The organism is Pseudonocardia ailaonensis, from assembly GCF_039531635.1.
GTDB lineage: Bacteria > Actinomycetota > Actinomycetes > Mycobacteriales > Pseudonocardiaceae > Pseudonocardia > Pseudonocardia ailaonensis.
In genome coordinates this window covers 468,454-526,124 of the sequence record NZ_BAAAQK010000003.1, presented here as the reverse complement: position 1 = coordinate 526,124, position 57,671 = coordinate 468,454, and the positions used below count along the sequence as shown (strand labels likewise).

General features: G+C 74.0%; 48 protein-coding genes (1 of these 48 running past the window's edge). 28 read left to right on the top strand and 20 right to left on the bottom strand.

The window, feature by feature from the left end; translation table 11 throughout:
* Positions 1 to 1,106, top strand: partial view of an excinuclease ABC subunit UvrB gene (uvrB, locus tag ABD324_RS05165; RefSeq protein ID WP_344412867.1) — the 3' portion only. The gene continues 1,084 nt to the left of window position 1, outside the view; only the last 1,106 of its 2,190 coding nucleotides appear in the window; its start codon lies off the left edge, out of view; the stop codon is at positions 1,104 to 1,106.
* A 76-nt stretch (positions 1,107 to 1,182) separates the two neighbouring features.
* Positions 1,183 to 2,418: a glycosyltransferase 87 family protein gene (locus ABD324_RS05160; protein ID WP_344412866.1), complete on the top strand. Its 1,236-nt coding sequence runs from the start codon at positions 1,183 to 1,185 to the stop codon at positions 2,416 to 2,418.
* On the opposite strand, the gene ABD324_RS05155 is transcribed toward ABD324_RS05160, so the two are convergent.
* Complete coding sequence (locus ABD324_RS05155; protein WP_344412865.1) at positions 2,396 to 3,301, bottom strand: LysR family transcriptional regulator; 906 nt, start codon at positions 3,299 to 3,301, stop codon at positions 2,396 to 2,398. The two genes, ABD324_RS05160 and ABD324_RS05155, sit on opposite strands and share 23 nt — an antisense overlap.
* A gap of 71 nt (positions 3,302 to 3,372) precedes the next feature.
* Between ABD324_RS05155 and ABD324_RS05150 the strand changes: the two genes are divergently transcribed.
* On the top strand, positions 3,373 to 4,314 hold the full coding sequence (locus ABD324_RS05150) for an EamA family transporter (RefSeq protein WP_344412863.1): 942 nt from the start codon (positions 3,373 to 3,375) through the stop codon (positions 4,312 to 4,314).
* A gap of 74 nt (positions 4,315 to 4,388) precedes the next feature.
* Positions 4,389 to 5,651, top strand: a complete 1,263-nt coding sequence (locus tag ABD324_RS05145) for a GAF domain-containing protein (protein ID WP_344412861.1) — start codon at positions 4,389 to 4,391, stop codon at positions 5,649 to 5,651.
* On the opposite strand, the gene ABD324_RS05140 is transcribed toward ABD324_RS05145, so the two are convergent.
* A complete protein-coding gene (locus ABD324_RS05140; protein WP_344412859.1) occupies positions 5,641 to 6,582 on the bottom strand; it encodes an ABC transporter permease in 942 nt (313 codons plus the stop codon). The genes ABD324_RS05145 and ABD324_RS05140 overlap by 11 nt on opposite strands.
* 89 nt (positions 6,583 to 6,671) lie before the next feature.
* A complete protein-coding gene (locus tag ABD324_RS05135; RefSeq protein ID WP_344412857.1) occupies positions 6,672 to 9,500 on the bottom strand; it encodes an alpha/beta fold hydrolase in 2,829 nt (942 codons plus the stop codon).
* 421 nt (positions 9,501 to 9,921) lie between these two features.
* On the opposite strand from ABD324_RS05135, the gene ABD324_RS05130 reads away from it, so the two are divergent.
* On the top strand, positions 9,922 to 11,019 hold the full coding sequence (locus ABD324_RS05130) for a TerC family protein (protein WP_344412855.1): 1,098 nt from the start codon (positions 9,922 to 9,924) through the stop codon (positions 11,017 to 11,019).
* On the opposite strand, the gene ABD324_RS05125 is transcribed toward ABD324_RS05130, so the two are convergent.
* Together ABD324_RS05125 and ABD324_RS05120 are read right to left on the bottom strand one after the other, a co-directional pair.
* A complete protein-coding gene (locus tag ABD324_RS05125; protein ID WP_344412853.1) occupies positions 11,020 to 11,511 on the bottom strand; it encodes a metallophosphoesterase family protein in 492 nt (163 codons plus the stop codon).
* Positions 11,508 to 11,882, bottom strand: coding sequence for an FKBP-type peptidyl-prolyl cis-trans isomerase (locus ABD324_RS05120; RefSeq protein ID WP_344412851.1), 375 nt, complete (start codon positions 11,880 to 11,882; stop codon positions 11,508 to 11,510). Before ABD324_RS05120 ends, ABD324_RS05125 begins: the two co-directional genes overlap by 4 nt.
* A 333-nt stretch (positions 11,883 to 12,215) precedes the next feature.
* On the opposite strand from ABD324_RS05120, the gene ABD324_RS05115 reads away from it, so the two are divergent.
* A complete protein-coding gene (locus tag ABD324_RS05115) occupies positions 12,216 to 13,607 on the top strand; it encodes an MFS transporter (RefSeq protein ID WP_425565743.1) in 1,392 nt (463 codons plus the stop codon).
* Here the strand turns inward: ABD324_RS05115 and ABD324_RS05110 are convergent.
* Positions 13,604 to 15,682 carry a S9 family peptidase gene (locus tag ABD324_RS05110; RefSeq protein WP_344412847.1) on the bottom strand — a complete coding sequence of 693 codons (2,079 nt, stop codon included), beginning with the start codon at positions 15,680 to 15,682 and terminating at the stop codon, positions 13,604 to 13,606. The two genes, ABD324_RS05115 and ABD324_RS05110, sit on opposite strands and share 4 nt — an antisense overlap.
* Before the next feature lie 109 nt (positions 15,683 to 15,791).
* On the opposite strand from ABD324_RS05110, the gene ABD324_RS05105 reads away from it, so the two are divergent.
* Positions 15,792 to 15,980, top strand: a complete 189-nt coding sequence (locus ABD324_RS05105; protein ID WP_344412845.1) for a hypothetical protein — start codon at positions 15,792 to 15,794, stop codon at positions 15,978 to 15,980.
* Here ABD324_RS05105 and ABD324_RS05100 read toward each other — a convergent pair.
* On the bottom strand, positions 15,977 to 17,221 hold the full coding sequence (locus tag ABD324_RS05100; protein ID WP_344412843.1) for an LCP family protein: 1,245 nt from the start codon (positions 17,219 to 17,221) through the stop codon (positions 15,977 to 15,979). The genes ABD324_RS05105 and ABD324_RS05100 overlap by 4 nt on opposite strands.
* A 184-nt stretch (positions 17,222 to 17,405) precedes the next feature.
* Complete coding sequence (locus tag ABD324_RS05095) at positions 17,406 to 18,692, bottom strand: citrate synthase (protein ID WP_344412841.1); 1,287 nt, start codon at positions 18,690 to 18,692, stop codon at positions 17,406 to 17,408.
* A gap of 91 nt (positions 18,693 to 18,783) precedes the next feature.
* On the opposite strand from ABD324_RS05095, the gene ABD324_RS05090 reads away from it, so the two are divergent.
* Both ABD324_RS05090 and ABD324_RS05085 read left to right on the top strand, forming a co-directional pair.
* On the top strand, positions 18,784 to 19,917 hold the full coding sequence (locus tag ABD324_RS05090; protein ID WP_344412839.1) for a citrate/2-methylcitrate synthase: 1,134 nt from the start codon (positions 18,784 to 18,786) through the stop codon (positions 19,915 to 19,917).
* A 203-nt stretch (positions 19,918 to 20,120) separates the two neighbouring features.
* The gene (locus ABD324_RS05085; protein WP_344412837.1) at positions 20,121 to 20,555 is read left to right on the top strand and encodes a hypothetical protein; all 435 of its coding nucleotides are present in this window, start codon (positions 20,121 to 20,123) and stop codon (positions 20,553 to 20,555) included.
* Positions 20,556 to 20,598: 43 nt separating this feature from the next.
* Here the strand turns inward: ABD324_RS05085 and ABD324_RS05080 are convergent, their stop codons facing one another.
* The gene (locus tag ABD324_RS05080) at positions 20,599 to 21,273 is read right to left on the bottom strand and encodes an MBL fold metallo-hydrolase (RefSeq protein ID WP_344412835.1); all 675 of its coding nucleotides are present in this window, start codon (positions 21,271 to 21,273) and stop codon (positions 20,599 to 20,601) included.
* Positions 21,274 to 21,562: 289 nt separating this feature from the next.
* On the opposite strand from ABD324_RS05080, the gene uvrA reads away from it, so the two are divergent.
* The 5 genes from uvrA to ABD324_RS05055 all read left to right on the top strand — a co-directional run bounded on the left by uvrA (position 21,563) and on the right by ABD324_RS05055 (position 28,466).
* Positions 21,563 to 24,502 (top strand): excinuclease ABC subunit UvrA, encoded by a 2,940-nt coding sequence (gene uvrA / locus ABD324_RS05075; protein ID WP_344412833.1) that lies wholly within the window; start codon positions 21,563 to 21,565, stop codon positions 24,500 to 24,502.
* Between the two features lie 310 nt (positions 24,503 to 24,812).
* Entirely contained in the window at positions 24,813 to 25,931 is a 1,119-nt protein-coding gene (locus ABD324_RS05070) for an ABC transporter substrate-binding protein (protein WP_344412830.1), read from the top strand.
* The gene (locus tag ABD324_RS05065) at positions 25,928 to 26,776 is read left to right on the top strand and encodes an ABC transporter ATP-binding protein (RefSeq protein WP_344412828.1); all 849 of its coding nucleotides are present in this window, start codon (positions 25,928 to 25,930) and stop codon (positions 26,774 to 26,776) included. The genes ABD324_RS05070 and ABD324_RS05065 overlap by 4 nt, the downstream gene beginning before the upstream one ends.
* Positions 26,773 to 27,588 carry an ABC transporter permease gene (locus tag ABD324_RS05060; RefSeq protein ID WP_344412826.1) on the top strand — a complete coding sequence of 272 codons (816 nt, stop codon included), beginning with the start codon at positions 26,773 to 26,775 and terminating at the stop codon, positions 27,586 to 27,588. Before ABD324_RS05065 ends, ABD324_RS05060 begins: the two co-directional genes overlap by 4 nt.
* The gene (locus tag ABD324_RS05055) at positions 27,585 to 28,466 is read left to right on the top strand and encodes an ABC transporter permease (RefSeq protein WP_344412824.1); all 882 of its coding nucleotides are present in this window, start codon (positions 27,585 to 27,587) and stop codon (positions 28,464 to 28,466) included. The genes ABD324_RS05060 and ABD324_RS05055 overlap by 4 nt, the downstream gene beginning before the upstream one ends.
* A 131-nt stretch (positions 28,467 to 28,597) precedes the next feature.
* On the opposite strand, the gene ABD324_RS05050 is transcribed toward ABD324_RS05055, so the two are convergent.
* The 5 genes from ABD324_RS05050 to ABD324_RS05030 all read right to left on the bottom strand — a co-directional run bounded on the left by ABD324_RS05050 (position 28,598) and on the right by ABD324_RS05030 (position 35,622).
* Complete coding sequence (locus ABD324_RS05050; protein ID WP_344412822.1) at positions 28,598 to 30,199, bottom strand: FAD-dependent monooxygenase; 1,602 nt, start codon at positions 30,197 to 30,199, stop codon at positions 28,598 to 28,600.
* Positions 30,200 to 30,301: 102 nt separating this feature from the next.
* A complete protein-coding gene (locus ABD324_RS05045; protein WP_344412820.1) occupies positions 30,302 to 31,126 on the bottom strand; it encodes an SWIM zinc finger family protein in 825 nt (274 codons plus the stop codon).
* Positions 31,119 to 34,175 carry an SNF2-related protein gene (locus ABD324_RS05040; protein ID WP_344412818.1) on the bottom strand — a complete coding sequence of 1,019 codons (3,057 nt, stop codon included), beginning with the start codon at positions 34,173 to 34,175 and terminating at the stop codon, positions 31,119 to 31,121. The genes ABD324_RS05045 and ABD324_RS05040 overlap by 8 nt, the downstream gene beginning before the upstream one ends.
* Positions 34,176 to 34,330: 155 nt before the next feature.
* A complete protein-coding gene (locus ABD324_RS05035) occupies positions 34,331 to 34,639 on the bottom strand; it encodes a GNAT family N-acetyltransferase (protein WP_344412816.1) in 309 nt (102 codons plus the stop codon).
* A complete protein-coding gene (locus ABD324_RS05030) occupies positions 34,636 to 35,622 on the bottom strand; it encodes a pirin family protein (RefSeq protein WP_344412814.1) in 987 nt (328 codons plus the stop codon). The genes ABD324_RS05035 and ABD324_RS05030 overlap by 4 nt, the downstream gene beginning before the upstream one ends.
* Positions 35,623 to 35,736: 114 nt before the next feature.
* Here ABD324_RS05030 and ABD324_RS05025 point away from each other — a divergent pair, with 114 nt between their 5' ends.
* Positions 35,737 to 36,615 carry an SMP-30/gluconolactonase/LRE family protein gene (locus ABD324_RS05025; RefSeq protein WP_344412812.1) on the top strand — a complete coding sequence of 293 codons (879 nt, stop codon included), beginning with the start codon at positions 35,737 to 35,739 and terminating at the stop codon, positions 36,613 to 36,615.
* Complete coding sequence (locus ABD324_RS05020) at positions 36,612 to 37,019, top strand: TIGR03668 family PPOX class F420-dependent oxidoreductase (protein ID WP_344412810.1); 408 nt, start codon at positions 36,612 to 36,614, stop codon at positions 37,017 to 37,019. Before ABD324_RS05025 ends, ABD324_RS05020 begins: the two co-directional genes overlap by 4 nt.
* 133 nt (positions 37,020 to 37,152) lie before the next feature.
* On the opposite strand, the gene ABD324_RS05015 is transcribed toward ABD324_RS05020, so the two are convergent.
* The 4 genes from ABD324_RS05015 to ABD324_RS05000 are packed head-to-tail and all read right to left on the bottom strand — an operon-like array spanning position 37,153 to position 39,452.
* Positions 37,153 to 37,902 (bottom strand): alpha/beta fold hydrolase, encoded by a 750-nt coding sequence (locus tag ABD324_RS05015; RefSeq protein WP_344412808.1) that lies wholly within the window; start codon positions 37,900 to 37,902, stop codon positions 37,153 to 37,155.
* Positions 37,899 to 38,264, bottom strand: a complete 366-nt coding sequence (locus ABD324_RS05010; protein WP_344412806.1) for an MmcQ/YjbR family DNA-binding protein — start codon at positions 38,262 to 38,264, stop codon at positions 37,899 to 37,901. Before ABD324_RS05010 ends, ABD324_RS05015 begins: the two co-directional genes overlap by 4 nt.
* Complete coding sequence (locus ABD324_RS05005) at positions 38,261 to 38,632, bottom strand: VOC family protein (RefSeq protein ID WP_344412804.1); 372 nt, start codon at positions 38,630 to 38,632, stop codon at positions 38,261 to 38,263. Before ABD324_RS05005 ends, ABD324_RS05010 begins: the two co-directional genes overlap by 4 nt.
* A 10-nt stretch (positions 38,633 to 38,642) precedes the next feature.
* Positions 38,643 to 39,452: an AraC family transcriptional regulator gene (locus ABD324_RS05000; protein ID WP_344412802.1), complete on the bottom strand. Its 810-nt coding sequence runs from the start codon at positions 39,450 to 39,452 to the stop codon at positions 38,643 to 38,645.
* A gap of 52 nt (positions 39,453 to 39,504) precedes the next feature.
* Between ABD324_RS05000 and ABD324_RS04995 the strand changes: the two genes are divergently transcribed.
* Positions 39,505 to 41,937: a SpoIIE family protein phosphatase gene (locus ABD324_RS04995; RefSeq protein ID WP_344412800.1), complete on the top strand. Its 2,433-nt coding sequence runs from the start codon at positions 39,505 to 39,507 to the stop codon at positions 41,935 to 41,937.
* Entirely contained in the window at positions 41,934 to 42,557 is a 624-nt protein-coding gene (locus ABD324_RS04990; protein WP_344412798.1) for a nucleoside/nucleotide kinase family protein, read from the top strand. The genes ABD324_RS04995 and ABD324_RS04990 overlap by 4 nt, the downstream gene beginning before the upstream one ends.
* On the opposite strand, the gene ABD324_RS04985 is transcribed toward ABD324_RS04990, so the two are convergent.
* Positions 42,554 to 45,907 carry a transglycosylase domain-containing protein gene (locus ABD324_RS04985; RefSeq protein ID WP_344412796.1) on the bottom strand — a complete coding sequence of 1,118 codons (3,354 nt, stop codon included), beginning with the start codon at positions 45,905 to 45,907 and terminating at the stop codon, positions 42,554 to 42,556. The genes ABD324_RS04990 and ABD324_RS04985 overlap by 4 nt on opposite strands.
* Before the next feature lie 482 nt (positions 45,908 to 46,389).
* Positions 46,390 to 46,767: a nuclear transport factor 2 family protein gene (locus ABD324_RS04980; protein WP_344412794.1), complete on the bottom strand. Its 378-nt coding sequence runs from the start codon at positions 46,765 to 46,767 to the stop codon at positions 46,390 to 46,392.
* Between the two features lie 2,338 nt (positions 46,768 to 49,105).
* Here ABD324_RS04980 and ABD324_RS04975 point away from each other — a divergent pair.
* The 10 genes from ABD324_RS04975 (at position 49,106) to ABD324_RS04930 (ending at position 57,616) form a co-directional block, all read left to right on the top strand.
* Positions 49,106 to 49,327 (top strand): hypothetical protein, encoded by a 222-nt coding sequence (locus tag ABD324_RS04975; protein WP_344412792.1) that lies wholly within the window; start codon positions 49,106 to 49,108, stop codon positions 49,325 to 49,327.
* Positions 49,328 to 49,526: 199 nt separating this feature from the next.
* On the top strand, positions 49,527 to 49,970 hold the full coding sequence (locus ABD324_RS04970) for a hypothetical protein (protein ID WP_344412790.1): 444 nt from the start codon (positions 49,527 to 49,529) through the stop codon (positions 49,968 to 49,970).
* 24 nt (positions 49,971 to 49,994) lie between these two features.
* On the top strand, positions 49,995 to 50,951 hold the full coding sequence (locus ABD324_RS04965; protein ID WP_344412788.1) for a hypothetical protein: 957 nt from the start codon (positions 49,995 to 49,997) through the stop codon (positions 50,949 to 50,951).
* A gap of 87 nt (positions 50,952 to 51,038) precedes the next feature.
* Complete coding sequence (thrS, locus tag ABD324_RS04960; protein WP_344412786.1) at positions 51,039 to 53,087, top strand: threonine--tRNA ligase; 2,049 nt, start codon at positions 51,039 to 51,041, stop codon at positions 53,085 to 53,087.
* Positions 53,088 to 53,193: 106 nt separating this feature from the next.
* Positions 53,194 to 53,655: a DUF3237 domain-containing protein gene (locus ABD324_RS04955; protein ID WP_344412784.1), complete on the top strand. Its 462-nt coding sequence runs from the start codon at positions 53,194 to 53,196 to the stop codon at positions 53,653 to 53,655.
* A gap of 51 nt (positions 53,656 to 53,706) precedes the next feature.
* Positions 53,707 to 54,303: an HIT family protein gene (locus ABD324_RS04950; RefSeq protein ID WP_344413435.1), complete on the top strand. Its 597-nt coding sequence runs from the start codon at positions 53,707 to 53,709 to the stop codon at positions 54,301 to 54,303.
* Between the two features lie 95 nt (positions 54,304 to 54,398).
* Positions 54,399 to 55,022, top strand: a complete 624-nt coding sequence (pgsA, locus tag ABD324_RS04945; protein WP_344412782.1) for a phosphatidylinositol phosphate synthase — start codon at positions 54,399 to 54,401, stop codon at positions 55,020 to 55,022.
* Positions 55,019 to 55,888, top strand: a complete 870-nt coding sequence (locus ABD324_RS04940; RefSeq protein WP_344412780.1) for a phosphatidylinositol mannoside acyltransferase — start codon at positions 55,019 to 55,021, stop codon at positions 55,886 to 55,888. Before pgsA ends, ABD324_RS04940 begins: the two co-directional genes overlap by 4 nt.
* Before the next feature lie 13 nt (positions 55,889 to 55,901).
* Positions 55,902 to 57,020: a glycosyltransferase family 4 protein gene (locus ABD324_RS04935; protein ID WP_344412778.1), complete on the top strand. Its 1,119-nt coding sequence runs from the start codon at positions 55,902 to 55,904 to the stop codon at positions 57,018 to 57,020.
* Complete coding sequence (locus ABD324_RS04930; protein ID WP_425565729.1) at positions 57,017 to 57,616, top strand: NUDIX hydrolase; 600 nt, start codon at positions 57,017 to 57,019, stop codon at positions 57,614 to 57,616. Before ABD324_RS04935 ends, ABD324_RS04930 begins: the two co-directional genes overlap by 4 nt.
* Positions 57,617 to 57,671: the final 55 nt, after the last annotated feature.

Sequence of the window (57,671 nt, the reverse complement as noted above, 5' to 3'; positions counted from 1 at the left end):
TCCCGGACGACTTCCTGCTCGTCATCGACGAGTCGCACGTGACGGTGCCGCAGATCGGCGGCATGTACGAGGGCGACATGTCCCGCAAGCGCAACCTCGTGGACTTCGGGTTCCGGCTCCCGTCGGCGGTCGACAACCGGCCCCTGACCTGGGAGGAGTTCGCGGACCGGATCGGGCAGACGGTGTACCTGTCCGCCACGCCGGGGCCGTACGAGATGTCGCGCACCGGCGGCGAGTTCGTGGAGCAGGTCATCCGGCCGACGGGACTGGTGGACCCGCAGATCGTCGTGAAGCCCACGAAGGGCCAGATCGACGACCTGGTGGGCGAGATCCGGGAGCGCGCCGAGCGGGACGAGCGCGTCCTGGTCACCACGCTGACCAAGAAGATGGCCGAGGACCTCACCGACTACCTGCTCGAGCTGGGCATCCGGGTGCGGTACCTGCACTCCGAGGTCGACACCCTGCGCCGGGTCGAGCTGCTCCGGCAGCTGCGGCTCGGCGAGTACGACGTGCTGGTCGGCATCAACCTGCTCCGGGAGGGACTGGACCTGCCCGAGGTGTCGCTCGTCGCGATCCTCGACGCCGACAAGGAGGGCTTCCTCCGTTCCGGCACCTCGCTCATCCAGACGATCGGGCGTGCGGCGCGGAACGTGTCCGGCGAGGTCCACATGTACGCGGACAAGATCACCGACTCCATGCAGCACGCCATCGACGAGACCGACCGGCGCCGGGCGAAGCAGATCGCCTACAACACGGAGAAGGGGATCGACCCGCAGCCGCTGCGGAAGAAGATCGCCGACATCCTCGACCAGGTGTACCGGGAGGCCGAGGACACGGAGAACGTTCCCGTCGGCGGGTCGGGCCGCAACCAGTCGCGGGGCAAGCGCGCCGCGGGTGAGCCGGGACGCTCCAGCTCGGGCGTGATCGCGGGCAAGGACACGAAGGGCATGCCGCGGGCCGAGCTCGCCGACCTCATCCAGCAGATGAGCGACCAGATGCTGGCCGCGGCGCGCGACCTGCAGTTCGAGCTCGCGGCCCGGCTGCGGGACGAGATCCAGGACCTCAAGAAGGAGCTCCGCGGAATGGACGCCGCCGGCATCTCCTGACCGACCCCGGGGTGGGGGCCGGGGCGCTGTGACCGGGTGGCTACCGTGGGGTCTCCGCCTGCAACCGGAGGAGAGCGTGACCCTGTCCAGCATCCGTTCCGACGGTCTCGACGGCGCCGCCGCCGAGGCGGTCCGGCGGATCCGGCTCCGGGTCGCGTCGCCGCGGATCGCGCTGCTCGTCGGGCTGCCGCTGCTCGCGGTGTCCGTCACGGCGATGCTGCTGCACACGCACGGCTACCACATCGACCTCGAGGTCTACCGGCTCGGCGTCGACACCTGGCTGCACGGTGGGGACCCGTACGGCCCGCTGCCGCCCACGATCAGCGGGCTGGCGCTGCCGTTCATCTACCCGGTGTTCGCGGCGATCGCGCTCACCCCGCTGGCGCTGCTGCCGTGGACGGCGTCCTGGGTGCTGCTGTTCGTGCTGTCGCTGGCGTCGCTCGCGGTCACGCTCTACGTCACTGCGCTGCGGGCCTGGCCGGCGGGCGGACGGGCGGGTGCGCTGTCGGTCTCGACCCTGGCGCTGCCCGCGCTGCTGTGGATCGAGCCGGTGCTGCAGACCTTCGAGTTCGGCCAGGTCAACCTCATCCTGATGGCCCTGGTCGCGGTCGACTGCCTCGCGCCGCGCACCCCCTGGCCGCGGGGGCTGCTGGTCGGGCTGGCCGCGGCGATCAAGCTGACGCCGGCCGCGTTCGTGCTGTTCTTCCTGCTCCGCCGGGACTTCCGGGCCGCGGTGGTCACGGTCGTCACGGCGGCGGTGGCCACCGGGATCGGGTTCCTGGTCGACGCGCACGCCTCGGCCACCTACTGGTTCGGCGGGCCGGCCTCGGGCGTGAGCGGCTCGGTGTTCTTCACGAACGAGACCGTGCAGGCGGTGCTCGCGCGGTGGAGCGTGCACGGTCCGCTGCTCACCGGCCTGTGGCTCGTCGCGGCGGCCATCCTGCTGTTCCTGCTGGTCCCGACGGTGCGGTGGGGGGATCCGGCGATCGCGATGGCGGCGACGGCGGCATTCATGCTGCTGGTCTCGCCCACCTCGTGGTCGCACCACTGGGTGTGGATCGCGCCGGCGCTGATCGCGGTCGGCGCGCACGCCGTGCGCGAACGCTCGCGGGGCTGGGCCGCGGCGCTCCTGCTGCTCGCGGCCGCCTTCTGGGTCGCGCCGTTCCGCTGGCTGCCCGGCAACAACCAGGTCGAGCTCACCTGGAACCCGCTGCAGCAGATCGCGGGCGCCACCTACGTGATCGTGGCGATCGTGCTGCTCGCCGTGGCGCGGTGGCACTACGCGCGGATCAGCTCCCCGTCACGTCCCTGACGGCCGCTTCCAGCGCGGTGATCACGCTGCGTACGGCGGGTCGTTCGGCCTCGCTCTCCCGCAGCACGATCTCGATCATCCGGGCGGCGCGGACGCCGGCGAGCGGGCGGCGCACGAACCGGCGGCCGCGGCGGTCGTCCGTGGACCAGCGGGGGAGCAGGGCCACCCCGACGCCGGCGGCGACCAGCTCCTCGGTCACCGAGAAGTCGTTGATCCGTTGGACGATCCGCGGCCGGGTGCCGGTCAGCGTGGTCAGCGAGCGCAGCACGTCGTCGACCGGCCAGCCGACGTTCACGCTGATCCACGGCTCGTCGGCCAGCTCGTCGAGGCGGATCCGGCGCTGCGCGGCGAGTGGGTGACCGGGCGGGAGCACCACGTCGAGCGGCTCCCGGACGAGCGGCAGCACCCGGTGCCGGCGGCTCTCCAGCGGCGGGGTGTGCTCGTCGCGATGGGTCACGACGAGGTCGTGGTCGGCCGCGAGCACCACGGCGTCCGACGGCTGCATGTCGAGATCGCGCACCTGCAGCTCGATCCCGGACCCCGCGACGTGCCGGAGGAGACCGGCGAGCAGCATCCGCGCACCGGACGGGAAGAGCGCCATCCGCACGACTCCCTGCGGCGCCTCGCGCAGCGACTGCACCGCGGCCTCCGCCCGGGCCACCGCGGCCAGTACGTGCTCGGCCTCCCCGACGAGCGCCCGCCCCGCCTCCGTGAGCCGCAGCCCACGCCCCGCCGGCTCGGTCAGCGGCATTCCCACCTCCTCGGAGAGCGCCTTGAGCTGCTGGGAGATGGCCGACGGGGTGAAGGACAGGGCCGCGGCCACCGCCGTCACCGACCCGCGATCGGCCAGCTCGCGGAGCACCCGGAGCCGCTGCACGTCCATGAAGCAACGCTACAAGGTTCCTTCAGAACATATCGCTGGTCTTCCGGATCGCCGGGACGCATGGTCGGGGGGTGACCGCACGCCACCGCCTCCTCGCGATCCTCGTCGCCGCCGTCTGGGGCGGGAACTTCCTGTTCATCCACATCGGGCTCGAGCACTTCCCGCCGCTGTTCCTCGCCGGCCTCCGGATGCTCGTCATCGCCGTCCCCACGCTGCTGTTCGTGCCGCGCCCGCAGGTGAAGCTGCGCTGGCTGATCGGCTACGGGCTCGGTTTCGGGACCATCCAGTTCGTCTTCCTGTTCGTCGCGATGGACGTCGGCATGCCCACCGGGCTGGCCTCGCTGGTGCTGCAGGCCTCCGCGCCGTTCACCGTGCTGCTGGGGGCGGTTCTGCTCCGCGAGCGGCTCTCGGCGCGGCAGGCCGCCGGGATCGGGCTGGCGGTGGCGGGGCTCCTCGCGATCGCCGTGGCGCGTGCGCAGGCCGCTGCGCTGCTGCCCCTGCTCCTGACGCTGATCGGGGCACTGGGCTGGGCGTTCGGCAACCTGTGCAGCCGCCTCGCCGCCCCGCCGAAGCCCATGCAGCTGACGCTGTGGATGTGCGTGATCCCGCCGATCCCGCTGTTCGGGATGTCCTTCCTGACCGAAGGGGCGGGTGCCGGGATCCACGCGCTCGGTGAGGCGTTCACGCCCGCCGGGCTGCCGGGGCTGGCGTCGGTGCTGTACCTGTCGGTCTTCGCGACCGTCCTCGGCTCCGGGATCTGGACCTGGCTGATGCGGCGCTACCCGGCGGGCGTCGTCGCGCCGTACTCCCTGCTGGTGCCGGTCGTCGGCATCGCGCTGGCCTTCCTGGTGCTCGACGAGCGGCCGAGCGTGACCGAGCTGGTCGCCGCCGCCGTGATCGTCGGCGGGGTCCTGCTCGGCACGCCGCGACCCGCCCGCACCGCGCCGGACGACGTGGCCGGGGCCCCCGCTCCGCAGGCGGACAGCACGGAACCGGCCGTCCGGACGGCGTGACCGGCGGCCACCGCGGGTTAGGGTGGCGGCACGTCCCGCAGTCACCGTCGTCCCGGGGCGGGTCGGAGGGATCCATGGCGAGCGCGGTCCCCGAGCTGAGGGCCGAGGCGGTGTGCGCGCTCCGCCCGGGCACGGACGTCGGCCGCCACGCCCGCACACTGGCCCACCTGCACGACGCGGTGCTGGCCGGGGACGCGCCGCCGGACGCCGTCCGCGGCCTGGTCGCCCGCTCCTGGGAGCGGGTGCTCGCCCAGGGCGTCGATCCCGAGCACGGCGAACCGGGCGGCCCGCTCGGCGCGGACGAGGTGGAGCGCCGCCGCACGAGCTCCCCGCTGCACCGGGTGCTGCCCGAGCTGCGCGCGGCGCTGACCTCGGTCGCCGAGGACGCCCGGCACGTCATGGTCGTGACGGACGCGGACGGCGTGCTGCTCTGGCGGGAGGGCTCCACACGCGTGCGGCACCGGGCGGACGCGCTGGGCTTCACCGAGGGTGCGACCTGGTCCGAGGCCTCCGTCGGCACGAACGCGATCGGGACGGCGCTCGCGGAGGGCGCCCCCGTGCAGCTGTTCGCGGCGGAGCACTTCGTGCGCTCGCACCACGTCTGGACCTGCACCGCCTGCCCGGTGCACGACCCGCGGACGGGGGAGCTGCTCGGGGTCGTGGACGTCAGCGGCCCGGCCGAGACGATCCACCCGACGACCGTCGCGCTCGTCGGCACGGCCGTGAAGCTCGCCGAGGCGAGCCTGTGGCGCCAGCACGAAGGCCGGCTCGACGCGCTGCGCGGGGTGGCCGCGCCGCTGCTCTCGGCCGTCGACGGCGCCGGGCTGGTCGTCGACGACCACGGCTGGGTCGCCGCCGTGACCGGCATGCCGAGCATCGACCGGGTCGCGGCGCCGCGCGCGGACCGGCCGCTGGCGGTGCACGGGGTCGGGGTGTGCGTGCCCGAGCCGGTGCCGGGCGGCTGGCTGCTCCGGCTCGCCGGGGCCCGCGCGCTCACCCTGACCCTGGACCTGGCCTCGCGGCCCCCGCGCGCGGTCGTCGACGGGTCGAGCCGGTGGGTGCACCCGCTCTCGACCCGGCACGCCGAGGTGCTCGTGCTGCTGGCCCGCGCCGGGGCGCAGGGGATGGACGCGGGCGCGCTGTCGGCCGCCCTCTACGGCGACCGGGAGCACCTGGTCACCGTGCGGGCGGAGATGAGCAGGCTCCGCCGGGGCCTGGGCGGGCTGCTGCTCGCCCGGCCCTACCGGATCGCCGCCGACGTGCGGGTGGAGCTGCCGGACGTCACCCCGCTCGCGGCCACCAGCACCGCCCCGGGGATCAGAGCCCTCAGCTCGTGATGTCCTTGCGGTGGAAGCGCCAGGCCGCCGCGCCGAAGAACACCGCCGCATAGGTCACGCTTCCGAACACCCCGCGCGTCATGTTCCCCCAGTCGATCTGCGAGGCGAGCAGGTCCGACCAGGAGTTGGCGTAGTGGGTGGGGAGGTAGTCCCGCAGGCCCTCCAGGGCCGTGATCTGGTCGAGGATCTGCGAGACGATCGACGCCATCACCGCGCCGCCGACGGCACCGAGCGGCGCGTCCGTGGTCACCGACAGCAGCAGCGCCAGCCCGGCCACCCACAGCAGGTTCACCACGACGTACACGCCGCCGAGCAGCACCCGGCCGACCGCCGTCCAGTAGGGCAGGGACTCGCCGGTGGGGCTCACCAGGTCGCCCGCCCCGTACGCCAGGGTGCCGACGATCAGGGCGACGATCGGCAGGAACAGCACCCCGGCCGCCGACAGCAGGCCCGCCACCAGCGCCTTCTGCCGCAGCAGCCGGGCCCGGGGGACCGGGGCCGCGAGCAGGTAGCGCAGCGACGACCAGGACGCCTCCGACGCCACGGTGTCGCCGAAGAACAGCGCCACCACCACGACCAGCAGGAACCCGGCGGACGCGAACAGCGCGAAGATCGCGAAGTTCGTGCCGCTGCCCTTGGCCAGGTCGACCAGATTCACCGAGGTGGCCGCGCCGCCGTTGCCGCTGGTGAGGGAGAACGCGATCCACAGGATCACCGGCAGCAGCGCCACCAGCGCGAACGCCACCTGGGTGCGCCTGCGGCGGAGCTGGCGGACCAGCTCCACCCGCAGCGGCAGGGTGCGCTCCGGCCGGTACTCGGTGTGGGGCGACCCGTCGTCGCGCAGGGTCCCGACGTGTCCCTTGCGGGTGGACACGTCCGAGTACCGGGCGTCCCGGTGGAGCCAGTCCCGGCTCTGGTCGGGCTGCGTCACGGTGCTCCTCCGATGTCGCTCACGGAGCTCCTCCGGTTGTCGATCACGGAGCTCCCCCGATGTCGCTCACGGAGCTCCTCCGATGTCGCTCATGGAGCGGTGTCCTCTCCCACGAGCTGCAGGAATGCGTCCTCGAGGCGCCGGCGCGGGCCCGCGGACTCCACCGAGATGCCGGCCGAGACCAGGGCCTGGACGGCCGAGGCACGCGGGGTGCCGTTGAGCTCGGCGTGCACGAGCCGGCCCTCCGCCGCGACGTCGTGCACCCCGTCGAGGGCGCCGAGCACCGCGACCGCGCGCTCCGGGGCGTCGACCCCGAAGCTCGCCGCACCACCGCCCGCGATGATGTCGTCGACCGTCCCGTCCGCGACCACCTTGCCGTGGTGCATCACGACGACGTGCGAGCAGGTCTGCTCCACCTCGGCCAGCAGGTGGCTGGAGACCAGCACCGTGCGGCCGCCTTCCGCGTAGCGGCGCAGCAGCTCGCGCATCGCGTGGATCTGGGGCGGGTCGAGCCCGTTGGTGGGTTCGTCGAGCACGAGCAGCTCCGGGAGGCCGAGCATGGCCTGCGCGATGGCGAGCCGCTGCCGCATGCCCTGGGAGTAGGTGCCGACGCGGCGGTGCACGGACTCCCCGAGCCCGGCGATCTCCAGCGCGTCCTCGAGCCGGGCCTCCTCGGTGGGGCGGCCGGTGGCGGCCCAGTACAGCCGCAGGTTGTCCGCGCCCGAGAGGTGCGGCAGGAAGCCGGGACCCTCGACGAACGCCCCGATCCGGGCCAGCACGGGGGCACCGGGGTCGACCGGCTCGCCGAACGCGCGGATCGTGCCGGCGGTGGGGGAGATGAGCCCCATGAGCATGCGCAGCACCGTGGTCTTGCCGGCGCCGTTCGGGCCGAGCAGGCCGAGCACCATGCCCGGCGCCACGGTGAACGAGACCTCCTTGACCGCGCTGAACCCACCTCGGTAGGTCTTCGCGAGACCCGTGATCTCCAGCGGCGGGGCATCCGCCGCGCCGGGCGGCGGGACGTCCGCGCGCCGGCGCCGGACCCGCGCGACGAGCCAGGCGGCCAGTGCGAGCACGAGCACCACACCGATCCCGACCAGCGGGAACAGCGGCACGGTGCTGGCGGTGACCGCGCGGCCCGGCACGACCGGGACGGAGATCGAGGAGCCGTCCGCGAGGCCGACGGCCCACACCGCGGGCTGGGTGGGCGAGGCGTAGCCCTGGTCCGTGGTCGCCACCGACACCAGGAGCCGGTTGCCGGCCTCGAGCGGGGCGACGACCCCGGGCAGGGTCACCGAGACCCGCGCCGGCGAGCCGTCCGCGGGCACGGCCACCCGGATCGGGGCGACCGCGCCACCCAGGAGCTGCTGGAGCCCGTCCTGCCCGACCTCGAAGACCCGCGCGAACAGCACCGCCTGGTCGGCGGCGGGCTGGCCGGGCACCCGGGCGACGGTGAGGTCCACCCGCGGCGCGCCCGCGATGTCGACCTGCGAGGCCAACGGCGCGGTGGTGAACTGCGCGGCCTGACCGGGGAGCTGCGCGGTGAACGCCGACAGCCGCCCGGAGAGGGTGCCGAGCGCGCCGCCGAGACCCGGCAGCGAGGTGATCGCCGCGGGATTGCCGCCCGCCGGGTTGGCGACGACCTGGGGCCCGCCCTGCAGCGGGAGGGGCCGGGTCTGCACGGCCGCGGCTCCCGCGAGGCCGGGATAGTCCCCGGCCACGACGGTGCGGCTGGTCGCGGTGGTGCGGCCGGCGCGGATGCCGCTGTCGACCTCGTAGGAGAACGTGGTGCCGGGGTCGGTGCCCTCGCCGCGGAGGTGGAAGTCGAACCACTTCCCGATGTCGTCCCGGACGGCCTGGTCGGGGGCCCCGCCGTCGTGCCCGCCGGAGTACCAGGCGAGCTTCACCGTGCCGCCGGCCGCGGCGATCTGGCGGGCGTTGGCGTCCGCCTGGTCGAGGCCGAACAGGGTGTCCTGCTCGCCCTGGACGATCAGCGTGGGCTGGGTGATCCGGTTCGTGACGGACGCCGGGGACGAGCGCTCGAGCAGGGCCTTCGTCGCGGGGGAGAGCCGGCCGGTGGTGGCGGACTCCGTGTAGGCGGCGCAGACCGCGGCGGTGAAGCGCCCGCAGGTCACGGGGGGTGCGGTCGGGGGGACCGAGGTCGCGGGGGTCCCCGACGCCGAGCCGCCCGCGCCGGAGCCGCCCCCGCCCGCCGGGGACGCCCCGGAGGAGAAGAACACCCCCGCCCAGCCCTTCTTGAACACCCCGTCGTCCCCGAAGGTCCCCCGCGCCGGGGTGTCGGCCGGCAGCCCGCCCGGGCCTCCGGCCTGCGGGAACAGGGCCTGCGAGAGGTCGTTCCAGGTGATCACCGGGGCGAGCGCGTCGATCCGCTTGTCGTAGCCCGCGAGCAGCAGGGAGAGCGCGCCGCCGTACGACCCGCCCGTCACCCCGACCCGCGGGTCGCCGGGGGCGTCCTGCTGCACCTTGGGCCGCGCGGCGAGCCAGTCGACGAGCTGGGAGGCGTCCGCGACCTCGTAGTCCGGGGAGTCGAGCGCGATCTGTCCGCCGCTCGACCCGAACCCGCGCGCCGACCACGTGAGCACGACGTACCCGCGGTCGGCCAGCTGCCGCGCGTCCGTGTCGACGGACCGCTTGCTCCCGCCGAACCCGTGCGCGACCAGAACCGCCGGAGCGGGGGTGCGCGCGGGGAGGTAGAGGGTGGTGTCCAGGGAGACAGTGCCCGGCACGCCGGGCCCGCCCCGGACATCGATCCGCTGCTCGGTGCTCTTCACGTCGGGCGCGGACGGTGCGGTCGAGCTCGCGGACGCGGGACCGGCGACGAGCAGCAGGAGGACTGCCGGCAGCACCAGCAGTGCGCCCGCGCGGGGAATCCACGCGGGCCGGGGAGGGCGGGACACCCCGGAACCGTATCCGCGGGGACCGACAGTCCGCGCGGACAGCCTCAGGTCGCTCTCAGCCGGGCGGCAATCGTCATGTTCCGGACGAACCTCACCACCGGCGGCGGACCCCGTCCGGCCCGTCGGTGCCGGGGCGCCGGGGGCCGACACCGCCCGGTTCATCCGGAAGTGTCCGGTGCGTTGGGTCACCCCGGATGGCGCGCCGGTCCGCGGGGCGGGCATACTCGCCGGTAAGCACCGCAGGGGAGTATCCCGCTCGCGGTGGCGTCGTCAGCACGGACGAGGGCCCGCAGCCCGGTACGGACAATCATGCGGGTCCGGCACCCCGGCGCCATCGCTCCGCACGGCCCGATCGAGGGCGGCGGAGGGGAGAGACCTCGGAGCAGCTCGATGCTGCCCGAGAGTCCTGGAGGCCTCCGACGTGAACGTTCCCCTCTGGTTGTGGCTGGCGACGATCGGTGGCCTCGTGGCCATCATCCTCGCGGACCTCTTCCTGGTCGATCACAAGCCGCACGCGGTGACGATCAAGGAGGCCACCCGCTGGGTGCTGTTCTACGTCGCGCTCGCCGTACTCTTCGGCCTGGGCATCTGGTGGTTCGCCGGCGGCCAGTACGCAGGCGAGTTCTTCGCCGGGTACATCACCGAGTACTCGCTCTCGGTGGACAACCTGTTCGTCTTCGTGATCATCATGTCGAGCTTCGCGGTGCCGGCCATCCACCAGCACCGGGTGCTGCTCGTGGGCATCGTGATCGCCCTGGTGATGCGCGGCGCGTTCATCGCCGTCGGTGCCGCCGCCATCGAGGCGCTGAGCTGGATCTTCTACATCTTCGCCGCCTTCCTCGTGTACACCGCCGTCAACATGGTCCGCCAGGGCATGGGCGAGAACGAGGAGTGGAAGGAACCGCGGATCGTCTCCCTGGTCCGCCGGGTGCTGCCGGTGACCGAGAAGTTCCACGGCTCCAGGACCACCGTGCGCCTCGACGGCAGGCGCTGGGTCACCCCGATGCTCATCGTGATGATCGCGATCGGGCTCACGGACCTGCTCTTCGCGCTCGACTCGATCCCGGCGATCTTCGGCCTCACGCAGGAGCCGTTCCTGGTCTTCACGGCCAACGCCTTCGCGCTCATGGGCCTGCGCCAGCTGTACTTCCTGCTCGGTGGCCTGCTGCGGAAGCTGATCTACCTCTCCTACGGCCTCGCCGTCATCCTCGCGTTCATCGGCGCGAAGCTGGTGCTCCACGCGCTGCACGAGAACGAGCTGCCGTTCCTCAACGGGGGCCGGCCGATCCCGGTGCCCGAGGTGAGCATCGCGGTGTCGCTGATCGTGATCGTCGGCGTGCTGGCGATCACCACCGTGGCCAGCCTGGTGGCCGTGCGGCGCAACCCGGCGCTGGCCGAGGGCCACGGCGGGGCGGTCACGGTGCCGGTGGCGCACAACGCCGAGGAGGCCGCCGAGATGGACAGGCACGACCGCGAGATCGACGAGGAGACGGCGCGGTACGACCGCGAGCACCGCTAGTCAGAGGTGGTGCAGGTCCACCCACCGGAGCTCGCCGTTCTCGGCGGTCGCGGTGAGGAACGTGTGGGTGGGCTGACGCCGCCGGTCCGTCGGGGAGCCGGGGTTGAGCAGGCGCAGGCCCGTCGACGCCGTCGAGTCCCACGGGATGTGGCTGTGCCCGAAGATCAGCACGTCGACGTCCGGGAAGCGGGCCGCCATCCGGCGCTCGCGGCCCTGCGCGGTGCCGGTCTCGTGGGTCACGGCGAACCGCAGGCCGCCGGCCTCGAAGTACGCCACCTCGGGCAGCCGCTCGCGCAGCTCGGGGCCGTCGTTGTTGCCCCAGCAGCCGACGACCCGGGGCGCGCGGGCCTCCAGGGCGTCGAGCAGGCCCGGGTCCATCCAGTCGCCCGCGTGCACCACCAGGTCGCAGGCGTCGACCGACTCCCACACCCGGTCCGGCAGATCTCTCGCGCGGACCGGGACGTGGGTGTCGGACAGGATCGTCAGTCTCACCGCACGGCGAGCAGGTCCACCACGAAGATCAGCGTCTCGCCGCCCTTGATGACGCCACCCGCGCCCCGGTCGCCGTAGCCCATGTGCGGCGGGATGACCAGCCGGCGGCGCCCGCCGACCTTCATGCCCTGCACGCCCTGGTCCCAGCCCTGGATGACCTGTCCGGCGCCGAGGCCGAACTGCAGGGGCTGGCCGCGGTCGTAGGAGGCGTCGAACTGCTCCCCGGTCGAGTGCGCCACACCCACGTAGTGCACGGAGACCTGGGTGCCCGCGGTGGCCTCCTGGCCGTCGCCGACGCTGAGGTCGGTGACCTCGAGGTCGGTGGGGGCGGGGCCGTCGATCGGGTCGACGTCGGGCTTCTGTGGGGCCACGTCGGGTCCTCCCTGTCGTCTCGTCCGGCCGGCTCCGGCTGGAGTCCGGGCCGTGCTCCGCCGGTCGGCGGCTCGTCCTGTGCTCCGCCGGTCGGCGGCTCGTCTTCTGCGCCGCCTTCGGCGGCAACGGCGGCCCAGCCTGCCAGACGCCGCGCGGGCTCGTCCGGCCGGAGGTACCGTCGCCGGGTGCCGACCCCCGAGACGCCGTGAACCCCGGAACGCCGTGAAGCCCGGGATGCCGTGAGCACCGCTCCCGCCCCGCCGGACACGGAGGACCACACGCCGGATCCGCGCCGGTGGAAGGCGCTGTGGGTCACCCTCGCGGCCGGCTTCATGACCCTTCTCGACGTCAGCATCGTGTCCGTCGCCCTGCCCTCGATCCAGCAGGGTCTGGGCACCAACCCGGCCGGCGTCCAGTGGGTCGTGTCCGGCTACGCGCTGACGTTCGGGCTGGCCCTGGTCCCCGCCGGCCGGCTCGGGGACGCGTTCGGGCGGCGGACCCTGTTCCTGATCGCCCTGGTGGCGTTCGTGGTGTTCAGCGCCGCGTGCGGGGCCGCCCCGACGATCGAGCTGCTGATCGTCGCCCGGCTGCTGCAGGGGTTCGCGGCCGGGACGCTCGCCCCGCAGAACTCCGGGCTCATCCAGAGCATGTTCCGCGGCGCGGAGCGGGGGAGGGCGTTCGGCTTCTTCGGCGCCACGGTGGGAATCTCGACGGCGGCGGGCCCGATCGTCGGCGGGCTCCTGCTGGCGCTGTTCGGGACGTCGTCGGGCTGGCGGTGGATCTTCTACGTCAACGTGCCGATCGGCGTCGTGGCGGTCGTGCTCGCGGCCCGGCTGGTGCCGAGGGTGGGGACCACGGGCGACCGCAAGCCGATCGACTGGACCGGGGCGCTGCTGCTCGGCGGGGCCGTGCTGGCGCTGCTGCTGCCGCTGGTCCAGGCCGAGTCCGGCGGGATCACGCGGTTGTGGTGGCTCTTCCCGGTCGGCGTGGTGCTCGGCGTCGCGTTCGTGCTGTGGGAACGGTTCGAGCTGCGCCGCCGCCGCGAGCCGCTGCTGGACCTGCGGTTGGTCACCGAGACCTCCGGCTACGCGCCCGGCGCGCTGGTCGGGCTCGTGTACTTCACGGGCTTCTCGGGCATCTGGATCGTGCTCGCCCAGTTCTTCCAGACCGGGCTGGGCTACACGCCGCTGCAGTCCGGCCTGTCCGTCACCGCGTTCGCCGTCGGCTCGGCCGTGTCCGCGGTGGTGGCGGGGCGGCTGGTGGAGCGGTACGGCCGCCGCCTCACCGTGATCGGGCTGGGCCTCGTCGCGATCGGCCTGATCGGCACGTCCGTGGTCCTGCTGCTGGTGCCGGGTCACGTCGCGGGGTTCTGCATCATCCCGACGTTGCTGGTCGGCGGGATCGGCGGCGGCTTCACCATCTCGCCGAACATCACCATGACCCTGCGCAACGTCCCCGTCCGGATGGCCGGCTCGGCCGGCGGAGCGCTGCAGACCGGGCAGCGGGTGGGCGCCGCGGTCGGGACGGCGCTGGTCGCGGGCGTGTTCTACGGCGTCCTCGCCGCATCGGGCCGGACCTATCCGGTCGCGATCGCCGGGGCGCTGGGCGTCGCCGTGCTGACCACGCTGTTCGCCCTCGGCGTCGCGATCGGGGACCTGCGGCACGAGCTGCGCGGGGCGGCCGACCCGGAGACCGGCTACCCGCAGACCGTCTCGCACGACTAGGGGATCGGGACCCCGAGCGCCTCGCGCAGGAACTGCACCTGCAGGAGCAGCAGGTTCTCCGCGACGACCTCCTGCGGCGTCATGTGCGTGACCCCCGAGAGCGGCAGCACCTGGTGCGCCCGCCCCGCGGCGAGCAGCGCCGACGACAGCCGCAACGTGTGGGCGGCGACCACGTTGTCGTCCGCCAGCCCGTGGACCAGCAGCAACGGCCGGTTCGTGTTCTCGGTGGCCGCGTCGGCGAACAGCGACGAGCGCTCGTACGCCGCCGGCTCCTCGGCCGGCCGGCCCAGGTAGCGCTCGGTGTAGTGGGTGTCGTAGAGCGCCCAGTCCGTGACCGGCGCACCCGCGACCGCGGCGTGGAAGACGTCCGGGCGGCGCAGCACCGCGAGCGCGGCGAGGTAGCCGCCGAAGGACCAGCCCCGGATGCCGACACGGGTCAGGTCGAGGTCCGGCTGCTCGACCGCGAGGGCCCGCAGCGCGTCGATCTGGTCGTCGAGCACGGGCTGGGCAAGGTCGAGGTGCACGGCGCGCTCGAACTCCGGCCCGCGCCCCGGCGTCCCCCGCCCGTCGACGACGACCACGGCGAAACCCTGGTCGGCGAACCACTGGCTGGTCAGGTGCGCGTTGCGCGACTGCAGGACGCGCTGGGCGTGCGGACCGCCGTAGGGGTCCATCAGCACCGGCAGCGGCACGCCGGGCTCCCACCAGCGCGGCAGCAGCAGCGCGGTGCGGAGCGCGCGCTCGCCGAGGGTGTGGAGGGAGATCCTCGGCACCAGCGCCGGCTCCACCGCGTGCGAGGTGATCGTCCGTCCGGCCGCCGTCGTCCGGGCCGCCGAGGCGAGGTCCGCCGAGGTGAGCACCAGGGTCCCGCCGGAGAGCCGGCCGGAGTGGACGCCGTCGGCGGGGGAGACGCGCTCGAGGCCCGCGGCCGGCGACCAGGTCCACACGCCGACCGACGTCGGGTCCTCGGACGCGCTGAGCAGCAGCGTCTCGCCGTCGGCGTCGATCAGGCCCCGGACCTGCAGGGACGTCGGCGTCACCGGTTCGCCGCCGACGAGCAGGCGACGCGCGCCGTCCCGGTCGTCGATCTGGACCAGCGTGCCGTCCGGGGTGCGAGCGGGGACGCCGGGGACGATCTCCACCCACACCGGGTCGGTGCGCTCGTCGAACAGGGTGGTGGCGCCGGTGGCGAGGTCCACGGTGAGCGTGCGCAGCGCCTTCTGGTCCCGCGGCTGCACCACGATCATCAGGCCGTGGGCGTCCCAGACGACGTCGGCGAGGTACTCGTCCCCCTCATGGTCCCAGGTCACGGGTGTGCGCACGCCGTCGAGCCGGATGATCTGCAGCGTGACGACCGCGTTCCGCGTCCCGGCCGCCGGGTAGGCGACCGGCGTGGGCTCCCGGTCCGGGTTGGCGGGATCGGCGATGTAGAGGCGGCCGACGGGCGACTCGTCGACCCGGGCGACCACCAGCGCGTCCCCCTGGGGCGACCACCAGTGCCCGCGCATGCGGCCCATCTCCTCGGCCGCCGCGAAGTCCGCGAGACCGTAGGTGACCTGCTCGCCGTCCGGCGCGGCCAGCAGGACGGTCTCGCCGCCGAGCTCGTGGACGTGCAGCGCGCCACCGGAGACGAACGCGATCCGGGAACCCGTCGGGTCGAGGCGGGGATCGACGACCGCGCCCGCGGTGGGGATCTCGCGGGCGGCCGGCACACCGGTCAGCTCGGCGACGTAGAGCTTCCCGGAGAGCGCGAACGCGGCCCGGGTGAGCTCGCGGTCCGCGGCGTACCCGACGATCCCGCCGGCCTGCTCGCGGGCGCGCTCGCGCCGGGCCCGCTCCTCCGGGGGGAGGTCCTCCTCCGCGGTGTCGTCGAGCAGCAGGGGATCGACGACCAGCCGTTCCTCCTCACCTTCCAGCGACCACAGGCAGGTGACGGGGTCCGTGCCGCCGCGGCTGCGCAGGAACACGATCCGCCCGCCGTCCGGGGAGATCGTGATCCCGCGCGGGGCGCCGAGGGTGAACCTGCGGGTGCGGGCGTGCAGGCGGGGGAACGAATCGGCGACAGGCTGGCTCACGCTGCCAGTCTGCCCGTTCGCCCCACCGGCCCCACCGCTCGCCCCTTTTCACCGTCTCCCGCGTCCCCGGGCCGCGTTTGCCGCACATCGCCGCCAACGGAGGTGACGCATGATCAACGTGTACCTGTCCGCCAAGGCCCTCGCGGCCGCCCGCTCCGTCGACCCCGGGATCTCGCCCGCCGCGGTGCACGCGGCCGTCGAGATCGCGCTCGTCGAACAGCTGCGGGAGGTGTCGAGCTGGCCACCCGAACGGATCCGGGAACGCGCGGCCAGCATCGCGCGAGAACTCGACTACTAGCTCACGCAGGGGACGCCGGCCGCGTCGATGACCGGGCGCACGGACTGCGGCTCGGTGGTCGTCGGGGCCGGCGTGGTGGTGGGGGTGGGTCCGCTCGCCCGCACCGCCGACGGCGCGGGCTCCTCGGTGGTCGGCGCGTCGCTGGCCCGCGGGTCGACGTAGAGGACGGTGTGCACGAAGTCCCGCACCCGGTCCGGGTCGACCTCCACCGCCACACCGTCGTACGGCGTCCGCAGGTCGGGCCGGATCGTCGGGATCGTGCGGAACACGACGTCCGCCCCGGCGAGGTGGCCGAGCTGGCCCACCACCTGGTCCAGGTTCCACCCGGAGTCGATCACCACGTACTTGGTGACGACGCCCAGCAGGCCCGCCACCGTCGAGGGGTCGGTGAGCGTGCCGGCGCCGATGACCTGGTGGGTCAGCCCGGCGAGGAAGGCCTGCTGGCGGGTGATCCGGTCCAGGTCGCCGCCGTCGAGCCCGTGCCGCTGGCGGACGAAGGCCAGCGCGGCCGCACCACCGATCGTCTGCGGACCGGCCGGGAGGTCGACGCCGGAGTACGCCCGGTCGTCGACGGCCTGGGTGAGGCAGACGGGCACGCCGCCGATGGTGTCCGTGAGCGCCACGAACCCGGCCAGGTTGATCTCCGCGTAGTGGTCGATCGTGACGCCCGAGGCGGCCTCGACGGTCGAGATCAGGGTCGCGCGGCCGGCCTCGCGGCTGCGCAGGTCGAGCTGGGTCCCCGTGACGCCCTGGGCCTGCAGCTTCTTCTGCTCGGCGAGGTAGCCGCGCCCGTACGCAGAGTTGATCTTGTGCTTGCCGCTGCCGTCCGCGATGGCCACGTACGAGTCCCGCGGGAAAGACACGGTGACGACGGGCGCGGACGGGTCCGCCGGGACGTGCACCAGCATGATCGTGTCCGTGTGCAGCTCGCCCTCGTCGTCCCCGGCGTGGAGCTGGGCGAGGAGGTCCGGCGGCAGCGGGTTGCCCTGCGCGTCGGTCCGGCTGTCGAGACCGACGAGCAGGGCGGTGTAGCTCTGCCGGGGCGCGGTCGCCGCGGCGGAGGCCGCGCCGCCGGGGCGGGAGGCGAGCACACCGCTGGTGGTCAGCCCGGTGGCGAGCGTGCGGTAGGACGTCCAGACGTACCCCGTGCCGGCGAGCACGGCGACGGCCAGCAACGCGACCAGGGTGCGCCCCGTGCCGAGCAGGATGCGGGCGGGCGTCGATCGCCTGGTTCGGTCCATCGGTCCTCTCACGACCACAGGTCGGAACGGTCCCGACGGCGCGACCGCGCGGCCTTCACGGGCCTCGTCACCGACAGTACGGCGCAGGGTCGTGTGGCGCCCGTGAGCGAACGGGGAGACACCCGTCCGGCCGAGCGCGACCGCCCGGTCAGGGCGGTCCCGTCTGCGCCGCGTGTGCGCGTGATCACAGTCCGGTGTAGACACCCTCGGCGCGGAAGCGCAGGCCGGGCTCGGTGTACTCCTCGAGCGCGTGCGCGACCCAGCCCGTGATCCGGGCGACCGCGAACACCGCCTCGCCGGCGTCCGGCGGGAGGCCGTACCCGTGGGCGACGGCGGCGAGCGCGAGATCGACGTTCGGGAAGCCGCCGGGCCGGTCCGCCAGCCGCTCCGCGAGCTCGTCGACCACGGCGACGACCGGGGCGCCCGCCGCGCGCAGCGGTGCCAGGACGATCTCCACGCGGGGATCCCGCCGCCGGTACACGCGGTGCCCGAAGCCCGGCACCGCCAGGCCCGCGCGGCGGCGCTCGGCGATCGCCGCGATCGGGTCGTCGAGGGCCTCGGCGAGGAAGCGGTGGGCGAGCGTGCTCGCCGCGCCGTGATACTGGCCGTCGATCGCGCCGAGCGCCGCCGAGACCACCGCGTACGGATGGGCGCGGGCGCTCGCCGCGACCCGGGCGGCCAGTGTGGACACCGCGAGATCGTGATCGGCCATGACGACGAGGAGCCGCGTCAGCAGGGCGGCCTCGGACGGGGTCGCGGGACGTCCCGAGAGGGCGGGCCAGAGGCGGTGGGCCAGGGAGCCCGGGCCCGTGGTGTCGTGCCCGGCATCGCCGGGCACGGGGCCTGCCGCGGTCGGGGCACGGCGGGTCGGGGCGCCGGCATCGTGCGCGCCGTCGGACGGATCGCCGCTACGGGGGATCGCCGGCGAGGGACCCAGCGCGTCCGCGACCGTGGCGAGGATCGCCTCGGCCCGCCGCACCACCGCCGCCGGATCGAGGTCGTGGCGGAGCGGATCGGCGGCGGCCGCCGCCGCGACCGCCACCCGGATCCGGTCGGTGAGCCGCGCCGTGCCGGGGAGCGCCGCCACCGCCCCGCGCGCCGCCGCGACCTGCCCGGGCAGCGCGTCGAACCGGGTCGCGCGGAGCTCGCCGGTCCACAGCAGGTGGGCGACCGCCTCGGCGGACTCCTCCGCGGCGAGGACGGAGACGGGCCGGCCGCGGTAGAACACGTCGTCGTCGGAGAGGCGGGTGAGGGCGGTGCGGATCCGCTCGATCGCCCCCGACGGACGGCGGGCCTCCCGGCCGCGGCCGGCGAGCCGGTCGACCTCGGACTGCGCGAAGCGGCTGCCACGGCGGTCACCGGCGCGGACGTTCGTGAGCAGCCCGCGGCTGACGTAGGCGTAGACCGTGTCCGGCTTCACGTCGAGCCGCCGGGCGACCTCCGCCGTGGTCAGCAGCCGATCCTCGGACACGCGGCCTCCCGGGTTGATCCGATCAATATTGACAGTAGTTGATTTCCGGACGGATCGTCGGCTCCACCGAGACACCACAGGAGGTGGGCACATGACCGGACCGGTCACCGTCCCCGCAGGGCTGCGGAACGTCGTCGTGACGTCCACGGAGCTGGGCGACGTCCGCGGCGACGAGGGCTTCTACCACTACCGCCAGTACTCGGCGGTCGACCTGGCGCGCACCCGCGGCTTCACCGACGTCGCCGCCCTGATGATCGACGGCGCCCTCCCGGACGGGCCCGGGTTCGCCGCGGAGATCGCGCCGCTGCGGGTGCTCCCGGCGGCCGTCCGCGACGTGCTGCCCGCGATCGCCGCGGCCGGCGGCAGCCCGCTCGCCGGCCTGCGCACCGCGCTGTCGCTCACCGGTGCGGCGCTCGGCCTGGCGCCCCTGTGGGACGCCGACCCGGGCACCCGCCGCGCCGACGCCCTGCGGATCTGCGCCCTGACCCCGACGATCCTCGCCGCCCTGTACCGGCTCCGGCACGGCCTCGCGCCGGTCGATCCCGATCCACGACGCAGCCCCGCAGAGGAGTGGCTGCACATGGTCACCGGCGCGGAGCCGCTGCCGGAGCACGTGCGGGCGGTCGAGCGGTATCTGGTCGCGACCGTCGACCACGGGTTCAACGCCTCGACCTTCACCGCCCGCGTCGTCGCGTCCACCGGCGCGGACCTGGCGGCCGCCGTCGTCGCCGCGATCGGCGCCTTCTCCGGCCCGCTGCACGGCGGCGCCCCGGACCGCGCACTCGCGGCGCTCGACGAGATCGGCTCGCCCGACCCCGTCCGGATCGACTCCTGGGTGCGGGAGAAGGTCCTCGCGGGCGACCGGATCATGGGCTTCGGGCACGCGGTGTACCGGACCGAGGACCCGCGGGCGCGGCTGCTGCGCGAGACCGCCCTGGAGCTGGGCGGGGACCTCGCGACGTTCGCCCTGGCCGTCGAGGAACGAGTGGTGGCGGTGCTCGCCGAGCTCAAGCCGGAGCGGAAGCTCTACGCGAACGTCGAGTTCTACGCCGGCGTCGTGATGGAGAGGTGCGGGCTCCCCCGCGAGATGTTCACCCCGACCTTCGCCGTGAGCCGCGTCGTCGGGTGGGCGGCGAACATCCTGGAACAGGCGGGGGAGCGGCGGATCATCCGCCCTGCCGCCCGCTACGTCGGGCCCGTCCCCCCTCAGCCCGTCCCCGCCTGATCGCCGTCCCGGACCCGTCGCGCCGACGCGGCGTTGACGGGTCCGGAACGGGCCGGGTGCCCACTCAGCGCATGCGGAAGGCGCTCCCGATCATGAGCTGATCGCACGAAAGGGTGAACAGGAGCGTCCGGGGTGACCAACCGTGGTTCCGCCGTAGAGACTTGCCGCGCCAGGTACGGCCAGACCTGAGGGGGTCAGCGACGGTGAGCACGCACAGGGCGCCGCAGAGCGGTCCGGGTGGATCCGGCGGCGTGAGCGCCTCGGGCGGCTACCGGCTCGACCGGGCCGAGCGCACTGACCGCCCGGTGCCCTACCAGCGCCACGCCGCTCCGGACGGCCCGGTCACCGCAGCCGCCGCCACGGCGCCGACCACGGTGGGGGAGCAGGCGGCCCGCGCCGGCTGGACCCCCGCCCCACGCCCCAGCCCGGCGCACACCCCGCCCCGCGGCCAGCAGATCCCGCGCGCGGCCCGCGCCGCGCGGACCGGCGACGGCCGCGCGCTGACGGTTCTGCGCACCGTCACCTACGTGCTGGTCTCCTTGGCGAGCCTGCTCTTCATCCTGCTGGTGGTCTACGGCGGCATCGAGTTCTACCGCCTGAGCACCGAGTTCCCCCGCCTGCTCACGCCGGGGACCTGAGACTCCGCCCGGCGGCCGGCCTCCCGCCGCCGGGCGGGCACTCTCACCAGCCCCGCGCGCGCCAGTCCGCGAGGTGCGGGCGCTGCTGGCCCAGGGTGGAGTCGTCGCCGTGGCCCGGGTAGAACCACGTGTCGTCCGGGAGATCGGCGAACAGGCGCTGCTCGACGTCGTCGACCAGGGACGTGAAGTCCTCCGGTGATCCGGTCTTGCCCACTCCGCCCGGGAACAGGCTGTCGCCGGTGAACAGGTGTGGGTGGTCCGGGCCGCGGTAGAGCAGCGCGATCGAGCCGGGCGTGTGCCCGCGCAGGTGGATCACCTCGAGGGAGATCTCGCCGAACTCGACCCGGTCCCCGTGCGAGACCAGCTCGTCCATGGGGATCGGCAGCTCGGGCGCGTCGAGCGGATGGGCGATCTGGCGGGTCTGGAACATGCCGGCGACCGCGCCGAGCGCCTCCCAGTGGTCCCGGTGCCGGTGCGTGGTGACCAGATGGCGCAGCTCGGGCCGCCCGTCGTCCGCACCGACGAGGTCGGCGATCCGCTCCGGCTCGTTCGCCGCGTCGATGAGCAGCGCCTCGTGGGTGGCCGTGCAGACCAGCAGGTAGGCGTTGTTGTCCATCGGGCCGACGGAGACCTTGGCGATGGAGAGCGGCCCGGTGTCGCGCCGGATCGCTGCGCCGCCGGGATCGGTGTGCCCGCTGTAGCTGTCGAGGACGTCCACGGGGGAAGCGTAGCCAGCCGGGACGACGCGGGGGTGGTTGCGACGCGATCGAACATGCGTGCGACAGTAACCACGGGGTACGACGGTCCCGGGCGGGAAGCTCCGGCGGGCGTGCCGCGTTGAAGGGGGCGTCCGGCGCTCCCGGGCGTGCACCCGCCGACGGTTTCCCTCGCGGTGCCGCTGCGCGCGGTTTCTGTCGGACCCCCGGCTTAGCATCGGAGTCCGGGTCGCCCGCCCTGCCGCGGGCCCCCGGAGACGAGTTCGAGGACGACGAAAGGGAGGCGCCCCCGTGGCCCAGGCCCGCACCCCGCACGAGCCCGGTGGATCCGTCGGCGACGGGTCGCGGCTCGTGGTGCGCGGCGCCCGCGAGCACAACCTGCGCGGCGTCGACCTCGACCTGCCCCGGGACAGCCTCGTGGTCTTCACCGGCCTGTCCGGCTCGGGCAAGTCCAGCCTCGCGTTCGACACGATCTTCGCCGAGGGCCAGCGCCGCTACGTCGAGTCGCTCTCGGCCTACGCGCGCCAGTTCCTCGGCCAGATGGACAAGCCGGACGTCGACTTCATCGAGGGCCTCTCCCCGGCCGTCTCGATCGACCAGAAGTCCACGAACCGCAACCCGCGCTCGACGGTCGGCACGATCACCGAGGTGTACGACTACCTGCGCCTGCTCTACGCGCGCGCCGGTGTCCCGCACTGCCCCGTGTGCGGCGAGGTCATCGAGAAGCAGACCCCGCAGCAGATCGTCGACCAGGTGCTGGAGATGGAGGAGGGCGCCCGTTTCCAGGTGCTCGCCCCGGTCGTGCGCACCCGCAAGGGCGAGTTCGTCGACCTGTTCTCGAGCCTGCAGTCCCAGGGCTACTCCCGCGTGCTGGTCGACGGCACCGTGCACCAGCTGTCGGACCCGCCGAAGCTGAAGAAACAGGAGAAGCACGACATCTCCGTCGTCGTGGACCGCCTCGCGGTCAAGGCGAGCGCCAAGCAGCGGCTCACCGACTCGGTGGAGACGGCTCTGCGGCTGGCCGACGGGCTCGTCGTGCTCGACTTCGTGGACCTCGAGGACGCGGACCCGCACCGCGAGCGCCGCTTCTCCGAGCTCATGGCCTGCCCGAACGGGCACCCGCTCACGCTCGACGATCTCGAGCCCCGCACGTTCTCCTTCAACTCGCCGTACGGCGCGTGCCCCGAGTGCTCCGGCATCGGCATCAAGAAGGAGGTCGATCCGGAGCTCGTCGTCCCCGATCCGGACCTGAGCCTGGCCGACGGTGCGGTGGCCCCGTGGAACACCGGGCACACCAGCGAGTACTTCGGTCGGCTGCTCGCCGGGCTGTCGAAGGCGGTCGGCTTCCGGATGGACACGCCGTGGCGCAAGCTGCCCGCCGAGGCGCAGAAGGCGGTCCTGCACGGCAGCGACGACCAGGTGCACGTGCGGTACCGCAACCGGTACGGCCGCGAGCGCTCGTACTATGCGAACTTCGAGGGCGTCATCCCGTTCCTCGACCGCCGGCTGGACCAGACCGAGTCGGACAGCCAGCGGGAGCGCTACGAGGGCTACATGCGGGACGTGCCGTGCCCGTCCTGCAAGGGCGCGCGGCTCAAGCCCGAGGTCCTGGCCGTCACGCTGGGGGAGCGGTCGATCGCCGAGGTCTCGTCGATGTCCGTCGACGAGTGCGCGAGCTTCCTGGGCGGCATGGAGCTCGACGAGCGGCAGGCCCTGATCGCGGGCCGGGTGCTCAAGGAGATCCAGGCCCGCCTCGGCTTCCTGCTCGACGTCGGGCTGGACTACCTCTCGCTCGACCGCGCGGCCGGCACCCTGTCCGGCGGCGAGGCGCAGCGGATCCGGCTCGCCACGCAGATCGGGTCCGGGCTGGTCGGGGTGCTCTACGTGCTCGACGAGCCGTCCATCGGCCTGCACCAGCGGGACAACCGGCGGCTGATCGACACGCTGAGCCGGCTCAAGGAGCTGGGCAACACGCTGATCGTCGTCGAGCACGACGAGGACACCATCCGGGCCGCGGACTGGGCGGTCGACATCGGTCCCGGGGCGGGCGAGCACGGCGGGATGGTCGTGCACTCGGGCACGGTGGCGGACCTCGAGTCCCACGACACGTCCCTCACCGGCGCCTACCTGTCGGGGCGGCGGAGCATCCCGGTGCCGGACGTGCGGCGCACACTGGATCCGGCGCGCACGATGACGATCGTCGGCGCGCGCGAGCACAACCTGCGCGACATCGACGTGGAGATCCCGCTGGGCGGGCTGGTGTCGGTCACCGGTGTGTCGGGCTCGGGCAAGTCGACACTGATCAACGACATCCTGGCCACCGTGCTGGCGAACAAGCTCAACGGCGCCCGCCAGGTCCCCGGCCGGCACACCCGGATCACGGGGGTCGACCAGCTCGACAAGCTCGTCCGGGTCGACCAGTCGCCGATCGGCCGCACACCGCGGTCCAACCCGGCGACCTACACCGGCGTGTGGGACAAGATCCGCACCCTGTTCGCGTCGACCACCGAGGCGAAGGTCCGGGGCTACCAGGCCGGCCGGTTCTCGTTCAACGTCAAGGGCGGTCGCTGCGAGGCGTGCTCGGGCGACGGCACGATCAAGATCGAGATGAACTTCCTGCCGGACGTCTACGTCCCCTGCGAGGTCTGCAAGGGGGCCCGGTACAACCGGGAGACCCTCGAGGTCCACTACAAGGGCAAGACCGTGGCGGACGTGCTGGACATGCCGATCGAGGAGGCCGCGGAGTTCTTCGCGCCGATCACCTCGATCAGCCGGTACCTGGACACGCTGGTCGACGTCGGGCTGGGGTACGTGCGCCTCGGCCAGCCGGCGCCCACGCTCTCCGGCGGTGAGGCGCAGCGCGTCAAGCTGGCCAGCGAGCTGCAGAAGCGGTCCAACGGGCGGACGATCTACATCCTCGACGAGCCCACCACGGGCCTGCACTTCGAGGACATCCGCAAGCTCCTCCAGGTGATCAACGGCCTGGTGGAGAAGGGGAACACGGTCGTCGTGATCGAGCACAACCTCGACGTGATCAAGACGTCGGACTGGGTGATCGACATGGGCCCGGAGGGCGGCTCGGGCGGCGGCACGGTCGTCGCGCAGGGCACGCCGGAGCAGGTGGCGGCCACCGAGGCCAGCTACACCGGCATGTTCCTGAAGGACCTGGTGACCCCGGCCCGCAAGCCGGCCCCCGCGAAGCGCCGGCGCAAGGCGGCCGCGGCGAGCTGACCCGCCCCGGACGAACCCCGAGATGAACCTCGGCCACCTCCCGGCACGGCCGGCGGGTGGCCGAGGTTCATCTCGGCGAGGTGTTTGAGCACTGTGTGAGCGGTTCGTCGCGGAACGTGCCGGTTGCCGAAGTGCGATCGGACGGCATCGTCGCCGTAACACGCGGGCAACGCCGTTGAACCCGGGGCTTCCTAGCCTCTGCGGGTCGGCGCGTCGGGGACTCGGGCGCCGGGCACCGCCAGCGCACGGCCGGCGAGGCGGGGGTTCCCGCCCGGTCGGTCGGCGCCCGCACGTCGTAGGAGACCGCCACATGACGCTGCTCGTCCCGCCGAACTCGCCGAACCGCCAGGGCCAGGGCCCGGGTGCCAGCCGCCGCGACTTCCTGCGCCTCGCCGGCCTCGGCCTCGGGGTCGGCGCCGCCGGGGTGGCCCTCGCCGCCTGCGGCGGAGGGTCCGGCAGCGCGGCCGGCGCCGCATCGGCGTCGCCCGGCCAGTACGGCAAGATCGCCCTGCAGCTCTCCTGGATCAAGAACATCGAGTTCGGCGGCGAGTTCTTCGCCGACTCGAAGGGCTACTACAAGGCCGCGGGCTTCGACTCGGTCGACCTGGTGACCGGGCCCGTGGACAGCGCGGACGCGCTGGTCCTGGCCAAGACGGTCGACGTCGGCCTCTCCGCACCGGACGCCACCGCGCGCTTCATCACCGAGCAGGGCGCCCCGCTGAAGATCATCGGCAGCACCTTCCAGAAGAACCCCTTCTGCATCCTGTCGATCGCCGAGGGCAAGCCGATCCGCACCCCGCAGGACCTGGTGGGCAAGACCATCGGCATCCAGTCCGGCACCAACCAGACGATCTTCAACGGCTTCCTCAAGGCCAACAACATCGACCCGAAGTCGATCAACCAGGTCGTCGTCCAGTACGACCCGGCACCGGTCATCGAGGGCCAGGTCGACGGCTTCATGGCCTACCTGACCAACGAGCCGTTCGCCGCGAAGAGCCGCGGCAAGACGCCGGTCACGCTCTCCTTCGCGGACAACGGGCTCCCGCTCACCGCCGAGACCTTCACGGTGCTGCAGGAGACGATCGACAAGGACCGCGACAAGCTGAAGGCCTTCCTCACCGCCGAGGTCAAGGGCTGGACGGACGCTGTGGCCGACCCGGCCGGCGCCGCGGCCCTCGCCGTGAACACCTACGGCAAGGACAAGAACCTCGTCCTCGCCGACCAGACCGAGCAGGCCGTCGCCCAGAACGGCCTGATCGTCAGCCCGGACACGAAGACCCACGGGCTGTTCACGCTGACCTCCGCGCTGCAGGGCCAGATCATCACGGCGCTGGGGAACATCGGCGTCACGATCAAGGCGGACGAGCTGTTCGACCTCACCCTGCTCGACGAGGTCTACAAGGCGGACCCGAGCCTGATCAAGGCGTGAGCGTGCAGGCGCGCGAGGGCGCGGCCCGGCTCTCCACCACCGATCCGGTGGCGGAGCCGGGCTCTGCGACCGGCATCAACATCCAGGGCCTCGAGAAGGTCTTCACGATGGGCCGCGACTCGGTCCGGGCCCTGGCCCCGACCAGCCTCGGGACCACGCAGAACTCCTTCCTGTCGCTGCTCGGGCCCTCGGGCTGCGGCAAGTCGACGATCCTGCGGATCCTGGCCGGCCTGGAGAGCCCGAGCGAGGGGGCCGCGCTGATCAACGGCCGGTCGACCCGGGAGATCCAGCGCGACCACCAGCTCGGGATCGCGTTCCAGGAGGCCGCGCTGCTGCCGTGGCGCAGCGTCGCCGCGAACATCCGGCTCCCGCTGGAGGTCGCCGGGCTCACGCCCGAGCCCGGGCTGATCGACGGCCTGATCGAGCTGGTCGGGCTGTCCGGCTTCGAGAAGGCGAAGCCCGCCCAGCTGTCCGGCGGCATGCGCCAGCGCGTGGCGATCGCGCGCTGCCTCGTCGTGCAGCCGACCGTCATGCTGCTCGACGAGCCCTTCGGCGCGCTCGACGACATGACCCGCCAGCGGCTGAACGTCGAGCTGCTGCGGATCTGGACGGAACGCCCGGCGACCACGCTGATGGTCACCCACGGCATCGCGGAGGCGGTGTTCCTCTCGGACGTCGTCGCCGTGATGAGCCCCCGGCCGGGCCGCATCGCGGAGGTCGTCGAGATCGACCTGCCGCGCCCGCGGCTTCCGGAGCTGCAGCGGACCCCGGAGTTCCACGCGTACGTGGACCGGCTCTCGGAGATCCTCTTCGGCCGGGCCGCCGCGCCGGAGGAGACCGGATGACGGCGGCGGCGCCGGCCCGGCGGTTCAGCGCGCCGCCGTGGTTCGGCGGGGTCGTCGGGGTGGTGCTGATCGTCGCGGTGTGGTGGATCGCGTCCGCGACGTTGTTCCAGGCCAGCCGCGCGATCCCGTCGCCGCCGGCCGTCGTCGCCCGGTTCCTCGACGGCGACCAGTGGGTCGCCACGCTGAACAACGCCGCGGGCACCGTGTCCTCGGCGGGCCTCGGCTACCTGTGGGGGAACCTGGCCGCGATCGCCCTGGCCGTCCTGGTGCTGCTCGTCCCGCCGCTGGAGGAGCTGGTCAACCAGGTCGCCGTGGTCACCTACTGCATCCCGCTGGTGGCGATCGGGCCGGTGATCGTGATCGTCTCCGGGCGGGACGCGCCGTCCGGGGCGTCGATCGTGCTGGCGGCCATGAGCTGCTTCTTCACGACGGTCGTCGGGGCACTGCTGGGCCTGCGGGCGGCGCCGCGCACGTCGGTCGACCTGATCCGTGCCTACGGCGGCAGCACCTGGACCGTGCTGCGCAAGGTGCAGCTGATCTCGGCGCTGCCCAGCCTCTTCGCGGCGCTGCGGATCGCCGCGCCGGCCGCGTTCCTGGGGGCGATCCTCGCGGAGTACCTCGGCAGCGGCGGCGACTCGACACTCGGGCAGGCGCTGATCGCCGCGCAGACCCAGGCCGACGCGCCCCAGCTCTGGTACCTCGCCCTGGTCAGCGGCCTGATCTCGGGCCTCGCGTTCGTCATCGTGGGGCTGGTCGCCCGCCTGGTGACGCCCTGGACGACCGGCGCGGACACCCCGGCGGGTGCCCGGTGACCGCCGCCGCAGTGGGTGTCGCCGCCCCGGCCCGGGGCCAGGGGAGTGCGGTCCTGCGGAGGGCGGGACGGGCACTGGTGACGATCGTGGTCGCCCTCGTGGTGCTGGCGCTGCTCTGGCAGGTGCTCCTGCTGCTGTTCGACGTGTCGTCCTTCGTCGGGAAGTCCCCGCTGAACGTCGTGCAGTACCTGTTCTCCGAGGCCCCGCCGCGGGGGATCCGGCCGGCGTCGCTCAGCGCCGCGCAGGCCCGGGCGGACAGCCTCGGCGCGCTCGGGACGACGCTGCTCAACGCCGCGATCGGCTTCGCCGCCGGCATGGTCGTCGCGACGCTGCTGGCCATCGCGTTCGTGCTGTGGAAGCCGGTGGAGTTCGCGTTCCTGCCCATCGCGATGCTGCTGCGGTCGGTGCCGCTCGTCGCGATGGCGCCCGTGCTGCTGCTGATCTTCGGGCAGGGCAAGGCGGGGATCGCGGTCCTCGCCGGGATCGTCGTGCTCTTCCCGGTGCTGGTCAACGTCGTGGTGGGGCTGAACTCGGCTTCCCCGCAGTCGCTCGACCTGATCACGGTCAACGGCGGCTCGGCGCTCACCGCGCTGCGCAAGGTCCGGCTCCCGGCGGCGCTGCCGCAGTTCCTGGCGTCGGCGCGGATCTCGGTGCCGGGCGCCATCGTCGGGTCCATGCTGGCCGAGTGGCTCGTCGGGTTCCAGGGCATGGGCGGCGTGCTGTCCGGCTACAAGGGCTCCGGCAACTACGGCGGCGTCTGGACGATCGTGGCCCTGTCGGTGATCGCCTCGATCGTCCTGTACGAGCTGGCGACGATCGCCGAGACGTGGGCACTGTCCCGCTGGGGCCCGAACGCCGGCCTCAGCACCCGCCCCTGAAACCTGCGTTATGGCTCCATAACGCGGTCAGGGGGCCCCGAAACGTGCGTTATGGCTCCATAACGCAGGCCGGGGGCCTCGAAACGTGCGTTATGGCTCCATAACGCGCGCCAGGGCCCCGGAGACGTGCGTCATGGCTCCATCACGCTCAGGGCGAGGGCCTGTCGGAGGGCGGCGGGGTCGGGGGAGGGCGTGCGGGCGGCGAGGTAGAGGTCCGGGCGGATCAGGAACGAGCTGCCGTCCGTGGCCGCGTAGGCCGCGCGGAACTCGCCCTCGGCGTCGACGACGGTGGGCACGCCGGTGACCGGGTCGAGCTCCGCCGCGACCACGGCGAGGACGTCGACGCCTGAGGGGAGCGCGGCCGCGGTCGCGCGGATCCACGCCGCCGCGTCGGCCGAGTCCGCGTAGAGGACGACGGTGTGCCGCGGGCTCCCCAGCAGCGGCAGCAGCCGGAGCGGGTACTGCGCGATCTCGCGACGCAGCCCCCGCGCGTCCGGCGCCCGGTCGCCGGGCTGGGGTGCGCCGGCGGGCAGGTCCGGGGCGGGCGGCCCGACGATCGGGCTGCCCCGGTAGCCGACGAGGAGCTGCGCCTCGCGCCGGACCGCGACCCACGGGTCGTCCGGGTCGATCACCACGCCGTCGCCGCGCGCGGCCGCAGTGGTGCGTCCGACGACCTCCTCGCCGACGGGCCGACGCTCGGCGTCGTAGCTGGCCAGCAGGCCCGGTGCGGCCTCGCCGCGCACGGCGAGCGCGAGCTTCCAGGCGAGGTTGACGGCGTCCTGGATGCCGGTGTTCATGCCCTGCCCGCCGGTCGGCGGATGGATGTGTGCGGCGTCGCCGGCGACGAAGACCCGGCCGCGCGAGTAGGCGTCGACGATCCGGTGGCTGATCCGGAACACCGACGACCAGCGCAGGGTGCGTGCCGTCGCGGCTTCGGGGGCGAGGCGGTCGAGCACCGTCTGGAGGTCGGCGAGCGTGGGCCGGCGGCCGCCCTCGAACCCGTGGGCGATCTCGCCGTCGGCGGGCGGCGGCGTGCCGAGCTCGGGCGGGGCGAGCATGGTCAGCCGGTAGCGGTGGTCGCCGGGCAGCGGGATCGCGACCAGCAGGTCGTCGCCCTTCGCCAGCCGGACGGCGTGCCCGGCGGGGAGCGACCAGTCGACCTCGACGTCCCCGAGCATGTACTCCTCGCTGAAGGCCGCGCCCTCGAAGGTGAGCCCGAGTCCCTTGCGGACGGTGCTGTGCGCGCCGTCGGCGCCCACGAGGTACCCGGCCCGGATCTCCTCGCCGGAGTCGAGCAGCGCCGCGACGCCGGTGTCGTCCTGGGTGAATGACGTGAGCCGGACGCCGCGCTCGACCACCGTGCCGTACCCGGCGAGGGTGTCGGCCAGGATGCGCTCGGTCTCGTACTGGGGCAGCGCCGTGAAGCCGAACGGCATGTCGGGCGGGAGCTGCATCCGGACGTCGGCGACCAGCGCGCCGTCCTTGTAGACGAGCTGGCCCCGCAGGGCGAGCGCTGCGTCGAGGGCGGCGGGGAGCACACCCGCGGCCTCCCACAGCTCGAGCGTGCGGGGCTGCACCCCGACCGCCTTGGCGTACTGCGGCGGCTCGCTCAGGCCGTCGACGATCCGGCAGGCGATCCCGCGCCGCCGCAGCTCCAGGGCGGCGGTGAGGCCGACCGGCCCCGCCCCGACGACGAGCACGGGCGTGGACGAGACCGCGACGCTGTTGCTCACACCGGGCTATTCGCCGCGGGCGTTCCGGACGTTTCGCCGCACTATGGAGCCACAACTGTCGTTTCGAGGGCCGGAATCGACAGTTGTGGCTCCATAACGCGCCTACGGGGTGGAGAGGGCCTCGTACGCGGGGCGGAGGAGATCGCGGACCTTGTGCCGGCGGGCCTCGATGGGGAGCTCCGGCACCTGGTCGAGCACGGCGCCGGGCTCGGGCACCGGTGGGGCGAAGCGGGCCAGGTCCGGGTCGCCGGCGGCGAAGAAGCTGTCCAGCAGCTCCCCGAGTGGGACCGCGTCCTCCTCGACGACCGGCTCGGGCGCCGTGGAGCCGCGGCGGCGGCGCAGGTTGGCGAGCAGCGTCTCCCGGTCCCGCCCCCGCAGCGCCAGGACCTCGAACGGGTCGGCGTCGAACCGCTCTGCGAGCAGGTAGAACACCGCGGCGAGGTGCTTGCACGGGACCGTCGAGTCCGGGCAGGTGCAGTCCATGGTCAGGTCCCGCTGCGAGGTCGGGAACAGCGCCAGGCCCAGCCCGTTGAACAGCTCCTCGATCTCGGTGGGCATCCCGCCGGCCAGCAGCGCGGCGGCGTACCAGGCGTCGTCCGCCAAGGCCTGTTCCGCCCGGCCCCACTCCTCCTTGCCCCAGGCCGGGATGCCGATCCGGACCTTGTACGGGGTCGGCCGGGTGCCCTGGACCAGCGCGACGACGGAGCCGGCGTCGATCTCGCAGGACACGATCTGCCCGGAGCGGGCGTAGCTGCGGCCGCGGTGCAGCCGGCCCCCGACGCCCAGGGCCTCGAGCACGGCGAGGAACCGCTTGGACCACCAGGTGCGCGCGACGGTGCCGCGGGTGGAGTGGATCTGGATGCCGTTCTCGACCCGCAGCGCCCGCTTCGGGTAGTCGTCGGCGGCCCAGAAGGGCTGGTCACTCATCGGCCACCGCCTCCGCCCCCAGGGCGAAGACCGACCTGAGCTCGCCTGTCGACAGCTCGGTGAGCCAGTTCTCCCCGTCGCTGATCACCATGTCCGACAACGCCTTCTTCGACTCGATCAACGCGTCGATTCGCTCCTCGACGGTGCCCGGGCACACGAACTTGCGCACCTGCACGTTGCGCTTCTGCCCGATCCGGAACGCCCGGTCCGTGGCCTGGTCCTCGACGGCCGGGTTCCACCACCGGTCCAGGTGCACGACGTGGTTGGCGGCGGTGAGCGTGAGCCCCGTGCCGCCGGCCTTGAGGGAGAGCAGGAAGATCGCCGGCCCGTCCGCGGACTGGAAGCGCTCCACCATGGCGTCCCGCTGCTTCTTCGGGGTGCCGCCGTGCAGGTGCAGGATCTCCTGGTCGAACCGCGCGGACAGGTGCGGCACCAGCATCGAGGCGAACTCGGTGAACTGGCTGAACAGCAGCACCTTGTCGCCCTCCGCCAGGATCTCGGTCAGCAGCTCCTCCAGCCGCGCGACCTTGCCGGACCGCTTCCCGACGGCCGACCCGTCGTGCAGCAGCTGCGCGGGGTGGTTGCACACCTGCTTGAGCTTGGCCATCGCCGCGAGGACGTTGCCGCGCCGCTGAATGCCCGTGGAGTCCTCGATCTTCTCCATCATGTCGTCGACGATCGTGCGGTAGAGCGACGCCTGCTCGCGGGTGAGGCGGTACTCCTGCCGGATCTCGATCTTCTCGGGCAGGTCGTCGATGACCGTCGGGTCGGTCTTGAGCCGCCGCAGCAGGTACGGACGGGTGATGCGCCGCAACGACTCCGCCGCCTCCGGGCTGCCGTGCCGCTCGATCGGCACCGCGAAGCGCTGCCGGAAGCGCTCCGGCGTGCCGAGCATCCCGGGATTGAGGAAGTCCATCACCGACCACAGCTCGGCGAGGCGGTTCTCCATCGGGGTGCCGGTGAGCGCGATCCGGTGGCCCGCCACGATCCGGCGGGCGGCCTTCGACGGCGCGGCGTTGGCGTTCTTGATCGCCTGTGCCTCGTCGAGCACGAGCCGGTGCCAGGGGAGGGCCTCGAACTCCTCGATGTCCCGCGAGGCCGTGCCGTACGTCGTGACCAGGATGTCCGTGCCGGCGAGCCGTTCGCGCAGCCGCTCGCCCCGGTCCCGGGTGGGGCCGTGGTGGGCGTACACGCGCAGGTCGGGGGCGAACTTCGCGGCCTCGCGCTGCCACGTGCCGACCAGCGACATCGGGCAGAGGATGAGCGTTGGGCCGTCCGCACCGCGGGATCTCTCGAGTGCTTCGAGAGCCAGGAGCTGCACCGTCTTGCCCAGCCCCATGTCGTCCGCCAGGCAGGCGCCCAGCCCGAGCGACGACAGGAACGCCAGCCACGAGAGCCCGCGCTGCTGGTAGGGGCGCAGCGTGGCGCGGAAGCCGGGCGGCGGGTCGATCGGCTCGAGCGTGCGGTCCGCGGTGCCGCCGAGCAGGTCCCCGACCCACCCCTCGGCCGTGACGGCCGTGACCGGCAGCGGGGTGTCGATGCCGCCCTGCAGGGCGGTGAGGGTCTCCGCGACGGTGGGCGCCCGCCGCGCGTTCTGCTTCCGCAGGAACTCCAGGCCGCGGGCCAGCGCCTCGGCGTCGACGGAGACCCACTGGCCGCGGACCCGCACGAGCTTGGCCTTGGCGGCGACGAGCGCGGCGATCTCCTCCTCGTCGAGCTCGTCGTCCCCGGCGGCGAGGGTCCAGCGGAACTTCGCCAGCTCCTCCCGGCCCAGCCCACCACGGGTGACCACGCCCGGCGCCGCCGGCGACGACACGGAGAGCCTGAGCCCCAACGGTTTGCGCCCGTTCCACCCGGCCGGCAGCTCCACCCCGAACCCGGCCGCGACCAGTCGCGCCGCGTCTTCGGTCAGGAACCGGTGGACGTCGTCGAGCTCCTCGAGATCGAGCTCCTCGGGCCGCGCGCGGCGCAGCGCCGCGGTGAGCGGCGGATAGACGAGCGCGGCCCGGCCGAGCTCGGCGAGCAGCAGCTCCTGGGCGGCGGTGATCAGCCGGTCCGCGCGGCCGGCCCACACGTCCTCCGCCGTGACGACGAGGCTCGGGTCCTCCGTCGACTGCAGCTGGAACTCCAGCACCCAGCGCGTGCCGTCGCCGGTCTGGTCGAGCGGGTCGTCCCCGGGGTCCGCCGGATCGTCGAGGGTGTCGATCTCCGCGAGGCGGAAGGTGGCGCGGGCGGGGCCCGTCTCCTCGGTGGTGACCGCGTCCCAGGGGGCCAGCGCGTCGACGAGGGTGGCGAGCTCGCGCTCCGGCGCGGTGAAACGGGGATCGGCCGAGGCCAGCGCGGCGAGCCAGGCCTCGGTGGCGGGCAGGCTCTTCGGGACCCGCCCGGACCGGGGCGGGACGAGGGCGACCGGCACGTCCGCGCGGCCCAGCCGCTCCCGGACGGCGGCGTCGACGAGGGTCGCGAGCGCACCGTCGACCAGCAGCTCGGGGGAGTGCCCGGCGGTGTCCCCGGAGCGGCGCTGCTCGGCGCGCCCGACCGGCGGGACCGTCTCGACGAGGGCCCGCCGGGCCACCGCGTCGAGCCCCTGGACGACAGGGCGCCAGCGCGCCTCGGGCCCCGATGCCACAGTGGGGAGCACGCGGCCGCGGGACACCAGATCGTCCGCAAATGCGAGCAGTTCTCGCAGGTGGGAGACCGAACGCCCGTACCGCACGTCCTCGGCCGGGTCGGTCAGCTCGGCCGGGTCGACGACCAGGCCCGGGACGGTCCACGGCACCAGCGAGATCTCCGCCGAGCGCCGGCCGCCGGGGCGGGCGCGGACCAGCTCCGGCGACTCGACCGGCCCGGTCGCGCGGCTGGGCAGCAGCAGCGTGACGGAGGTCTGCTTGCCGGGATGGATCCCGGCCAGCTGCGAGGCCGGAACCGCGAACGGGTGCGGCCGGGCGCTGCGCAGCGAGCGGCGGGAGGTGGTGGCGGGCCGCTCACCGTCCTCCGCCCACAGCACCGGACCCCGGCCGGGGCTCCAGAAGGCGTGGACGACGAGCACACCCCGAGACTACGAGCCACCCCCGACAATTCCCTGCCCCACCCACGTCCCCGCGGGTCGGCACGGCAGGGTCGGGAGGCCGGATCTGACGCTGACGAACGTCGTGAACGTGTGGTTCGGCCTACCGAATGTGCCGACTCGCGGGGGTGGGGCGGTCAGAGGTCGTAGAGGGGGCGGACTTCGACGGGGACGACGTCGAGGTAGTCGGGGTGCTTGGCGATCCAGGCCCGGATGAAGGGGCACTGCGGGTGGACCGCCAGGCCACGCTTCCGCACGGCGTCGAGGGCGTGGCGGGCGAGCGTGCCGCCGAGGCCCTGTCCCTCGTACGCCGCGTCGATCTCCGTGTGGATGAAGGTGATCACCCCGGGCTCCACCTTGTACTGCGCGAAGCCCGCCAGCTTGCCGTCGACGTGGATCTCGAAGCGCGACCACTCGGCCACGTCGAGGATCATGGGTTCCGTCACGAGCTCGAGCCTCCCAGACCGCCGTGGGGCACGTAGGACGCGGGGATCACGCCGAGCTTGCCCTTCTGGTAGTCCTCGAACGCCGTCATGACCTCCTCGCGGGTGTTCATCACGAACGGCCCGCCCCAGGCCACCGGTTCACGGATCGGCCGTCCGCCGAGCACCACGACGTCGAGCGCCGGGGTGCGGGAGTCCTGCCCGACGTTGCCCGCCACCGTGATCAGGTCACCGGGCCCGAACACGGCCAGCTGCCCCTCGCGGATCGGCCGGGCGTCCTTGCCGACGGTGCCGGCGCCGGAGAGCACGTAGACGAGCGCGTTGAAGTCCCGCCGCCACGGCAGCCGCAGCTGTGCGCCGGGGGAGACCGTCGCGTGCATCATCGCCATCGGCGTGTAGGTCGATCCGGGTCCGTCGTGCCCGGCCAGCGAGCCGGCGATCACGCGGATCAGGGCGCCGCCGTCCGGGGTGGTGAGCAGCGCGGACTCGCGTGCCCGCAGGTCCTGGTACTTCGGCTCCAGCCACTTCTGCGCCTTGGGCAGGTTCACCCAGAGCTGCAGGCCGTGGAACAGCCCGCCGCTGGCGACGAGGGCCTCCGGGGGCCGCTCGATGTGCAGGAGCCCGCCCCCGGCCGTCATCCACTGGGTGTCGCCGTTGGTGATGTTCCCGCCGCCGCCGTGGCTGTCCTGGTGCTCGAACTCGCCGTCGATGATGTAGGTGACGGTCTCGAAGCCGCGGTGCGGGTGCCAGGAGGTGCCCTTGGGCTCGCCGGGCGCGTACTCGACCTCGCCCATCTGGTCCATGTGCAGGAACGGATCGAGGTCCTTCAGATCCACGCCCTGGAAGGCGCGGCGGACGGGGAAGCCCTCGCCCTCGAAGCCGCGCGGGGCGGTGGTGATCGACCGGACGCCGCGGTCGAGCTCGGTCGGACCGGGCTCGGGGACGCGAGGCAGGGTCGTGACGTCGGAGACGGTGACGGCGGGCATCGGGACCTCCCATATGGTTGCGAGTGCAACTACTGCTCTCCCGAACCGTGGCGCCCGCGAGCCTATTCCGTGCCAGGGTGGGGCGTACCCGGCCGACAGCGAGGAGGCTGCCGCATGGAGACCGTGCTCCGTGACCTGTCGTTCCTGGAGGGCCCGCGCTGGCGCGCCGGCCGGATCTGGGTCAGCGACTTCTACACCCGGCGGGTGCTCTCCGCCCTGCCCGACGGCTCGGACCTGCGCGTCGAGGCCACGGTGCCCGCCCAGCCGTCGGGCACGGGCCTGCTCCCGGACGGACGGGTGCTCATCGCGTCCATGCGCGACCAGGTGGTCCTGCGCCGCGAGCCGGACGGGTCGCTGGTCACCCACGCCGATCTCGCCGGCCTCGCCCGCGGCGTGCTCAACGACATGGCGGTGGACCCGCAGGGCCGCTGCTGGGTGGGCTGCTTCGGGTTCGACCTGATGGGCGGCGCGGCGATGGAGCCTGCGGTCCTGATCCGCGTGGACCCCGACGGGCGGGCGGAGATCGTCGCCGAGGACATGTGGTTCCCCAACGGGACCGTCTGCGACGGGCGGACGCTGGTCGTCGCGGAGAGCTTCGGCAACCGGCTGACCGCCTTCGACGTCGGTCCGGACGGCGGGCTGGCGAACCGCCGGGAGTGGGCCCGCTTCGGGGAGCCGCCCACGAGCCGGGACGTCGGCGCGGTGCTGCCCGGGCTGGCCGTGGTCCCCGACGGGATCAGCGAGCCGGACGCCGAGGGCGCGATCTGGGTGGCGGACGCGGACCACGGCCGGGCGATCCGGGTGCGCGAGGGCGGCGAGATCGCCGACGAGGTCCGGCTGCCCGAGGGGCTGCACAGCTACGCGGTCGCCCTCGGCGGAGACGACGGGCGGACGCTCTTCCTCTGCGCCGCACCGAGTTTCCTCGAACACGAGCGCCGGGACACCCGGGACGCGGCGCTGCTCGCCACAGGGGTCGAGGTGCCGCTCGCGTGACGGACTGGCTCGGCAGGGCCGCCGCGCACCCCGTCGCGCGGCTCGCCACGATCCGCGCCGACGGCACACCGCGGCTCGTCCCGATCACCTTCGCCGTGGTCGACGGGCTGGTCTGCTCGGTGGTCGACGAGGTGAAACCCAAGCGCAGCACCAGGTTGGCGAGGCTCGCCGACGTCGGGCGGGACCCCCGCGCCGCCGTGCTGGTGGACCACTACGACGCCGACTGGACGGCCCTGTGGTGGGTCCGGATCGACGGCACCGCCGCGGTCCACGAGTCCGGCGACCTGCGGGCCCGCGCCCTGGAGGCGTTGTGCGCCAAGTACTCCCAGTACGCGGAAGCCCGCCCGGACGGGGTGGTCCTGGTGATCACCCCGACCGAGGTCCGCGGCTGGTCGGGCGAATGAGCGAGCGGCCCCCTCGCTCACTAGGTATGAACGAACGCGCCGTTCGCTCACCCGGAGCAGCGGGGGGCCTCGGCGGACCCGCGGCGGTGAACGGGCCGCTCGTTCATTAGGTATGAGCGAGAGCGCCGTTCGCTCAGTCCGTGGAGCCCAGCCAGGTGGTGATCGTGCCGTCGACGAGGGCGGGGCGGTCGAGGTGGGGGGCGTGGCCCGCGTGGGGGAGGAGGAGGTCGACGGGGCCCTGGGCGGCCTCGCGGACCGCGAGGACGTGGACGTCCGTGCCGTAGGGGTCGTCGTCGCCCTGGATGCCCAGGACGGGGCAGGTGATCCCGGTGAGCTCGCCGCGGATGTCCCAGTCCGCGAAGGCCGGATCGAGCCACACGTCGTTCCAGTTCCGGAAGGTCACCTCGGCGTCGCGGTGGTGGCGGGCCATGCGGGCGGCCAGGTCGCCGCCGTCGAACGCCTCACGGGCGGCCTCGATCGCCTTCAGCGCCATCGGTTCCACGAGCACGTGCGGGGCCAGCACGACCAGCCCGGAGACGGGGAGCGCGGCGGCCGCGAGCAGCGCGATCGAGCCGCCGTCGCTGTGCCCCACCAGGACCGGCTCGCCCAGGCCGAGTGCCTCGACCAGCCGCGGCACGACGGTCCGGGCCTCGGTCGTCATGAAGTCGGGGGTGCGCGGGGCCGGCGGGAGGTCGGAGAAGCCGTGCCCGAGGCGGGAGTAGGCGACGGCGCGGCGGCCGGTCGCGGCGGCGATCCGCTGCGGGAGGCCCTTCCACAGCCCGACCGAGCCCAGCCCCTCGTGCAGGAACAGCAGCGCGGGTCCGGCGTCGGCACTGCCGGGGACGTCGTCGTACTCGTAGCGGTACCCGTCGAGCTCGATCACGCTCCCGAGTCTCGCACCTGCGCGGCGAGCTTCTTCGGGGCCACACACAGGTAGGCGTCGCGGACGATGCCGCCGATCTCCGTCCAGTCCTCCTCGGACAGCGGCACGTCGAGGTACACGCCGAGCCAGCCGCGGTGCCCCACGTACGGCGGCCGGAAGAACCGCACCGGGTCCGCCGCCACCAGCTCCTCCTGGACGCCGGGCGGTGCGGCGCACCAGAACCCGACGCGGTCGTCGTGGTGGTGGTCGGACAGCGACACGAACACCTTGCGCACGAACCAGGTCGGCTCGCCGTGGCTGACCTTCTCCGAGGCCTCGGGCAGGGCGAGGCAGATCCCCCGCAGCCGGTCGACGGCGCTCACGGGGGCGACGGCCGGTACGTCCCGAAGCACCACACGTTGCCCTCGGGGTCGGCGACCGCGAACTCGCGCGAGCCGTAGGACTGGTCGGTGAGCCCGTACACGAGCTCCGCACCCGCGCCGACGGCCTTGTCGTGCAGCGTGTCCGGGTCGTCGGTCGTCAGGTAGAGGACGGCGCGGCCGGTGTCGAAGCGCTCGTCCCCACCCCGCGTCCCGATCATCACCGCGGTGTCCTCCCAGTACACCTCGGCGTGACCGACGGAGCCGTCGTCCGCGGTCATGACGTGGCCGGGGACGAGCCCGAGGGTGCCGGTGAGGAAGTCGAGCGCCGCCCGCGGATCGGTGTAGCGCAGTGTCACGTGGATTCCCATGGCGGCCAACCTAGGACGCCGTGACCGGCGCGTCTTGAAGGAATGCGCGCCGGTACCCGGTCGGGGTGACGCCGGCGAGCGCCCGGAACTCCCGGGTCAGGTGGGCCTGGTCGGAGTAGCCGCAGTCCGCCGCGACCCCGGCGAGATCCGGCCGGGCGACGACGAGCCGGCTCGCCCGCTCGAACCGCAGCACCCGCGCGGCGGTCTTGGGGGCGAGGCCGACCTGGCTGCGGAAACGGGTCAGCAGGTGCCGGCGGCTCCAGCCCGTCTCGGCGGCGAGGGCCTCGATCCCGACGTCGCCCGATCGGTGGACGAGCAGCTGCCAGGCGTGGGCGACCTCCGGATCGGGCTCGCGGGCGGCGCCCGCGAGCAGCCGGGCGCCGAGGAAGGACTCGAGTCGGGCGAACCGGGCGGCCCAGCCGGGGTCGCCGGCCAGCCGGTCGGCGAGGGCGGCGAGCTCCGGATCGTCGAGCAGGTCGAGCTCCGGGACCTCGTTGGTCAGCTCCGCCATCGGCCGGCGCAGCAGCACGAACGCCCCCAGCGGCGAGAGATCCACCTGCATACCGGCCTGGTGGCCGTGGAACTCGGTGCGCACGGCGGCGTCGTGCATGCCGGCGAGGAAGGACCGGGCGACGGTCGGGCCGGCCGGTCCGTAGAGGCGCAGGCGCTCGCCGAAGCTCAGGATCAGCGCGCACGAGCCCACCGGGGCCTGCAGGCGCCGCCGGGGCCGCGCGCTGTACTCCCGGTAGCCCTGCAGTCGCCGGACGTAGCGGCGCAGGGCCGGTGCCGGGGGCCGCTCGACGAACTCGTCCGAGTCCACGGGGGGAGTATGCCCCGTGTCGCCGGCGCCCGCCGACGTCCATAATGCGCGCATGACCGGGCCGCTGCGCAGGCCGGCACCCGAGCCCGCGCGGCACGGGGTGCCGGTGGGCGGGGTCGTGGCGCGGCTGCCGGCCGGCATCTTCGCCCTCGACGCCCACGGCGCCGTCCTGCTCTGGAGCCCCGAGGCCGAGCGGCTCACCGGCTGGGGTGCGGGGGAGGCCCTGGGCCGCAGCGGTCTGCGGCCCGAGCGCCGCCCGGTGGACCTGCGCGCGGTGCGCGAGATGTTCGCCGCCGCCTGCCGCAGCCGGGTCAGCCTTCCGCTGCCCGCCGAGGTGCCCACGGGCCGGAGCCTCTGGGTGCACGCCGGGCCGGGGGAGGGCGAGGTCGCGGTCGTCGGGATCCTGCAGGAGCAGGCGGACGCGCAGGCGGGCGCCGAGGCGTTCTCGCTGCTCGACGCCCTGTGGCAGAACGCCCCGGTGGGCCTGGCGTACTTCGACACCGAGCTGCGCTACCGCCGCGTCAACTCCGCCGTGACCGCGATCGACGGCGGCACCTCCGACGAGCGCGACGGGCGCACGGTCGAGGAGGTCCACGGCGAGACCGGCGGCCGGATCGGGGAGGTGCTGCGGCGCGCCCTCGCCGAGGACGCGCCACAGACCGACGTCCGGGTCACCGGGCGGCTCTGGCACGGCACCGGCCCCGAGCAGTCGTGGGTCATCAACTGCTATCCGGTGCACGGCTCGGACGGGAGCATCCAGGGCGTCGGCCTCGTGGTCTCGGACATCACCGAGGCCGAGCGGACCCGCCGCGAGCTGGCCGAGGTGGCCACCGCCCGCGAGCAGCTGCTGCGCCGCTACCGCAGCCTGGTCGACGCGACGGCGTCCGCGGTCTGGATCCGGGAGCCGGACGGCAGCGCGAGCGAGGACTCGCCCAGCTTCCGGGCGGTCACCGGGCAGAGCGAGGCGGAGTACCGCGGCTGGGGCTTCCTCGACGCGGTGCACCCGGACGACCGGGAGGGCAAGCGCGAGGGCTGGCAGGCGGCGGTGGCGCGGGCCGGGTCGGGCGGCCCGGGCGGCTTCGAGCACGTCCATCGCCTGCGGACGGCCCGCGGCTGGCGCTGGTTCCGCTCGCGCGCCGAGCCGGTGCGCGAGGACGGGCGGCTGCTGGAGTGGGTGGGCACCGAGACCGACATCGACGACGAGCGCCGCTCGCGCCACCGGCTCGACGTCCTGGCCGGCGCGACCCTGGCCGTGAATCGGGCCCTCGACCCGGAGACCGAGCTGCTCGCGCTCGCCGACGCCGTCGTCCCCGAGTTCGCCGACCTGTGCCGGGTCTACCTGGTCGACGAGCAGGACGGCCTCGAGCCGGGCCGCGCGGTGCACGGCCGCCGGTCGGTCACCAGGGCGCGGGAGGGCCTCCCGCCGGTGCCGGGCGGGAGCGACCGGTCCGCGCGCTTCGAGTTCGGCCCCGGCCACCCGCTCGCCCGTTCCGTGCGGACCGGGCAGCCGGAGCTGGAGCAGGGGCCGCCGGACTCCGCACACTGGGACGGCACCCCGCAGATGCTCGAGTGGAGCCTCCGGGTCGGGATGAACTCCCGCCTGGTCGCCCCGGTCCTGTCCGGCGGCCGGGTGATCGCCGGGCTGCTGTTCGCGGCCTGCGGCGACCGCCCCGCCTACACCCGCGACGACCTGGCCCTGGTCACCGAGCTGGCCGCCCGGGCGTCCGCCGCGGTGGAGCACGGCCGGCGCTTCCAGCGCACCCGGCAGGTGTCCCTGGCCCTGCAGGAGTCGATGCTCACCGAGCCTCCGGTCATGGCGGACATCGGGATCGGCGGCATCGACGTCGCGGCCCGGTACCGACCGGCGGCCGCGGACGTCGAGGTCGGCGGCGACTGGTACGACGTGTTCCGCCTCCCGTTCGGCGACCTCGCCCTGACCGTCGGGGACGTCGCGGGGCACGACCTCGCCGCCGCCGCGACCATGGGCCAGCTCCGCAGCATGCTGCGCGCGCTGGCCTACGACACGGACGGCGCCCCGTCGGACGTGCTGCGCCGGCTGGACCGGGTGGCCTCGCAGCTCGACGTCACGCGGTTCACCACGCTGCTGCACGGGCGGATCCTGCTGCGCGGCGAGCAGCGGCTCTTCCGCTGGTCCAACGCCGGGCACCCGGTGCCGGTGCTCCTGGAGGCGGACGGCACGGCCTCGTTCCTCGGGGGTGCGGTGGACGTCGTCCTCGGGGTGGACCCGGACCGGCTGCGCCACGACCAGGAGATCACCCTGCCGGCGGGGGCCACGCTCGTCCTGCACACGGACGGGCTGGCCGAGCGCCGCAACGACCCGGACGACCGCGCGGCCCGGGACCTGCTGGCGCTGGTGCGGTCCGGGGCGGGCCTCGAGCTGCAGGCCTTCTGCGAGCACCTCGTCACCGGCAGCACCGCCGACACCGGAGACGACGTGGTGGTGCTGGCCGTGCGGGTCTCGTGACCGACCTGCTCGACCGGGCCCGCGCGCTCGCCGCCCGGCCCGGTCCCGCGCTGCTCGGGATCGCCGGGGCACCCGGCTCGGGCAAGTCGACCCTCGCCGAGCACCTCGCCGCGCGGGTCGAGGGCGCGGTGCACGTGCCGATGGACGGCTTCCACCTGGCCGACGTCGCGCTGGATCGGCTCGGCCGCCGGGACCGCAAGGGCGCCCCGGACACCTTCGACGCCGCGGGCTACCTCGCCCTGCTGCGCCGGCTGCGGTCCGGCGAGCCCGGCACGGTGTGGGCGCCCGCCTTCGAGCGGGAGCTCGAACAGCCGCTCGCCGGGGCGATCGGCGTGCCACCGGACGCCCGCCTGATCGTGACCGAGGGCAACTACCTGCTGCTCCCGGACGACCCGTGGCCGGCGGTTGCCGCCGAGCTCGACGAGGTGTGGTTCTGCGACCTCCGCGAGGATCTGCGGCTCGACCGCCTGGTGGCCCGCCACATCCGCTTCGGCAAGGCCCCGGCGGAGGCGGCGGAGTGGGCGGAGCGGGTCGACGGCCCGAACGCCGTCCGGGTCCGCGCGACCAGGGACCGGGCGACGCTGGTGCTCCCGAGCGAGGACCTGGAAGCGCTGGGCTAACCGCAGGGGCGCAGGGAGCAGTCCTGGGCGGGGGGCGGCGCGGTCGTCGTCGTGCGTTGCGGTGTGGTGGGCGAACGCCCCTGGCCGGGGTCCGCGTTGCGGCGCGGCGGTTCCGGCTCGGTGGTCGGGACGGCCCCGGAGCCCGGTTGCGGTAGGGCGCTCGGGGCGGCCGGGTCGACCGGGGTGGCCTCGACCGACGCCGACGGGGGAGCGCTGCTGCTCGGCGCGGCGCTCGCCGAGGCCTGCTCGGGGGCGTTCGGGGGCAGGTCGGACGGCGGGGTGCCGATCGGGCGGAACGTGCCGAAGCTCTGCTGGCTCGCCGGCTCGTCCGCCGTGGCCTGCTGCATGAAGTTCTGCCAGACCTTGCCCGGCATCGTCGCGCCCTCGATCGGGGTGCCCGACGACGTCTTGATCGGCGAGTTCATGTCCGTGCCGACCCACACCGTCGTCGCCAGGTCGGGCGTGAAGCCGGAGAACCAGGCGTCGTTGTTCTGGCCCTCGAACCGGGACTGCACGGTGCCGGTCTTGCCGGCGACGGGGCGGCCGATGGTGAGCCCGTCCGCCGGGGCGACCCCGCTCATCGCCTCGACGACATTGCGCGCCACCTGCTCCGGGAAGCGCCGCTCGCCGCCGGAGTCGGGAGCCTGGTAGAGCACCCGGCCGTCGGACGTCACCACCTTGGAGACCAGGTGCGGGGCGTGCCACACCCCGCCGCCGGCGATCGTCGCGTAGGCCGAGGCCAGCTCGAGCGGGCTGACCTCCTTGTTGCCCAGGGCGAGCCGGGCGTCCGGATTGGTCAGCGGGGAGGTGATGCCGGCGGCGCGGGCGGCAGAGGCCACCGCGTCCGGCCCGACCTTCGCGGCGAGCTTGGTGAAGATGACGTTGTTGGACAACGTCATCGCCTGCTTGATGTCGCAGCGGTCGCAGTCGGCGCCGTCGGCGTTGCGCAGGCCCGTCTCCTCCTTGCCGTCGAACACCGTGCCGAGCCCGATCGGCGGATCGTGCATCAGCGCCGCCAGCACCACGAACGGCTTGAAGGTGGATCCCGGCTGCTTCTTGACCTGCGCGTAGTCCAGCCCGACGCCGTTGTCGCCGCCGTAGTACGCCGTGATCGCGCCGGTCTTCGGGTCGATCGCGACGACCGACGAGCGCAGGTTGTCCGGCTGCCCGGCGAGCGCCTTCTGCGCCGAGGCGACCGCGCGGTCCTGCTGGTCGGCGTCGATCGTGGTGGTGATCTGCAGGCCGCCCTGGGCGAACTCCTGGTCGGTGATGCCGAGCGAGTCCAGCTCGGACTTGACGGCCGTGACGAGGTGGCCGCGGCTGTCGCCGAACGAGCCGCTGGACATCGGCTTGCGCTGCTGGGTCGCCGGGAACGTCGCGGCGTCGCGTTGGGACGGGCTCAGCCAGCCCTGGCTCACCATGCCGTCCATCACGAACCCCCAGCGCTGCACCGCCTTCTGCGGGTCGATGGCGGGATCCCACCGCGACGGCGACTGGATGACGCCGGCCAGCAACGCACCTTCCGCGGGCGTCAGCTGCCCCACGTCCTTGCCGAAGTACGCCTGCGAGGCGGACTGGATGCCGTAGGCGCCGCGTCCGAAGTAGATGGTGTTGAGGTAGTCGGTGAGGATCTCGTCCTTCGACTTCTCCTGGCTCACCTTCAGGCTCACGATGAGCTCTTTGTACTTGCGCCACAACGACACCTGGTCGCCGACGAGCGCGTTCTTCACGTACTGCTGGGTGATCGTCGAGCCGCCTCCGACGCCGCCCTGGAGCTGGCTCCAGGCCGCGCGCAGGATGCCGGAGAGGTCGAAGCCGGGGTTCGAGTAGAAGGTGCGGTCCTCCGCGGCCAGCACCGCCTCGCGCACCTGGACCGGGATCTGGTCGGTCGTGACCTTCGTGCGGTTGCCCGCCTCGGGCACGAGCCGGGTGAGGTCGGCGCCGTCGGCGTAGGAGATCGTCGCCACCTGGTTGTTGACGGCGTCGTCGGCGGTGGGGATCGCGAACGCGATCCAGCCGATCCCCAGCAGGAGCAGCGGCAGCAGGACCACCGCACCGAGACCGCCGAGCAGGCCCCACCTGATCCGGCGCCGCCGGCGGGCCGCGCGCTCCGCCGTGGTGAGCGGCCGACGATGGGCGGTGGGGCCGAAGCGGCGGCGCAGCAGGGCGAGCGGGCCGGTGGGGCCGGTGGGTTCGGCCTCCGCCTGCGCGGTGCCGACGGCGGTGGCGCGGGTGGTCGCGGCGCCGCGCCGGCCGCGCTGGTCGGGGGTCTGCCACCAGGCGACCCCGGCGGCACGACGGCGCCCGGAGCGGTGGCTGCGGCGACGGGTGGGGGTGGGGGTGTGGTCGGTCGACGCGCTGCGGGCGGCCGCGGTGGCGGCGGAGCGGGTGTCCGGCGGGGTCGCGGTGCGGCTGTCGGACGGGGTGGTGGTGCGGGTGTCCGACGAGGACGTGGTGCGGCTGTCCGACGGGGTGGTGGTGCGGGTGTCCGACGAGGACGTGGTGCGGCTGCCCGACGAGGAGGCGGTGCGGCGGGCCCCGGCCGCACGTGTCGAGGTGGGGGTGTGGGCGGGGGAGTCTGCGGCTCGGCGGCGAGCGTCTCCTCCTGTGCGGCGCTCGGTGGGCGTGCCCGAGGTGCGGTGGGCGGTCGGTGCGTCCGTGGTGTGTCGCCCGGAGGGGGCGTCTGGGGTGTGTCGCCCGGAGGGGGCGTCCGTGGCGCGGTGGCCGGTGGGTGCGTCCGTGGCGCTGCTGCCCGCGGGGCCGGCCGTGGTGCGGCCGTCCGTGGCGGCCTTCGGGGTGCGACGGTCGGCCGGGGAGTGCTCGGGGCTGCGGGCGCGGGGCGGCGACGGGCGCTCCGCTGCCGGGCGGGGGGCCGACGGGCGTTCGGGCGCGGGCCGGGGGGCCGGGGGACGGTCGGGCGTCGGGCGCGGGATCGGCGGGAAGGAGGGGTGGCGGCCGTCCGGGGTGGGGGAGGCGTGGCGCGGCCCGGACTGCGCCGGGGATGCGGGGCGACCCGGTGCCGGACGATGGGAGGCGCCCTGGACCGACGGGAACGACGGATGGGTGGAGCGGGACCGGGCCTGGCGGGCCGCTCCGGGCCGGCCCGGGGCACCGGGACCGGGGTGTGGCGACGAGAGGGACTGAGCCGAGGCGGGCCGCGACGAGGCGAACTGCGACGAGGCGAACTGCGACGAGACGGGCTGTGCCGAGTGGACCTGCGCCGGGTGGACCTGTGCCGACGGGGCATGCGGCGAGGAGGAGTGCGGCGAGGAGGGGTGCTGCGAGGTACGGGGTTCCGGCTGCCGGGGCGCGCCCGGGCGCTGTGCCGGGCCCTGACCTCCAGCGGGCACGCTCGTTCCCCTCTCGTCGCGGCCACGCCCTCGGTCGGGCGGGGTTGGTCCGTGCGGAGCACCCGTTCACTCCGTTCGGGCTCCACGTCGTCGTCAGAGGGGTCAACGGCGACGCCCGGGGGGCGGTGCGGCCACAGGTCGAACTCACCCGAATGACGGCACCGGACCAGGGCTTCGGCGGGGTGACCGGCAACCCTGCGTGATCACGGCGGGCCGGCGATCCGCCGTCCGGATGTGAGCGGACCGGCCCGGGCCCGCCGACCGGCGACCAGCGGCGCCGCGCACCGCCCGCCGGATCCCTCGGCTCGCGGGTCGATCACGCTCGACGGCAGGAAGGTCGACGCGCGGTCCGCCGCCACGACGGCATCGCCCTGGTGCGGACCGCGATCCCGGGTGCGGTGCCCACGGACCCGCACCCCTGTGCGGCGCCGGGGGGCCGTGTACGGCGCGGAACAGGGGACGGGCCGGCGCGGATGCCGTGGTCAGTGCGGGGGCAGTAGCGCGGCCATCCGCTCGCGCAGCGCGGTCGCGGCGGAGTAGGGGCGGATCATGACGGTGAGCTCGGCCAGGCGCCCGTCCCGCTCGCGGAGGATGTCGACCCCCTCGAGTGCCCGGTCGCCCACGCGGGCCTCGAAGACCAGCACGTGCCCGCCCTCGCCCTGGTACTCGGCGGTGTACCGGAAGTCCTCGAAGACCTGCACCACGGCGCGCAGGATCGCCCGCAACGCCTCCCGGCCCTCGTAGGGGCGGTGGACGATCGGCGAGTGGAACCGGGCGTGGTCGATGAAGAGGTCGGTCGCGGCGTCGGCGTCACCGCGCTCGACCGCGGCCCGGAACTCGGCGGCGGGCGTGCTCGTCATGGGAACAGGGGACCATCCGGCGGCGCCGGGTGCCACCGCGGACCGACCGGCTGCCGGATCGGCTCCGGGGCAGCCGCCGCGCCGTGTCCCCACGCGACCGCTCGTCGAGTTCCCTGGGCTCGGCTCGAGGGGGCCGTCACGCGGAAACGAGCTGATCCGTTCAGGCGTATCACGTACGGCCGAATGCGTGATCATGAGGCGACGTCGATCGGCCGCCGCGCGGCTCCCGGACAGGGCGCGGGCCAGGGGTTCGGTGTCGGCGGAAAACGGCCGTGATCCTCTCCGCGCCCTACCGACCCCGGAAGAGGGGCGTCCCGACGCCGGGCCGCCGTTCCGGGGGCTGGCGTTCGGGGGTCCGGCGTACGACCGTGCAGCCCTGTGGCCTCTCGCCGAATGGGCCAATCGGCTGTACCCCGAAGGGGCTGAGGAGCAATAGTTCTCTCGCCGTGTGAGAGACTTTCGCGTGGCCGATCCGGAAAGCGTTTTGCGATCCCTGGCGACAATGGCGGGGGTCTCATTCGCATGCGTTCTCGACGGCCGGTCGGCGACAGTCGTGAAAACTGCTTCCGGTGAGGATCCGCCGATTCCCCCGGAAGGGATCATCGGGGCTCTGCAATCTGCCGGAAACATTGCGGGCCCGCGCGCCGGAAATCTGCACACGCTGGTCGTGACCGATCGTCGCACGGTTCAGGTCCTGGCCCCTGTGATGCTCGACGACGACTCCCGTGCCGGTGTCCTCTACGCCCGGCTCTCCCGCTCCCGGGCGAATCTCGCAGCGGTCCTCCGGGAGATCGAGTCGGTCGCGCCGCGCCGGTCCGCCCGCCCGGCCTCGCGCCCGGTCGGTCTGCCGTCCGCCGTCGCTCCGAGGGCCGTGCCGGCTCCGCGCGTCTCCTCTCCCGGGGGGCCTGACGGTCGGCCGGTCGGCCGGGACGGCGGTGGCCGGCTGAACGGGTTGCGCGGTGCGCCGGGCGCGCCCGGCGGAGGGCTGCCCAGCGGGCCGTCGGACGGTCCGGATGGCGAGCAGTCGAACGGTCGGAACGGGGCGCCGAGCGTGCGGGGTGGCCTGTCGGTGGAGCGGGGCGGGCCATCGACGCGGCAGGGCGGCGGGCCCTCGGACGGGCGGGCCGGCGGGTCGTCGAGCGTGCGGTACAGCGGGCCGTCGGATTGGCAGGGCAGCCGGTCGTCGAGCGGGCAGGGCGGCGGGTCGTCGAGCCGCCGAGCCGGTGGGGCGTCGAGCGGGCAGGGCGGCGGGCTGTCGAGCGGGCAGGGCGCCGGACCGACGGCCGACCGGGTTGGTGAGCCTTCGGGTGCGCGGGGCCGTGCGGCGTCGGGTGGGCGAGGCCGCGAGGGGTCCGACGGGCTGAGCGAGGGGTTGCCCCGCGCGCGGGGCAGGGGACCCTCGAGCGACGAGGACGGCGGCTCGTCGAGGGGGCAGCGGGCGCCGGGAAGGGCTGTCGAGGGTGGTCCGCAGCGGAGCCGGCGGCAGGCCCCGGGCTCCCGGCAGGGCCGCACCGGGGGAGCGATCTCGGCGTTGCCCACTCCGGGATCCGCTCCGCTCCGCTCCCGCCCGGCCGCGGTTGCTCCGCCCGGTCATGCGACAGAAAGCTCTGCAGCGCAACGAGAGTCACCGGGTGTCGGCGGTCGCGGTGACGTCGCGGCGGGTACCGATCCCGGCAGTTCCGCACCCCGGCGACCGTCAGCGGCGGTCGACGTCGAGGTGGATCAGCGGGCCGTCGACGCCGGAACCCCGTCGAGCAGTGGTCGGGGGAGCGGCGTCCCGGCGGCTGCCGGCCCGGCGGCCGCCGGCTCGGCACGCAGCCGTTCGGCCGGCAGCGGCCCGGCACGCAGCGGCTCGGCACGCAGTAGCTCGGAAGGTAGTGGCCCCGCAGGCAGCGGCCCGGCAGACGGTCGCGCCGCAGTCAGCGGCGCGGCGAGCAGCGAGCTGGCGGACAGTGGCCCGGCGAACACTGGCCTGGAGAGCAGTCGGCCGGGCAAGGGCGGCCCGGCGAGCGACGGCCTGGCGGGCAGCGGCGCGGCGAGCAGCAGCCCGGCGAAGGGTGGCCAGGCGAAGGGTGGGTCGGCGAGCGGCGGCCCGGTAGGCGGCAGCCCGGCGAACGGCGGACCGCGCCGCGGGTCGCGCGCACCGAGGGCCGCTGCCGATGCGGCGGCCGACCGGGCCGAGCGCCGCCCGGAGCCCGGGCCGGATCCCGTGGCGGTGCGCTCCGCCTCCCTCGCCGCGGAGTTCTTCGCGGCGGCCCATCGGGCGCGCCCCCCGCTCCCGCCCCGCCCAGCCCCGACCGCCCCGGCCCGACCTTCCGCGCGGCCGGCTCCCGGGCCGGTGTCGCGGTCCCGACGGGCCCCGGCGGGCCGCGCGGAGGAGCCGCCGGCGGTCCCGTCCCCCCGGACCGCCGACGGCGACGGGACGGCCCTGCCCCGCCGCCGGAAGGACACCGTCATCCCGCCGCCCCGCGAGCCGGAGGGCGAGCAGGAGCGTGCCTGGGCGACCGACGTCCCGACGCTGCGGCGGTTGGCGGAGGGCCTGCGGCGGCGTCTGCGCTAGGTGCGGGCGGTGCTCGGCGGGCTCGCAACGACCGGGCGCCGGAACGGTTCTGCTCCATTCGGATGACTTCGGTGAAAAGATCCGCAGAATCGGTGACCGCGGTCCGGTCCGCCGAATTCCTACGCTAGCCTGACCGTTCCCCTACCCCACCACTTGATCGCCGGCTCCACCATTTCCGAGGCGGTGATCGGAGGCAGACATGAGCTCTCTCGAGCATTCCCTCGACATGGCGGCCAACATCAAGGGCGCCTTCGCCGTGGCGATCGTCGACTACGACAGCGGCATGACGCTCGGCTCCCGCGGCGGCAGCGCCGAGTTCGACCTCGAGGTCGCGGCGCCCGGCAACAGCGACGTCGTCCGCACCAAGATCGAGGTCACGCAGAAGCTCAACCTGCGCGAGCAGATCGAGGACATCCTGATCACGCTCGACAACCAGTACCACCTGATCCGGCTGATCCGCGGCCTGCCGGACGAGAAGCTGTTCTTCTACCTGGTGCTCAACCGGGCGCAGGCCAACCTGGCCATGGCGCGGCGCGACCTCAAGGTCATCGAGCAGGAGTTCTACATGTCGCACCCGAACGCGGGCGCGCGCCCGGCCCAGGGCGGCGACAGCCAGTACTTCCAGGCCAACGCCCAGCGCTGACCCGCACCGAGGAGGTTCGACGGCGTGCCCGGCATCCCCGGTAGCCCCGGAGTCCTGCGCACCGCCGCGAGGGAGGTGCTGCGCCAGTCCTGCGTGCTGGCCTGCGTCCTCGTCGACGCGGAGAGCGGGCTCACGCTCGACGCGGAGACCGCGGAGCGGGCACGGCTCGAGACCGAGGCCGTGGCCGCCGCGCAGGCCGAGGTGATGCGCGCGTCCGGCGTGCTGTCCCGGGTGGTCCGCGGAACGCCGACGGAGATCGTCATCCGGCAGGGGACCGCGGCGCTGCACGTGCTCCGCGGCCTCCCGGACCCGTACGGCCCGGGCCTGGTGCTCGCCGTGCTCGTGGCCCCGCCCGAGCGGAACCTGCGCAAGGTCCGGCGGGCGCTGGACAGGATCGACCCCGCCGCCCTGGTCCCGCCCCGGCCCCACTCGTCCCCCGCCGCGGGTTCCGGACCTCCCCCGGACCCCGGATCGCCCGGCATCCACTCGCCCGGCATCCACTCGTCCGGTCCGGTGCCCCGAGTGCCTGCTCCCGTGACGCCTCCCGCGCAGGAGCGCGCTCCCGTACCCCCACCGGACCCCGGCCGGTTCCGGGCCTTCGCGGCGTCACCGCAACCGTTCGGCTCACCGCGCCCGGTCCTCCCGGCACCGGCCGCGCTCGCGGCGCCCCCGGGCCACCCGGGTGACGGCAGGCGGACCGTGCCGGGGCGAGCGGGAGGACAGCCCCCCAGGGAGCTCGCCGCCCGGCCCGTGGACGCGGGCGCGCCGCCGCTCCCGCGCCGCGTTCCCGCCGCTGCAGCGACCGGGGGGCTCGCTCCCCGCCCGGCCGCGCTCCCGGAGCCGCCGCGGCCCGTGGACTGGTTCGCGCCCGCCGTACCGGGGGAGCCGCCGCCCCCGCGGCGCGTGGTGATCGAGCAGGAGGAGCACGAGGAGGCGGACCCGTACCGGGTGGCCCACGCCGTGCCGCGCCGACGGGAGTGATCGGCCCGGGTGCCACGGGAAACCCGTTCGCCGCGCACCTCTAGCATCGAGGCACACCGTCGTTCGGAACCTTCCTGGAGGCACCTCGTGTCCGCAGTCCCCGCCCCGCCCGCGGCTGAATCGGGACCCGTCCTGGTGCCGGCCGGGACCACGGCGGGCGCCCGGGTCCGCGAGGCCGGGCTGCCGACCAGCGGGCCGCAGGCGATCGTCGTCGTCAAGGACGCGGACGGGGCGCTGAGGGACCTGGCCTGGGCCCCGGAGGCGGACGCGGAGGTCGTCCCGGTCGCCGCGGACACCGACGAGGGCCGCAGCGTGATCCGGCACTCGGCCGCGCACGTCCTCGCGCAGGCGGTGCAGCAGCTGTACCCGGAGGCGAAGCTCGGCATCGGCCCGCCGATCACGGACGGCTTCTACTACGACTTCGACGTCGAGAAGCCCTTCACGCCCGAGGACCTGAAGAAGCTCGAGTCGGCGATGAAGAAGATCATCAAGGCCGGCCAGCGGTTCTCGCGGCGCCGCTTCGCCGACAAGGACGAGGCGCGCACGGAGCTCGCCGGCGAGCCGTACAAGCTCGAGCTGATCGACCTCAAGGGCCCCGAGGAGGACGTGGTCGAGGTCGACGCGAGTGGCGAGCTGACGATCTACGACAACGTGCACGCCCACACCGGCGACACGATCTGGTCGGACCTCTGCCGCGGCCCGCACCTGCCCACCACCAAGTACATCCCGGCGTTCACCCTCACCCGCTCCGCCGCCGCGTACTGGCGGGGGAGTGAGAAGAACCCGCAGCTCCAGCGCATCTACGGCACCGCCTGGGAGTCGCAGGAGGCCCTCGACGCCCACCTGGAGCGGGTCGCCGAGGCCGAGCGCCGCGACCACCGCCGGCTGGGCTCCGAGCTCGACCTGTTCTCGTTCCCGGACGAGATCGGCTCGGGCCTCGCGGTGTTCCACCCCAAGGGCGGCGTGATCCGCAAGGAGCTGGAGGACTACTCCCGGCGCCGCCACGAGGAGGCGGGGTACGAGTTCGTCAACACCCCGCACATCACCAAGGGGCAGCTGTTCCGCACCTCCGGCCACCTCGAGTGGTACGAGGAGGGCATGTACCCCGGCATGATCCTCGACGAGGAGCTGAACGCCGACGGGACCGTCCGCAAGCCCGGCCAGGACTACTACCTGAAGCCGATGAACTGCCCGATGCACAACCTGATCTTCGACGCGCGCGGCCGCAGCTACCGCGAGCTCCCGCTGCGGCTCTTCGAGTTCGGGACCGTGTACCGGTACGAGAAGTCCGGTGTGATCCACGGTCTGACCCGGGCCCGCGGCTTCACCCAGGACGACGCCCACATCTACTGCACCGAGGAGCAGATGGAGGGCGAGATCGCCTCCCTGCTCGACTTCGTGCTCGGTCTGCTGCGGGACTACGGGCTCGACGACTTCTACCTGGAGATCTCCACCCGCAACCCGGACAAGTCCATCGGGTCGGACGAGGAGTGGGAGCGCGCCACCGCCGTCCTGCGCAAGGTCGCCGAGGACACCGGTCTGCAGCTCACCGAGGACCCGGGTGGCGCCGCCTTCTACGCGCCGAAGATCAGCGTCCAGACGAAGGACGCCATCGGCCGCAGCTGGCAGATGTCCACCATCCAGGTCGACCTGATGCTGCCCGAGCGCTTCGACCTCGAGTACACGGCGTCGGACGGCAGCCGCAAGCGCCCGGTCATGATCCACCGCGCGCTGTTCGGCTCGATCGAGCGCTTCTTCGGCGTGCTGCTGGAGCACTACGCCGGCGCGTTCCCGGCGTGGCTCGCCCCGACCCAGGTCGTCGCGATCCCGGTGACGGACGAGCAGGTCCCGGCCGTCGAGGAGATCGTCGCCGCCCTGAAGGCGAAGGGCGTGCGGGTCGAGCTCGACGCCGGCGACGACCGGATGCAGAAGAAGATCCGCACCCACACGCTGCAGAAGGTCCCCTTCCTGCTGCTCGCGGGGGCCCGGGACGTCGAGGCCGGCGCGGTCAGCTTCCGCTTCCGCGACGGCACCCAGGTGAACGGCATCCCGGTCGCGCAGGCGGTCGAGGCCATCACGGCCTGGATCGCGAGCCGGACCAACGCCAGCCCCACCGCCGAGACCTTCACGGTCTGAGCGAGCGCGGCAACTGCGCAGTTGTACGTACGCGCCGGGGGGTGACAGGCACCCGACGCCGGCTCCATCATCGAGGGCCTCATCACAGTGTTGTGAGGTGGTCCCGATGCCGAAGCTGGCGCTCGAGTTCGAGATGCACGCCGATCTGGCCCTGCACGACGCGGGTGCCGGCCCGTTCGGGCAGCGGATGCTCTTCACGGTCACCGGCGGCGACGTCGCGGGTGACCGCGTCAAGGGCCGGCTGGTCGGCGCGAGCGGGGACTGGCTGCTGGCCGGGCCGGACGGGATGGGCCGGCTGGACGTCCGGGCCACACTCGAGACCTCGGACGGCGCGATCGTCCTGATCCAGTACCACGGCGTCCTCGAGCTCTCGCCCGGCGTCATGGCCGCGGTCGGCGGCGAGGGCCCGGCGACCGAGTACGGGGCGCAGTACTTCTTCACCGCGCCACGGGCCGAGACGGGCGACGAGCGCTACGCCTGGATGAACCGGACGGTCTTCCTGGGTCAGGGGCGGGTGCTGCCCGGACCCGCGGTCGAGTACCGGGTGTTCCGGGTCGACAACGACTGAGGGCGACGCGGCGCGGCGGCCTCGGCGGCGGCGCCCCGACGCCCGACTAGGATCGGGCGCGTGCACGAGGCCGCCGACGACGCCCCCGAGATCGAGGGGAGGGACGGGGTCGGCACCCCGGACGGGTTCCGCCGGCTCTGGACGCCGCACCGGCTGGCCTACATCAAGGAGGCCGGGGAGGGCGGCTGCCCGTTCTGCCGCATCCCCTCCCTCCCGGACGACGAGGGGCTGGTCGTCGCACGCGGTGAGAGCGTGTTCGCGCTGCTCAACCTGCACCCGTACAACCCCGGGCACCTGATGGTGCTGCCGTACCGGCACGTCGCCGATCTCGAGGACCTGACGCCGGCGGAGTCGCACGAGCTGATGCTCTTCACCCAGCGCGCGATCCGGGCCATGAAGAAGGTGTCCGCACCGCACGCGTTCAACACCGGGCTGAACCTGGGGACGGTGGCCGGCGGCTCGCTGGCCGAGCACCTGCACCAGCACGTCGTGCCCCGGTGGGGCGGGGACGCGAACTTCATCGCCGTCGTCGGGCAGACGAAGGTGATCCCCCAGCTGCTGTCCGAGACGCGCGAGCTGCTGGCCGGGGCCTGGGAGCCGGGCTGGGAGCCCGCTGAGAACGGCGTGGAGGACCGGCACGACCGGTGACGTGCGCCCCGACTAGTCTGGCGTCCCGCGGGACCACCGCGGATCCCGTCCGCCAGACCCGGCAGGAGTCGGCCCCACCCGATGCTGAACGTCCGATGTTGAGCGGCTCGGCCCGAGTCCACGTCAACCGCGTCACCGACCCGGTCGGCCGGGCCCTCGTGCAGCGAGGTGTGACACCGGACGTCGTCACCGTGATCGGGACGGTCGGGGCCTCGGCCGCCGCGCTGTGGTTCCTGCCGCGCGGCGAGCTGGCGATCGGGCCCTGGATCATCACCCTGTTCGTGCTGCTCGACCTGGTCGACGGCGCCATGGCGCGGGCGCGCGGCAAGGGCACCCCGTTCGGTGCGGTGCTCGACTCCACCTGCGACCGGATCGCCGACGGCGCGCTGCTCGCCGGGCTGACGTGGTGGTGCCTCGGCGTCGGGAACGAGCGGGTGCTCGGCGTCGCCGCGATGATCTGCCTGGTCAGCAGCCAGCTCATCTCGTACGTCAAGGCGCGGGCCGAGGGCATGGGGCTGGACGCGAACGGCGGGCTGGTCGAGCGCGCCGAGCGGCTGATCGTCGTGCTGCTGGGCACGTTCCTGCAGGGTGTGGGCGTGCCCTACGCGCTGCAGGTGGCGCTGTGGGGGCTCGCGGCGGCGTCGGTGTTCACGGTGTTCCAGCGGATGTGGCTGGTGTACCGCAGCGCCCAGGAGCAGGCCCGGGAGACGAGCGCGTGAAGGCCGCGGAGCTCGGCTACGCGGCGGCCTGGCGGGGGTTGCGTCACGTCCCCGCGCCGGTCGCGGCGGCCGTGTTCCGCGCCGGAGCCGACCTGGCCACCCGCCGCGGGGCGACCGGGGTCCTGCGCGCCAACCTGCGCCGGGTCCGTCCGGACGCCTCCGGGGCCGAGCTCGACCGCCTGGTCAAGGCCGGGATGCGCAGCTACGCGCGCTACTGGAACGAGGCGTTCCGGCTCCCCGCCCTCGACCCGGTCCGCGTCCACGCCGGCATGGCCCCGCACACCACGGGCGTCGACAGCGCGATGGAGGCCATGCTCGAGGGCCGCGGCGTCGTGTTCGCCCTGCCCCACGCGGGCAACTGGGACGCGGCCGGCGTCTACATCATCGAGGAGATGCGCCGCCGGGGCCTGACCCCGGAGATGACGACGGTCGCGCAGCGGCTGCAGCCGGAGTCGCTCTACCGGCGGTTCGTCGGCTACCGCGAGTCGCTCGGCTTCGAGATCGTGGCGCAGGACGACGGCCGGCGCGCCCACCTCGCGCTCACCCGGCGGCTGCGGGCCGGCGGGATGGTCTGCCTGGTCGCGGACCGGGACCTCACCGGTACCGGCATCGAGGCACCGTTCTTCGGCGAGACGGTCCGGTTCCCGGCCGGGCCCGCCACGCTCGCCGCGCTCACCGGCGCCCAGCTGCACGCCATCGGCCCCTTCTTCACCCCCGGCGGCTGGGGCGCCACGATCTCCGCGCCCATCCCGGTGCCGGACCGGGCGGGTGTGCCGAAGGCGACCGTCGAGCTGGCGCGACACTTCGAGGAGCACATCTCCCGGTACCCGCAGGACTGGCACATGCTGCAGGAGCTGACCCGGTGAGGATCGCGGCCAGGTGAAGATCGGGATCGTGTGCCCCTACTCGCTCGCGGTGCCGGGCGGGGTGCAGGCGCACGTCGTCGACCTGGCCCGGGCGCTGCGCTCGCTGGGTCACGACGTGTCCGTGCTCGCCCCGGCGGACGAGGACACGGTCGTCCCGGACTTCGTCACCCCGGCCGGCAAGGCGCTCGGCGTGCCCTACAACGGGTCCGTGGCGCGGGTGACGTTCGGCCCGGTGACCTACGCGCGGGCCAAGCGGTGGCTCGCCGCGAACCGCTTCGACGTCGTCCACCTGCACGAACCCACCACCTTCTCGGTCTCGGTGCTGGCGCTGCTCGCCGCCGAGGGGCCGATCGTCGCCACCTTCCACACCTCCACCGAGCGCTCCCGCACGCTGCAGGCGTTCGGTGGGGTGCTGCGGCCGCTCATGGAGAAGGTCACGGCGCGGATCGCGGTGTCCACGCTGGCCCGCCGGGTGCAGGTGGAGCACCTCGGGGGGGACGCGACCGAGATCCCCAACGGCGTGGACGTCGCCCGGTTCGCCCGCGGCCCGCTGCTCCCGAGGTACCCGCGGACACCGACGATCGGGTTCGTCGGGCGGTTCACCGAGCCCCGCAAGGGCATGCCGGTACTGCTGTCGGCGCTGCAGGATCCCGCCCTGCGCGAGCTCGACGCGCGGCTGCTGGTCGTGGGCCGGGGCAACCCGGACGACCTGCGGCGCGAGGCCGGGCCGGTGGCGGACCGGCTCGAGATCCTCGGTGCGGTCGACGAGCGGACCAAGGCCGCCGCGCTGCGCTCGGTCGACGTGTTCTGCGCCCCCAACCTGGGCGGGGAGAGCTTCGGCATGGTGCTGACCGAGGCCATGGCCGCCGGCGCGCCCGTCGTGGCCAGCGACCTCGAGTCCTTCCGCCGGGTCGTCGACGGCGCGGGCGTGCTCGTCCCGCCGGGCGATGCGGCCGCACTGGCCGCGGCCCTGGGCGGGCTGCTCGCGGACCCGCTGCGCCGGGCCGCGCTGTCCGCGGCCGGGCGGCAGCGGGCGGAGACGTACGACTGGCCGGTCGTCGCGGCCCAGGTGCTGCAGGTCTACCAGGCGGCGATCGCCGCGGACCCGCGCCAGGTGGTGCGGCCGGCGTGACCGGGCTGCCGTCGGGGCTCGTCGCCCTGGGCGTGGCCGTCGCGCTCGTCGTCGTGGTCTGGGTGACGGTGCTGTGCGTGGCCCGTGTGCGCCGGCTCGACCGGCTCCACCAGCGCACGGACGCGGCGCGGGTCGGCCTGGAGTCCGCGCTGGCCAGGCGGGCGGAGGTCGGGCTGCGGGTCGCGGACGTGCTCGGCCGGCCCGACCTGCGCGCCGTGGCCCTGGCCGCCGGGGGAGGGGCGGTGCAGGGCCTGCCGCGCCGGGCGGAGGACGGCATCCACGCCCGCGAGCTGGTGGAGAACGCCCTCACCCGCAGCCTCGGCGGCGTCGACCGTTCCGCGCTGCCCCTCGCGCTGCTCACCGAGATCGCCGACGCCGAGCAGCTCGTCCTGCTGGCCCGGCGCGTCCACAACGACGCGGTCCGGGACACCCTGGGTCTGCGCTCCCGGCGGCTGGTGCGCTGGCTGCGCCTGTACGGCACCGCACCGCTTCCCGGCTACGTCGAGATCGCCGACCCGCCCGCGGCCGCGGTGCCGCCCCCGTTCGCCGCTCCGACGCTGATCGTGCCCCCGACCAGGCCGGACCCGGTCGGCTGACCGGGTCCCGCCGGGCGGATCCGGCGGCGAGAGCGCGCAGGGCCGACGCGTACCA

Excerpts from the sequence above, each read along its gene's own strand:
- ABD324_RS05155 (WP_344412865.1), bottom strand. The coding sequence starts at position 3,301 with ATGGACGTGCAGCGGCTCCGGGTGCTCCGCGAGCTGGCCGATCGCGGG.
- ABD324_RS05145 (WP_344412861.1), top strand. The coding sequence starts at position 4,389 with ATGGCGAGCGCGGTCCCCGAGCTGAGGGCCGAGGCGGTGTGCGCGCTC.
- ABD324_RS05115 (WP_425565743.1), top strand. The coding sequence starts at position 12,216 with ATGACCCTTCTCGACGTCAGCATCGTGTCCGTCGCCCTGCCCTCGATC.
- ABD324_RS05105 (WP_344412845.1), top strand. The coding sequence starts at position 15,792 with ATGATCAACGTGTACCTGTCCGCCAAGGCCCTCGCGGCCGCCCGCTCC.
- ABD324_RS05100 (WP_344412843.1), bottom strand. The coding sequence starts at position 17,221 with ATGGACCGAACCAGGCGATCGACGCCCGCCCGCATCCTGCTCGGCACG.
- ABD324_RS05090 (WP_344412839.1), top strand. The coding sequence starts at position 18,784 with ATGACCGGACCGGTCACCGTCCCCGCAGGGCTGCGGAACGTCGTCGTG.
- ABD324_RS05070 (WP_344412830.1), top strand. The coding sequence starts at position 24,813 with ATGACGCTGCTCGTCCCGCCGAACTCGCCGAACCGCCAGGGCCAGGGC.
- ABD324_RS05060 (WP_344412826.1), top strand. The coding sequence starts at position 26,773 with ATGACGGCGGCGGCGCCGGCCCGGCGGTTCAGCGCGCCGCCGTGGTTC.
- ABD324_RS05045 (WP_344412820.1), bottom strand. The coding sequence starts at position 31,126 with ATGAGTGACCAGCCCTTCTGGGCCGCCGACGACTACCCGAAGCGGGCG.
- ABD324_RS05030 (WP_344412814.1), bottom strand. The coding sequence starts at position 35,622 with ATGCCCGCCGTCACCGTCTCCGACGTCACGACCCTGCCTCGCGTCCCC.
- ABD324_RS05025 (WP_344412812.1), top strand. The coding sequence starts at position 35,737 with ATGGAGACCGTGCTCCGTGACCTGTCGTTCCTGGAGGGCCCGCGCTGG.
- ABD324_RS05005 (WP_344412804.1), bottom strand. The coding sequence starts at position 38,632 with ATGGGAATCCACGTGACACTGCGCTACACCGATCCGCGGGCGGCGCTC.
- ABD324_RS04995 (WP_344412800.1), top strand. The coding sequence starts at position 39,505 with ATGACCGGGCCGCTGCGCAGGCCGGCACCCGAGCCCGCGCGGCACGGG.
- ABD324_RS04980 (WP_344412794.1), bottom strand. The coding sequence starts at position 46,767 with ATGACGAGCACGCCCGCCGCCGAGTTCCGGGCCGCGGTCGAGCGCGGT.
- ABD324_RS04970 (WP_344412790.1), top strand. The coding sequence starts at position 49,527 with ATGAGCTCTCTCGAGCATTCCCTCGACATGGCGGCCAACATCAAGGGC.
- ABD324_RS04955 (WP_344412784.1), top strand. The coding sequence starts at position 53,194 with ATGCCGAAGCTGGCGCTCGAGTTCGAGATGCACGCCGATCTGGCCCTG.
- pgsA (WP_344412782.1), top strand. The coding sequence starts at position 54,399 with ATGTTGAGCGGCTCGGCCCGAGTCCACGTCAACCGCGTCACCGACCCG.